37 protein-coding genes and 1 pseudogene are annotated in these 48,397 nt (G+C 53.5%); 20 read left to right on the top strand and 18 right to left on the bottom strand.

Features of this window, described 5'->3' with window-relative positions; translation table 11 throughout:
• The 3 genes and pseudogenes from E1297_RS43920 to E1297_RS43910 form a co-directional block, all read left to right on the top strand.
• Positions 1-300: pseudogene (locus tag E1297_RS43920) on the top strand (hypothetical protein); the annotation flags it as partial.
• A 118-nt stretch (positions 301-418) separates the two neighbouring features.
• Positions 419-1,060 (top strand): LysE family translocator, encoded by a 642-nt coding sequence (locus E1297_RS43915; RefSeq protein ID WP_155149634.1) that lies wholly within the window; start codon positions 419-421, stop codon positions 1,058-1,060.
• Positions 1,061-1,634: 574 nt separating this feature from the next.
• A complete protein-coding gene (locus E1297_RS43910) occupies positions 1,635-4,286 on the top strand; it encodes an AsmA family protein (RefSeq protein WP_155149632.1) in 2,652 nt (883 codons plus the stop codon).
• A gap of 446 nt (positions 4,287-4,732) precedes the next feature.
• On the opposite strand, the gene E1297_RS43905 is transcribed toward E1297_RS43910, so the two are convergent.
• Positions 4,733-5,605 carry a LysR family transcriptional regulator gene (locus tag E1297_RS43905; RefSeq protein ID WP_368669850.1) on the bottom strand — a complete coding sequence of 291 codons (873 nt, stop codon included), beginning with the start codon at positions 5,603-5,605 and terminating at the stop codon, positions 4,733-4,735.
• Between the two features lie 201 nt (positions 5,606-5,806).
• Between E1297_RS43905 and bla the strand changes: the two genes are divergently transcribed.
• Positions 5,807-6,670 (top strand): class A beta-lactamase, encoded by an 864-nt coding sequence (gene bla, locus E1297_RS43900; protein WP_155149629.1) that lies wholly within the window; start codon positions 5,807-5,809, stop codon positions 6,668-6,670.
• 335 nt (positions 6,671-7,005) lie between these two features.
• On the opposite strand, the gene E1297_RS43895 is transcribed toward bla, so the two are convergent.
• From E1297_RS43895 to E1297_RS43875, 5 genes are all read right to left on the bottom strand, one after another.
• A complete protein-coding gene (locus tag E1297_RS43895; protein WP_196223558.1) occupies positions 7,006-8,370 on the bottom strand; it encodes a HAMP domain-containing sensor histidine kinase in 1,365 nt (454 codons plus the stop codon).
• 555 nt (positions 8,371-8,925) lie between these two features.
• The gene (locus E1297_RS43890) at positions 8,926-9,252 is read right to left on the bottom strand and encodes a hypothetical protein (protein WP_155149625.1); all 327 of its coding nucleotides are present in this window, start codon (positions 9,250-9,252) and stop codon (positions 8,926-8,928) included.
• An 88-nt stretch (positions 9,253-9,340) separates the two neighbouring features.
• On the bottom strand, positions 9,341-10,711 hold the full coding sequence (locus E1297_RS43885; RefSeq protein ID WP_155149622.1) for a HAMP domain-containing sensor histidine kinase: 1,371 nt from the start codon (positions 10,709-10,711) through the stop codon (positions 9,341-9,343).
• Positions 10,698-11,375, bottom strand: a complete 678-nt coding sequence (locus E1297_RS43880) for a response regulator transcription factor (RefSeq protein WP_155149619.1) — start codon at positions 11,373-11,375, stop codon at positions 10,698-10,700. Before E1297_RS43880 ends, E1297_RS43885 begins: the two co-directional genes overlap by 14 nt.
• A gap of 111 nt (positions 11,376-11,486) precedes the next feature.
• Positions 11,487-12,014 (bottom strand): hypothetical protein, encoded by a 528-nt coding sequence (locus E1297_RS43875; protein WP_244328100.1) that lies wholly within the window; start codon positions 12,012-12,014, stop codon positions 11,487-11,489.
• A 777-nt stretch (positions 12,015-12,791) separates the two neighbouring features.
• Between E1297_RS43875 and E1297_RS43870 the strand changes: the two genes are divergently transcribed.
• Together E1297_RS43870 and E1297_RS51475 are read left to right on the top strand one after the other, a co-directional pair.
• On the top strand, positions 12,792-13,244 hold the full coding sequence (locus tag E1297_RS43870) for a hypothetical protein (RefSeq protein WP_155149617.1): 453 nt from the start codon (positions 12,792-12,794) through the stop codon (positions 13,242-13,244).
• Between the two features lie 333 nt (positions 13,245-13,577).
• On the top strand, positions 13,578-13,955 hold the full coding sequence (locus E1297_RS51475; RefSeq protein ID WP_368669849.1) for a DUF922 domain-containing protein: 378 nt from the start codon (positions 13,578-13,580) through the stop codon (positions 13,953-13,955).
• A 399-nt stretch (positions 13,956-14,354) separates the two neighbouring features.
• Here the strand turns inward: E1297_RS51475 and E1297_RS43860 are convergent, their stop codons facing one another.
• Positions 14,355-16,727 carry an autotransporter outer membrane beta-barrel domain-containing protein gene (locus E1297_RS43860; protein ID WP_209016348.1) on the bottom strand — a complete coding sequence of 791 codons (2,373 nt, stop codon included), beginning with the start codon at positions 16,725-16,727 and terminating at the stop codon, positions 14,355-14,357.
• 375 nt (positions 16,728-17,102) lie between these two features.
• Between E1297_RS43860 and E1297_RS43855 the strand changes: the two genes are divergently transcribed.
• Entirely contained in the window at positions 17,103-17,609 is a 507-nt protein-coding gene (locus E1297_RS43855) for a ClbS/DfsB family four-helix bundle protein (protein WP_155149613.1), read from the top strand.
• Between the two features lie 837 nt (positions 17,610-18,446).
• On the opposite strand, the gene E1297_RS43850 is transcribed toward E1297_RS43855, so the two are convergent.
• Entirely contained in the window at positions 18,447-20,882 is a 2,436-nt protein-coding gene (locus tag E1297_RS43850) for an FAD-dependent oxidoreductase (RefSeq protein WP_155149611.1), read from the bottom strand.
• 102 nt (positions 20,883-20,984) lie between these two features.
• On the opposite strand from E1297_RS43850, the gene E1297_RS43845 reads away from it, so the two are divergent.
• Positions 20,985-21,911 carry a LysR family transcriptional regulator gene (locus tag E1297_RS43845; protein WP_155149609.1) on the top strand — a complete coding sequence of 309 codons (927 nt, stop codon included), beginning with the start codon at positions 20,985-20,987 and terminating at the stop codon, positions 21,909-21,911.
• Between the two features lie 444 nt (positions 21,912-22,355).
• On the opposite strand, the gene E1297_RS43840 is transcribed toward E1297_RS43845, so the two are convergent.
• From E1297_RS43840 to E1297_RS43820, 5 genes are all read right to left on the bottom strand, one after another.
• Complete coding sequence (locus E1297_RS43840; RefSeq protein ID WP_155149607.1) at positions 22,356-23,210, bottom strand: glycosyltransferase family 2 protein; 855 nt, start codon at positions 23,208-23,210, stop codon at positions 22,356-22,358.
• 206 nt (positions 23,211-23,416) lie between these two features.
• Entirely contained in the window at positions 23,417-24,802 is a 1,386-nt protein-coding gene (locus E1297_RS43835) for a DUF1501 domain-containing protein (protein ID WP_155149605.1), read from the bottom strand.
• A gap of 3 nt (positions 24,803-24,805) precedes the next feature.
• Positions 24,806-26,575 carry a DUF1800 family protein gene (locus E1297_RS43830; protein ID WP_155149604.1) on the bottom strand — a complete coding sequence of 590 codons (1,770 nt, stop codon included), beginning with the start codon at positions 26,573-26,575 and terminating at the stop codon, positions 24,806-24,808.
• A gap of 395 nt (positions 26,576-26,970) precedes the next feature.
• A complete protein-coding gene (locus tag E1297_RS43825) occupies positions 26,971-28,530 on the bottom strand; it encodes a class I adenylate-forming enzyme family protein (protein WP_155149602.1) in 1,560 nt (519 codons plus the stop codon).
• A 183-nt stretch (positions 28,531-28,713) separates the two neighbouring features.
• Entirely contained in the window at positions 28,714-29,211 is a 498-nt protein-coding gene (locus E1297_RS43820) for a flavin reductase family protein (protein ID WP_155149600.1), read from the bottom strand.
• Between the two features lie 181 nt (positions 29,212-29,392).
• On the opposite strand from E1297_RS43820, the gene E1297_RS43815 reads away from it, so the two are divergent.
• The gene (locus E1297_RS43815) at positions 29,393-30,832 is read left to right on the top strand and encodes a coniferyl aldehyde dehydrogenase (protein ID WP_368669848.1); all 1,440 of its coding nucleotides are present in this window, start codon (positions 29,393-29,395) and stop codon (positions 30,830-30,832) included.
• 72 nt (positions 30,833-30,904) lie between these two features.
• On the opposite strand, the gene E1297_RS43810 is transcribed toward E1297_RS43815, so the two are convergent.
• The 5 genes from E1297_RS43810 to E1297_RS43790 all read right to left on the bottom strand — a co-directional run bounded on the left by E1297_RS43810 (position 30,905) and on the right by E1297_RS43790 (position 35,933).
• Positions 30,905-31,606 (bottom strand): ABC transporter ATP-binding protein, encoded by a 702-nt coding sequence (locus E1297_RS43810; protein WP_155149597.1) that lies wholly within the window; start codon positions 31,604-31,606, stop codon positions 30,905-30,907.
• On the bottom strand, positions 31,606-32,370 hold the full coding sequence (locus E1297_RS43805) for an ABC transporter ATP-binding protein (protein ID WP_155149595.1): 765 nt from the start codon (positions 32,368-32,370) through the stop codon (positions 31,606-31,608). The genes E1297_RS43810 and E1297_RS43805 overlap by 1 nt, the downstream gene beginning before the upstream one ends.
• Positions 32,367-33,653, bottom strand: a complete 1,287-nt coding sequence (locus tag E1297_RS43800) for a branched-chain amino acid ABC transporter permease (protein ID WP_155149593.1) — start codon at positions 33,651-33,653, stop codon at positions 32,367-32,369. Before E1297_RS43800 ends, E1297_RS43805 begins: the two co-directional genes overlap by 4 nt.
• A complete protein-coding gene (locus E1297_RS43795) occupies positions 33,650-34,606 on the bottom strand; it encodes a branched-chain amino acid ABC transporter permease (protein WP_155149591.1) in 957 nt (318 codons plus the stop codon). The genes E1297_RS43800 and E1297_RS43795 overlap by 4 nt, the downstream gene beginning before the upstream one ends.
• 79 nt (positions 34,607-34,685) lie before the next feature.
• Positions 34,686-35,933 carry a branched-chain amino acid ABC transporter substrate-binding protein gene (locus tag E1297_RS43790; RefSeq protein WP_155149589.1) on the bottom strand — a complete coding sequence of 416 codons (1,248 nt, stop codon included), beginning with the start codon at positions 35,931-35,933 and terminating at the stop codon, positions 34,686-34,688.
• A gap of 380 nt (positions 35,934-36,313) precedes the next feature.
• On the opposite strand from E1297_RS43790, the gene E1297_RS43785 reads away from it, so the two are divergent.
• From E1297_RS43785 to E1297_RS43735, 11 genes are all read left to right on the top strand, one after another.
• Entirely contained in the window at positions 36,314-37,147 is an 834-nt protein-coding gene (locus E1297_RS43785) for a xanthine dehydrogenase family protein subunit M (protein ID WP_155149587.1), read from the top strand.
• Positions 37,140-39,890: a molybdopterin cofactor-binding domain-containing protein gene (locus tag E1297_RS43780; protein ID WP_155149586.1), complete on the top strand. Its 2,751-nt coding sequence runs from the start codon at positions 37,140-37,142 to the stop codon at positions 39,888-39,890. The genes E1297_RS43785 and E1297_RS43780 overlap by 8 nt, the downstream gene beginning before the upstream one ends.
• Positions 39,880-41,379: a 6-hydroxynicotinate reductase gene (locus E1297_RS43775; protein ID WP_155149584.1), complete on the top strand. Its 1,500-nt coding sequence runs from the start codon at positions 39,880-39,882 to the stop codon at positions 41,377-41,379. Before E1297_RS43780 ends, E1297_RS43775 begins: the two co-directional genes overlap by 11 nt.
• Positions 41,380-42,243, top strand: a complete 864-nt coding sequence (locus E1297_RS43770; RefSeq protein WP_155149582.1) for a UPF0280 family protein — start codon at positions 41,380-41,382, stop codon at positions 42,241-42,243. It abuts the gene before it with no gap.
• Entirely contained in the window at positions 42,236-42,817 is a 582-nt protein-coding gene (locus E1297_RS43765; RefSeq protein ID WP_155149579.1) for an amino acid synthesis family protein, read from the top strand. The genes E1297_RS43770 and E1297_RS43765 overlap by 8 nt, the downstream gene beginning before the upstream one ends.
• On the top strand, positions 42,814-43,395 hold the full coding sequence (locus tag E1297_RS43760; protein ID WP_155149577.1) for an amino acid synthesis family protein: 582 nt from the start codon (positions 42,814-42,816) through the stop codon (positions 43,393-43,395). Before E1297_RS43765 ends, E1297_RS43760 begins: the two co-directional genes overlap by 4 nt.
• Positions 43,396-43,483: 88 nt before the next feature.
• The gene (locus E1297_RS43755) at positions 43,484-44,698 is read left to right on the top strand and encodes an ABC transporter substrate-binding protein (protein ID WP_155149575.1); all 1,215 of its coding nucleotides are present in this window, start codon (positions 43,484-43,486) and stop codon (positions 44,696-44,698) included.
• A gap of 67 nt (positions 44,699-44,765) precedes the next feature.
• The gene (locus E1297_RS43750; protein WP_155149572.1) at positions 44,766-46,610 is read left to right on the top strand and encodes an ABC transporter permease; all 1,845 of its coding nucleotides are present in this window, start codon (positions 44,766-44,768) and stop codon (positions 46,608-46,610) included.
• Positions 46,607-47,380 (top strand): ABC transporter ATP-binding protein, encoded by a 774-nt coding sequence (locus tag E1297_RS43745; protein ID WP_155149570.1) that lies wholly within the window; start codon positions 46,607-46,609, stop codon positions 47,378-47,380. The genes E1297_RS43750 and E1297_RS43745 overlap by 4 nt, the downstream gene beginning before the upstream one ends.
• On the top strand, positions 47,373-48,074 hold the full coding sequence (locus E1297_RS43740; RefSeq protein ID WP_155149568.1) for an ABC transporter ATP-binding protein: 702 nt from the start codon (positions 47,373-47,375) through the stop codon (positions 48,072-48,074). The genes E1297_RS43745 and E1297_RS43740 overlap by 8 nt, the downstream gene beginning before the upstream one ends.
• Positions 48,075-48,144: 70 nt before the next feature.
• The coding region (locus E1297_RS43735; RefSeq protein WP_155149698.1) for a MarR family winged helix-turn-helix transcriptional regulator at positions 48,145-48,397 on the top strand (253 nt) is incomplete at its 3' end.

The following is a 48,397-nucleotide window of genomic DNA, read 5'->3' as shown; positions in this document are numbered from 1 at the left end:
TCTACACCACTGTTCGGCATTGCTCCGTTCCTAGGTGCTTCGGTGTCCGTCGCCTTGTCCGCAATAATCCTGCAACCTCTTACAAATGCAGCAGGGCGGAGCCTCAGCATCCTGGCCGCGCTGATGGCGCTGGTGTCCTTTGGACCGCAGAAATACTTCGATGCGCAGCTAGCCCTGATCTGGCCTGCTGTTTTTTTGGGTCAGCTCGCCGCTCTAGTCATCTTTGTCAGGGTCATAGTTGCGGCCCAGCAGAAGCATGAAGTCGGTCAGATGAACGCATCCTCTACGGGGCGAGCCTGATGGCACAGCCATTAGCCAAGCTGGCATTATTGGAACACGTACTGAACATTAGCTAGCAGCGTGGTGGTGCTTTTGACGGGCTTGGCTCTGTCTGCCACCTCAACTCGGAGATTAACCGATGGAAATTTCGCTTTTTTCTTTTGGCTTGCTCGCACTGGTTATCGTGATGACGCCCGGACCCACCGTACTATTAGCCCTGTCCAACGGGTCACGGTTTGGAATGGCATATGCCGGTTACGGGATCGCAGGCGCTGCGATTTCCGATGGAGTGCTAATCGCGGCGGCGGCATTAGGTTTGGGTGCTGTTCTGGTCACTTCGGCGGTGCTGTTCAACTTGGTGAAATGGATCGGTGTCGCCTATCTAGTGTGGCTGGGCATTCAGATGCTACGGTCTTCGGGGGAACTGGGATTGGAAACGAACCGGGCAAATGTGCGTTGTGCTATCCCGAGCCGTCGCGCTCTGGCGATATTCAGAAAGAGCTTCTTCGTGGCTGTGACGAACCCCAAGGGATACTTGTTCTTTACCGCTTTTCTGCCTCAGTTTCTAAACCCGATGGAACCGCTGTTGACGCAATATGCCACGCTCGCGGGTATCTTTATCGCGATCGATGTGATGGTGATGACCGCTTATGCCGGGCTGGGTACCAAGGCGATGCAGTTGCTGAACGACAGCGGAGCACTCTGGATCGATCGCACTTGTGGTGCTCTGCTTATCTCCCTCGGCTGTGCCTTGGCACTTGTAAGACGCAGCGACGTGTAACGCGACATGCGGGCTTTCAGCGTGGCTTAGTTAGACGCAGAGAAGCGCACGGCCGCCATGCGAAACTTTAACACTGATCTAACAGTTCATCTAAGTTATTCCTAAACACTCTAAGCCAAGGATTGGTATCATGATCAAAATAAGCCTTCGTTACCGTCCTTAAAGGCAAAGCCTGTTCCTTTTGTTTTTCCGGGTAGTCAGCTCGTCGTGTCATCATTGTTTGATGAATGCATATTTAGCAATTATTGAACAAAAGAGAGGTATCGAAAGAACCCTGCTGTCTGTCGGTTGGAGGGTCAGTCGGACCGATGTAGTCAGCACTTATGCAACGCGTCCGTTTTGGCAAGTTTGACCCACTTCAAACCCGCTGTTTAGAAGCGGGGAAAGCAGCATAAAAACCGAAAGATTACCATCTACTCATTTGTTAGCGTTTGGATCATATCAGCAAGATATACTAACTATGCGTTCAAGATCGTTCAGAGTTCAGTACAATTGCACACCATATATTCGATTAACTTAATGATTAAATGGTCTAGGCTGCCCACTGGATGAATCGGAAATTTAGGAGAAGTACGTGCGATACGTTGCAAAAGGTATATTGATTTGTTTCGCTGTCGCGTGTGTCGCTATGTTGGCAGCTTGGCTTTTTCTGTCTTCTGCGTTGTTTTCTTCGGTCAGGACTACTTTCGTCGAAAATCTGATCTCTAAGAAACTTGGTCAGGACGTTAGAATTGAAGATGAAGTGCGTCTGGGTCTTGGTCGGCAATTGCATGTATCAGCAGCAGGGTTGGAACTACCCGGTTCTCCGAATGCTGAAGTGAACCTTGCAGCAATAGATGAGATAGAGTTTGAAGTGTCCGCGCGCGACCTCTGGAACAGTAAACTGTCGCTGAGTGGTCTTTCAATCTCGGGTGTTCACCTGAACCTGATCACAGACAAAGACGGCTTCGGAAACTGGCAGTCCATTTCCCAAGCGGATGTTGAAGCCGGAAAGCCTGCTGATCCTCCAAATTTGCCTTTGGCCGGAATTTTAACGGACCACGAAATCGATCTGACCGATATCTCCGTTCTTTATCAAAGTGATCAAAACGGGCTTGAGCTGGATCTGAAACTTCCTGAGTTGCAATTGAAGCGCGATACGGAAACCGACGTTGCGACGGCAGTCGGTGCCGGTTCGCTGAACGGAGAGAGGTTTGATCTGAACGCGACATTCCCCACGGAAGACCCGTTTCGGTTGGCGATGAACTTCGAACAGATTTCGATTGTTGCCGAGGAAGTCCCTCAAGAGAACGGTCTGCAAGTGGCAACGACCGTAGAGATTGCCGAACTTGGCCAGCTTCTTGATATCCTGAAGCTGAGCCGCGTTTTGGAAGGTACAGGGAATATTGGCGCAACGTTCACATCAGTCGACGGCGTAGCGCGGATTGATGACCTATCTGTATTGGCGGAATTAGATGGCGGGCAAAGCCTTTCGCTGACGGGGCAGATCGGAGAATTGGGGAACCCGGAAGACGTATCGCTAACAACCCGAATTAGGCTGTACCCAGAAGATGCGGAACCAGCCCCTGCCGCATCGCGATATGATCTTAAACTTATCGCGGTCGACATGGTTATCGACAGCGTGCCTGGGCAGGTGCCGCAGCGACAAATGGTCATAAAGACCAACGGTTTCACGTTGGACACGTCGGGCGAAGGCCCGCCACCGATTAAGTTCTCCGAGCTTTCCAGAACACCAGAAGGCGCATTAAAGGTCGGAAACATCAACCTTAGAATTGGGAACCCAGCCGATCCGTTTATCATTTTGAACGGTTCGGTCGATGACGCTCTTCAGTTGCAAGGCATATCAGCAGAAGGCCTAATGGACATACCGGCAAGCGGTTTGATCTCGCCAGAATTGTTGGGACCAGACGACCAGCTTGGCAGGTTTTCCGGTGACTTCCATTTGAACGGCGACATCAACCAGCTTTCGCTGACGAATTTGGATGGAAAGACAAGCGATACGGAGGTCTGGAACCTTGAGGTGCATGGCACTGTCAAAAATGTACTCAAATTCGAGGACCTGGATTTGGCAATTGATGTCGCAGTTCCATCCGGAGCGGATCTTTTGGAGGCACTATCGCTTGAACGTGTGGAAACCGGGCAGGCTCGCCTTGAAATCAACCTTGTTAGCGCAGGCACTGATTGGAACGCGAGTGCCAATGTTGAGGTCGCCGACTCTATCTTGCAGATTATGGCCGATCTTGATGATGCAACAAGCGACCCGGTGCTTCAGGGTTCCATTGAGAGTGACCTGATAAAGATAGATCAGATCCGAACTATCGTTCAGGCTGCCGCACAGTTGCGGAAACTAGGCGGCCCAGAGCCGGAAGAGAAAGAAACTAAGAAAGAAGACGAGGGCGACCAAGGCGCGTTAAGAGATGTAACGCTTAAACCTATCGGGCGCTCAATTCTCTTGTCCGGTATGGACATGGATGTCGACGTTGACCTTCGGCACATCGAAGGTGCCAAGGGCATCAGCAGTTTGCAGAGCGAAGTGACGCTCAATAAAAACGAGCTTAAGGCAGGACCACTGAAGTTTGAATACGGGGGCGCTCATTTCGACGTCAGTGGGCAAATGGATCTGTCGAACGACGCGCATCTGCTCACGTTGACCGGCAAGGCAGGTGGCTGGCAGCTAGATGAAATTCTTCACAGCCTGAACTTCAAAAAGGGCGCAAGCGGCACGATCTATGCAGATTTTTCGGTGACCGGAGGAACAGATTCAGCCAAACATTTTGCTAATAGCATGAGCGGCAATGCCACAGTTTCAATGCGTGATGGCTCGATCGAGACCCAGCTTCTAGATCTGGCAGGGTTGGGGGTACTCCCATGGGTATTTACCAAGAAGAAACAAAAGGTTGCGCCAATCGTGTGTTTGCGCGCACCTATCAGTATTTCCAATGGAAAAATTTCGACGAAACAAACCACACTAGAAACAGATCATGTCCAAGTTGTCGTCTTCGGCGGTGTTGATGTGGCGGGCAAGGTTTTGGACCTGAATCTACAGCCCCGCAAGATTGGCGAACCTCTTTCGAAAAGCCCCTGGCCAGTGACCTTAAAGGGCCCGCTAGCCAAACCGAAGATTAAGGTCAAAGACGGTCCGAAACGACTGAAACGGTCGGATGGTGCAGACAAAATGCCGGAACAAAGAAAACTATGCGTTCCGGATATATTGCAACTGCAGTAGTTGCGGAGGCGGTCAGCTAAAGTACAAATCTAGAGTTCAGAAAGACAGACTATGCTTCGGAAAAGCAAATTCTGCTTTGGGCTCACAGCTGATCTTCACAGTGGAGGTCATCGGTTGGAGGTAAGAGCCCATATTCTATATCGCGGCAATTTACGAACCGCGCATCCCAGACATTCAATACATGGCGGTAACTGACAGTTGAGCGCAACAAAGTAAGCTCACGCTACGACACCACAATAGTCTGCTATTCAGTCACATTGCGTCGTATTTAAATACCCGCTCATCCTATTGAGACAACTCCGAATAGCTGAGGACACTGCGTAGATCGCTGAAGAGCAAGGCAAAAAGCGAGGCCCCGCAAGTGAACCGGGTCTCCGTGCAAAGAGCGGCAAAATCAGCCAAGAGTCCCGCAATGTTAGGAACATGATAAGGGGCGGTAGATTGAGTTACATAGCTGTTTTACAAAGCCAGGCTTCAAATGTCGCGAGGGCAGTGGTTGGCTCCTTGTTGGAGAGCCGCGTGCTCCAATACCTCCCCGTTGTGACTTCCGTATCGAAAGGGAGCACCAACCGCCCCTCGGATATCTGATCCTTAAACATGGCATAGGGCAAAAGTGCCACGCCAAAGCCTCTTGCCGCCAGCTCCGCCATGGCGACAGAAGAATCGTAGATTGGACCTTCGATATAGGGGGACACCATACCGGCTTCTCTAAACCAGATGGGCCATTCATCAGCGCGATAAGATCTTAGCAAACTTTGATTCAGCAAGTCTGCGGGGTCTTTGAATGTTGACGCCACCGAGGGGGCACACATCGGTGTCAGCGGAGTTTCCATCAAAGGACGCGAGGTCAGTCCGGGCCAGCGACCAGCACCGAAACGGATCGCCAGATCGAGGCCCTCGCGGGCAATGTCGACTCGATTGTTGTTCGTAAAAAGGCGAACACTAATGCCTGGGTGGGCTGTTTCAAACTCAATCAAGCGTTCTGCGAGCCATCCGACGGCAAACGTCGTTACCACACCCACATTCAGCGTTTCATGATAACGACCATCCGCGAACCGATCCAAAACGCCACTGATGCGATCAAGACTCGTAGTCAGAACTGGCAGTAATGCCTCACCTTCTGGGGTGAGCAGCAGCCCCTTGGATGTCCTGTGAAACAGCTTTGCGCCGAGCCGCTCTTCCAAGCGTAAAATCTGATGGCTGACAGCCGCTTGGGTGACGCAAAGCTCCACGGCGGCATTGGTGAAACTGCCCTGTCGCGCAGCGGCCTCAAAGCTGCGCAGCGCATTGAGAGGGATGTTGGGGCGATCCATAGGCATTACTTTTTCTTATGCGGAGTTTGACAATTAGTCGTTTGTGCGCCGAATGAAAAGATTTTAGCACGATCCTCATAAATTGTATCAATGACAGTTCAGTGATTTTCGAACGACGTATCATCGCAGAAACCTTCTTGGTTTGCCTTTTCAGCGTGTTTGAAGGGACAAGATTTTGCGTCTTCACAAAGGAAGAAGGGAAAACCTATGAAGGCCTATATTCGGGCGGTTCTGAGTGCCGCCTTGATCGCAGGGACTGCGGCTCCGTTGTGGGCGCAGCACCTACAACAGACTGTCACCACCTGGGAAAACCGTCTTGATGCGCGCATCGGGGTTGTGCTGCGCGACGCCTCTTCAGATTGGGAAATTTCCATGCGTGCAAAAGAGCGGTTTCCGATGTCGAGCACGTTCAAGTCCCTCCTGTGCGGCGCGGTTTTGGCGCGTGTGGATGCGGGGCAGGAAGATCTGAGCCGTCGCGTGACCTTTTCGGCAGATGATCTGGTGGCCTATTCCCCGGTGACCGAGAACCACCTGCAAAATGGGCTGACAGTTGGCGAACTCTGTGAGGCAACAGTGGCGCTGAGCGACAACACGGCAGGCAACCTATTGCTTGATACCGTGGGCGGTCCGGAGGGGCTGACCGCCTTCCTGCGCTATATCGGCGATCAGACCACACGTTTGGACCGCTGGGAAACAACTTTGAATGAGGCGGTCCCCGGAGATCCTCGGGACACCTCTACTCCTTCGGCGATCCTAACCACATTGGAGGCGTTGCTTTTGGGCGATGTTCTGGAACCTTCGTCTGCGGCGCAGCTACGCCAGTGGATGATTGACGATCAGGTAGCCGATGCATTGATCCGAGCTCATCTTCCCGAAGGCTGGGTGATTGGCGATAAGACCGGGGCAGGTGGCAATGGCTCCCGCGCGATCATTGCATTCATCGAGCCGAAGGAGGATGTTCACTACTTTGCAGCGATCTATCTCACCGAAAGTGATGCTGATTTCGCGCTTCGCAATCAGGTGGTTTCGGAGATTGGTCAGGCTATGATTGCCGAGATAAACGCCCGATAAATGCATGCATTTCGCTCATGCGACAAATAGAGCGAAGCCAAACGTTCTGTGGCGCAAGTCCGCCATCGCCCAGAAAATCGCGGGAGCAGCATTATTCGGCGGTGGCCGCTGGATCGCTCTCCGCGAAGGCTGACATTCACTCGCGGAGCATTTTGAAAAGTGGGCTGGTAATCGACGGTCGCCGCGGCAAGCATAGACGGGTAGGCTCACGCCACGAACAGAGCAGGACAACTGTCCGATAAGACAAGTGCTGTTACAAACGCTGCAATCGGATTGAGATCATGTTTTGCAGAACCCAAAATGCCACGGTGAAAACGCTTAAATACAAAGGTTTACTATGCAACTTCGAACTGAATTGAAACCGTGAATCCAGGTGAATTGTTTGTAGCCGCTAAGAGCGCTGAATGATGGTCTGCAATAGCTTTCACCAGCGCCAAACCCAAACCGTTCCCAATACTGTTCCGTTCAGTGTCTAGCTTATAGAAAGGAACAAAAAGCTTACTCAGTGAGTTTTCGGGAACGCCAGGGCCATTGTCAATTACCGAGAGCGTAATGGTACTTTCTTCTTGCTCAACAGTCAGTAGAATCCTGGAATGCTCCGGGCAATGATCAATTGAGTTCTGCAAGAGGTTTGCACAGAGCTGTTTCAACATACCCTCATCGCCTTCGATTAGTGTACGCCCCGATTGGTTATCCACAAAAGCGAGACTTTGGCTCTTCACTTCCGCAAGCGGGACCATATTCCCAACAGCTTCTCGACCCAATCTACTCAAATCCAGATAGCTGAACGCCTTGGAATTGTTTCCTTCTTCAATGCGGTTGATCCGCAAAACTGTTTCGAATGTCCATTTGAGACGATCAAGTTCAGATTGAATCTGGTTGATCGGTTCCATGGATTGACCATCCGAACGCAATGAATCCTTCGCTTCCTGAAGCGCGATATAAGCGTGGGTGAGCGGGTTTTTCAGATCATGTGCGATGGCGGCAGCGGCCGATCGCGTCGTGGACATCAAAACTGTCAGGTTGTCGAGATGGCCGTTCATTAGCCGAGCAATCCGGTCTATCTGATCATTGTTTTTCCCGACTGGGAGTCTTGCTTTGACTTCCCCTCTTGAGACCTTATTGAGCGTTTTCGCCATTTGATCGAGTTTACGATATGTTCTTATGCTGGAGATATAGCCGACCAACAGTGTGCACAAAGTCGCTCCCAACCCGATCGCTACCAAAGACCAGGCCAACGATCGAAGTGTGCTTTTTACAAATGCAAGATCGCGACCAACGACGATTACAAAGCCGCGGTAAGTTTGTACATTTACCCTATGGATACGCTTTTTACCTCCCAGAATAATCCCATCATCTTCGATTTCACCCCAACCCCGAAAGGACGGGTATTCGTCGATATTTCCAGCCAAACGCTTCCCTTGACTATCGAAAAGGCCAATCAAACTGGTGTCGAAAGGCAACCAGAGAGTCGCGTCATCAATCGCTTGCACGACATCGGAATCGTTGTCGTTATCGTCCAGAATCTCTTGAATGAAGCGCATTTCATCAACCAACAACGAGTCCATTTCCCGCTGCAAATCGCCACGAATTCTTTCAAATGTTAAAAATGCCAGCGCTGTAACTGAAAGGAGGATTACCACCGCTGCATACAAAGCCGTAGTAAAGGCAGATCCAGATACAATATTTGAGCGTATCATTAGTCTTTCATCCGGTTTATCTGGCGACCCCATATGGTTTGGCTAACGGTAAACCTGTTCTGGCCGGTCAAGTGTGTGATCCGAAGGTTTTAGCTGCTATTTTTGTGGAAAAATGGGGAATTTGGCTGGATGTGTTGCAACACTGGTGATGCAGTCCGGGCCAAGTTTGAAAAGTTCAACGCCCTAGCATTCGTGTAAGTTGCACTTGTTGGCGCACATCGGTCCACTTTTGACAACCAACATACAAGATGTTCTTCGCCCATTTCATGAAGCAAAGGAAAGTGGGTTTCGATGAGTTTGCAACGCGCCCCTCCGAGGGGGAGGAAGGGCGCGCTGTTTTGACTGAGGGAAGCTTGTTTACGAGTGAGTGGCCGTGCCCACACGGCACCGGTAACACCCTTCAGGAGGGTTACGAGTGCTTCCTCAGTCGAGTATTCGGTTTCGAACCTGATGGCATCTTCTGCAACTTGAACTTGCCAATTAGTTTTCATCAACCTTACGATTTTGAAAAGCTTTTGCGGTCTGCTGTTATGAGCATCGAGCGATTTAACTTGATCAACCACCCTTTGTGCAATGCCCGTGATCTTCGAACGATTTGGCACCATGCGTGGACAACTCATAAGTCATAGTTGGAAAGTGCAGCACCATCGTCCAGACTTCGTCGGGCTTTATGTGGATGAATGTAGCACCGTCCAGGCCGTGCGCGACGGAAGCCATACCTTCTGTATTCTGTACTATCAGTCGCGCCTCTGAGAGATCGGTATCTTGAAAGACCTGAATTACTTCTCCGTTTGTTTCTGACTTGCATTGGAATTCAGTCTCGTCCGCCAACGCCGTGCTCGCAGGCAAGAGTGCCATTAGAAATATTGTATTTTTCATCATTGTGTTTCCGATCAAAAGGTTAAGCTTTCAGGTTTGAGTGATCCGGGTGATGGTTAGAAGTCTGGGCTGTACAATTTTTTGGCCTGTTTCATGCTGCAATCGGAGACCTCCCAAAGCTCACACAAATTCGCAGTCCCGGCCTTTTGTTTTCTGCGGTGATTGTTGCCCCGTGTCGCATTGCAACGGCCTTCACAAGCGATAGGCCAAGCCCATTTCCGGTGTCGTTTCTTGGATGGTCAGATCGAAAAAACGCGTCAAAAATCTTGTCGATTTGTGGTTCCGGAACCCCAGGTCCGTTGTCTTCAACGACCAACTGTATCGCCTCAGACGTGGCCACTAGGGAAATCCTGATCCAAGATCCAGCAGGGCAATATCGGAGGGAATTGTTTACAAGATTGACGAGCAGCTGTTTCAGCAGGTTTTCGTCGCCTCGTACCAAAATCGTATCGGCGTTGTAGTCAGCCGTGATGTGTTTTCCAACGTCGACCGCAAGGGGATAGAGCGCCTCTGCAACACTCTCAACGAGCGCACTCAGATTGACTGTTTTGAAGTTGTTCTCATGCGTACCTGCCTCAATTTGAGATACTTTGAGCACTGTATCGAAGACAGTTCCAATGCGTTTAAGGTGGAACTCTAAATCGTTGAGGCTTGGTCTCGGATCGCCACCATACTCAATTTCGCTATGTACCTGCTGCAAAGCAATGAACCCGTTCGTCAAAGGCACCTTCAAATCACGGGCAATTTTGACCGCGTTGGATTGAGTGCTGTTGAGCAAACTCAAAACCCAGTCGAGACGTCTGTTAACAAGCTGGAAAATACGATCGAAATGGTCGCCCTTATCTGTGACGGGAAGACGAACAACGGCGCTTTCCTCAATAGTCTGGTTGAGAGTTTTCTCAATCCAAGCGAGTCTCTGGAAACTCTGAGAACTGAAGTAATAACCGAGACCCAGAACAGAGGCGGTTGTCGCGAGCGTCAGCAGGAGCAACCCTTCCCACAGCGTTGTCAATGCCTGATTGAGTGATGTTAGACTTCGGGCAACCACCGTGCGATAGCCAAGAAATTCAGACGTGTGGAGCATATAAACAGGGGGTGCTCCGCCGATTTTGACGAAATCCGGATCAACTTCGTGCCAACCAATCTCGTCGGGCGGTTTCGCGATTGATCCTGCTAAAGCGGAACCGCTCTGGTCGAACAGCGCGATCATGTGAAGCCCAGTTCGATTGGGATTATTTAAGTGTTCAATTGCTCGCTGAACTGCTTCAGAGCCTCCATCCAGCAAAATCTCATGAAACAGGAGCTCTTCGTCGAGGATTTGTTGCTGGAGATCAACGCGGAGCCTGTCTGCAAGTGCTAAGTAGGCAGCGTATCCAAAGACAGCAGTTATAATCCAGACTATTAAAGCCGCGAAACAAGCCGTCCGGAACGGGGCACCAGAGAGAATGCTAGAGCGGCCCATGAAGGCTGTACCCAACGTTTCGAGACGTGTGCAAAAGTGGCGTCCCGAAAGGTTTGTCGATCTTCGATCTCAAGCGGCTGATATACGTTTCGATTACTGTAGAGCTTGGATCAAAATTGTAATCCCATACTTGTTCCAACAGCATGTTGCGCGTCACAATCCGCCCGGCATTTCTCATCAAAACTTCCAACAGTGCAAATTCACGGGGCAGCAAGTCAATTGTAACATCTTGCCTTTTCACCACTCTGCTGAGCAGATCCATCGAAAGATCGTGGACTTGAAGCTTAGTTGTAGCAATGCTGGACGGTTGTCGTCGGATAATGCTGTTTAAGCGCGCCAGGAGTTCCGAAAAATGAAAAGGCTTAACCAGGTAGTCATCTGCTCCTTCGGTCAAGCCCTCAACTCTGTCCTGAACGTCTCCTATTGATGTGAGGAACAGAACCGGGGTCTGTTTTTTCGCGGCCCTCAGGGCCTTGAGAACAGAAAGGCCGTCCATTCCCGGTAACATGCGATCTAAGACTATGGCGTCACATTCATTGTACAAACAATATGAGAGCGCATCCCGACCATCATCGTACCACTCCACACTGAAACCGTTCGACCTCAACCCCGAATTTACAAAGTCGGCGGTCTTTTTGTCGTCTTCTGCAACGAGTATTTTCATTAGAAGACCTCTGATTGAGCCGCTGGATCCGCTTGTCCCATTAACAAATACGAAGTTAAGTAAACTCAGCCATAACGGGATGGCTAAGTCCATTTGGCAAATCGTTGCAGACTAGAGGCTCAAGGTTTCTTCAACAGCTTTCACTTGTAACCGGGCTAGACCCAGATTGGCGGTCTTCTTGTCTAACGCGACATACACAAAAATGTTTGGGTTTTTGTCCAGTGGGCGGACCAGATGAAACTGCTTGCCAAGCGTGATCAGAATGTCCTCGATGGTATCGTTAAGCTTTAAAGCTTCGATCGCATGAAGTTTGGCGCGGACGACTTCAACATTCGCTGCGCCCGCAGTATCAAGGTCAAACTTGGAACCACCTTCTGCGCCTAGAGTAAGGCCTGTATCACAGTCGACGAGACAAGCCCCTAGAAGACCCTTGATTTCACTTAGTTTAGAAATGTCCAATGACATGCTTGGCTCCTTTTTGGCCTTGGGATTGTTGGTTTGAACCACACCGGACGCGTGATTGGCTGGACGGGCTCTGTTGTTTGCGGGTGGAATAGTAATGACGAGCCTCTGAACTAAGCCAAATCTCTCGTTAAATCTGGCCAGCGCAGAGGTGGGCTCACCTTTGGGTTTCGACATTTCCTATCCAATTCTCGCTGAGTTCACGGAATTCGAATGTCGAACTACGGTCCTGTCACTTCGCACCAATTGGGCATGAAGAAACAGCTCATCAACCAAACTGTCATCCAAACGAGGGAGGTCAGCTGTCCTCCGAAGGGCGGAACATTTGAGATCTGATGTCACTTTCACAGCTTTTGCGCTTGTGTCAGGAGAATGATTGTCGCCTCTATGCAAGAAATTCAGTGCGGCGACGCAGGCGAGGGCCAAGTATTGGGCAGTGTTCGTTGAAATGGCCCATACACTCTCCGAACCCAGAAAGAATGCGGGCCACAAGTGTCCTAGTTCGAAAAGAACGCCAGCCAAAACGGGTAAAACAAAACTTAGCATAGAACTCTCGCCTCGTTACCAAACGACTAAGTGGTCGGTAGAGTGCCAAGAGTTTTAACCGTCCTTTCAGACAGCTTAAAAATTTGAAAGGTTTTGGTTATTTATATTGGTGTTAGATGGAAGCCTGGGCGCAAACGGCTCATTAACTGTGACTACCAATGTTGAATGCAACACTAGGCGCGTGCGGGGTACGGCCTCAATAGGCTGCTGCCTTCCCTTCATCTCAGGCGTTCTTGGCGATGTGCATGGGCCGGCGGTAAAAGCCCTTAATTGTCATCGATCACACATCAGTCTTTTGCATGTGCGGCACGTTGCGAACCGTGCATTCCGGACGTTCAGAGTCAGGTAGCAAATTGCTCGTGAGCAGACGAAGAGGACTTTGCCTTCTCACAGCAAAGCCATTATCCAATGACCATGACAGTGGAGCTAAGTGCAGACGTCATTTGGTGTCTTCGGGCACTCGCGCAAGAAGCGAATAATCAGCGTGAGCTTTATCCGGGCTTTGCAGTTGTTGCCGACGAACTAGTTTTGGACTTCGATGACGCGTATTCGAGTTACAAAGAAACAACTCAAACTGAACATGCTGATCTCGAGAGACTGGACGCACATATCTTAAGTAAATCAGGTGTTTCTGAGTATTGGACAGATGAGGCACTAGACCAATCTGCCTTTTGGAATGAGATTAGGCAGCAGGCCTCGCGAGCACTAAAGGCTCGCAACCTTACAACGTTTGCGCCACACCCGAGCTCGGCAACCTATATTTCCGAAGGCGAAGTTTGGACCTCGGGTCGCGATTCCGAAACGCCCTCAGAAGATACACCTATTTCAGTCTTCAAGAGGCTTCTCAACCGCTTCCGCTAGGGGCTCAACTCGGACATTGGCGCTGTCCCTTCTTGGTGTCAAACTTGCTTTATCGAGCTCCAAGAGATGCTCCTGGTACGATATGAGTAAGTATGCCCAGTCCTGACACTCTGAATTCTCCGATAGGCGTTTGCGTAAGCTTGTCACTCGTGCCTTCTAGGTCTATCCGCTTGGCCACTCGAGTATCCGGCAGGTCGTCCCTTGCGTCCAAAAGAGGTTGTGATGAAGTTCTTCGTTACCGCTCTGGTTCTGATGGCACTGTTCGGATGCTATGTGTATTTCGCGGGAATTGGGCGGCCAATATCCATTGAAGAAGAAACCGCATAGTATGAAGTGGATGCGTTGAAATATACCGAAATGCTCAACCAGATTAAGACCCGTGGTCCTAAAGGGCACGCTGCCGTGACTGAGTGGAACGTTAGTTGGGACTGGAAGTGCAGAGTTTCCCTGGATGTGAAAACAACCTACCCTCAACATGTCAACTTGGAAGGGTTATCTACCTCACAGAAAGTAAGTTGGCATGAATTCCTTTCGAAACTAAGGCTCCATGAAAACTTCCATAAATTTGATGGGATCCAGGCTGCTCGCGACGTGTCTGATAACTGGTGCCTGGGAGCGCGGTTCATAATAAAATATTGGATAGCACAAAGCGAGATACTCGACTTGAGGACCGATCACGGGCGAACGGACGGTGTTGTGCTAAAGTTGTAGCATAAGCAAAGAACTGAACTTACCACCCAAGTCTGCACTCATTTTCGACCTCATTTATATCCATAGCTAGTAGTATTGCGTCTGTTCGCGAACCAGCGGCTTGACGAAAAAGCAACCATTCGTGCGCCTGGAAACACTGGTTGATTTGGGCTCAACGCTGCCCTTCTTTGCGGTGGGCGTCGATAGGACACTAGAGTCCATCGCTGCCGTTCTCTGATTTCTTGACCGACGCGTCTTCATTCGTACGGTTTGAATAACCGGTAAAGACACTCATATCGTGAAGGACAATTTCGAACTAAGTCGACAATACTCCCGATGGCTAAGACTCACAGTTAGATGTAACATCAGCGGTGGTCGATGCATGTCATGAGAATATGAGAACAAACCTCTCCAGTTCAATCAGAACCGAACGCTAAGGTTTGCACCCAAGCCATGCTCTTGGCCGTTCGAACGTACCGAGTAGCCGTACCCTGCTGTTAGTCTTGCTTGCTCGGAAATTTGATACCCTAGCCCCAAACCAAGAACGAACCCGTTAGCGCCTCTGTTCTGCCCGGCTTGCGTGAATGTCCCAAATATCGGGCTAGTAACAGTGATTTCATGCTCACTATCCTTGTTGGCAAAGAAGTCGTATTCGTAACGGGCAAAAGCTATAGGGGTTAGCAGCCCATTGTCAGTCAAAAAGTCCTGTTGATAATCGAAGCCAATGGAAGCGACTAGGGACTCTGCATCCGCCTTATCAATTGAATAGTTGAAGTCGCCACCTCCGGTCTCTGTTCCAGACCCTTGTTGAATGCGTCCGTAGTTCAATCCAAAAACTGCAGAAACTCTTGCGCCGCTGTCCAGGTTAAACAACCTGCGTGCTTGGAGGCCGGCGTGAATACCTTCTTGGTCCAAATCTGACTTTGCCTCGCCTCCAGTAAAGCCATCAACGGAAGGGTTGTTCCGCTTGGCGTCGGTGTCACCGAACATGTAACCGATCAGCCCGGAAAACTCCCAGGTTCCGGTTGTTGTACGCCCATAAACGCCCACGTGATAGCTGTCGGTCGAAAAGTCCTGATCGACTTGATCGTGCTCATCCATGGAGGATGTCCCGAAGCCTGCGTACAAGCCGACCACACCTCTAACTGTACTTGCGACATCCGCTCCGACCAAAATGGTGCCGAGCGAATAGTCAAATGTCCCAAGACCGTTACTTCCATCAACGTCCCCCCTCACATAGGCCGTGTCGATCCACCAGCGTCGATCAGAGCAGTCTATTGCGCCACTAGGACTCTGGACCGGGTTGATGCCACCTGAGGCAACGGGTCTGTCCTGATTGTTGAAACCAACCGATTGATACTTGCGGCAGTCAGCGTGGCTCAGCACAGTGTTGGTTATAAGGTCTAGTTGCTCAAGCCCAATGGTCAGGTTGGAGGAGTAAGGTTCAGCGTGCACACGATTAAACCCAGCTAAGCCTGAATTGGTGAGAGTATTGACAGCGGTACCTATTGTTGAGCCATTAGTAAGCCCCGTACCAGGCGACGTGTTTGTGGTGTTGGCAACCGCACCAGCAAGGTTGCTGGCATTTGGCGAATTGGTAACTACCGGGTTCTGCGGTAAGCTTGAGACTGGCAACGCGGTAAAAGCAATATCAATCTGACCATCTGCAGAGGGCGTATTCGCTATCGTCAGATGGGACAAAGCCGGAAGAGAGCCACCTGCAACAAGTGTTGGCGAATCTCCATCAAAACTCGAGGCTTGAAAAACCGTGTAGTTGTTGCCAGCAGCATAGTCCTGCGCAGTCAGACCGGGACGAGCGGCTTCGACTTGTATGGTAGCGCGGTTAATTCCTGTCACCGGGCCACTGGATGACACTAAGTCAGCTTTCTGACCGGCCGTCGGGTCGACTTCACTTATAAGCCTTGACCCAGTTTCAAAGGCGATTCCGCCACTATTGTTGAGCGTACCAATTGAAAAGCCCGGCGAAAGCACCCCTCCGTTCTTAACTGTGAAGTTGAATGCGTTTACGGTTCCCGTTCCGGCCAGCGTACCAAAATTCTCAAAATTTACGGTGTTCAAACTGCTTGTGGCATCAAGCCGAACAGTCGTGCCTGCCGCTATCGCAATATCGCTGGTTGAAGAAATCGAACTATTCGTAAGTGTGAAATCGGAGGCCTCGGCGACCCGAGTTTGGATATAGTACGCCCCAAAAACTACTTCGGTAGCTCCCATAACAGTCAGGTTGTCATAGGTTAAGGGACGATTTGACTGGAAGTAAACTTCAGTGGGGTCGATATTCGCGCCGTTGAACGGAGCGAACGTCATTGATCTACCGGAACCAATCGAAGTTCCAATGAGGTTCACTCTGAGCTTCCCGTTGATGTTTGTTGCCAAGGCCTCCCGGGAAACAAAGTCTCCGCTTCCCGCCGCGACATCAACATTCAGAAGAGTTAACACTGAAGCATTACTCGGAACGGTATTTTGGCCAGGAACATATAACTCTATTTCACCAGAGGACGTGATGGTGGAGTTTCCAATTGTTAGTCCTGTTATGGGTCCGTTTGGGATAGGAAGGCAGGTTCGCTCGGTCGTCGAGATTGTTTGGTTCACTAGAGTACTTTCAGAACCTGATGAATACTCAATCCGGGGAGAACCTAACTCCACGCACGCCTGTGAGCTTTGAGCGTGTGCGCTGACCGGCATCAAAAAACAAGCCAAGTTGCCCAATATGAACTTAATGAAAAAACCGTTCTGTTTGCTTCGTATTACACTTGCCTGGCCGCTGGCCTCCATCAGTCATCTCCTCTAGTGCTACAACGAGGCTATACATTTGATAGCATACAGAGGTTTTGTGGGGATAGTTCATAATAATCGAAGGTTTGAATGTTTATTCATCCACGACCTTTGTCGATACATACAAGAATTTCCGCCTTGGGTGTTCGCTAAGAACAGGAAAGCACAATTTTTCGCATTTCTGCCATTCATGATGCTCGATACTGCCAACGCAGCGAACTGCACATTTCAGAGATTCAAATCTAGGCGGCAAATGGCGGGAGAACGGCCTCTCGCTGCATCTACTTAAAAAGTCACTACTGCTTAGTCAGGCAAGACCAAGTGCCATTGACCCAAATCAAGAAACCAACCGGTTGAATGGTGTAGTGTTAAGCAATGCCCGCAGCAACGAACAAGACCGATTTGCTTGCCGCCTTCGACAAGGAATTGGCAAAGCTACGCAAGACGCTCGATGGCGTCGATGAAGCGCATTCCTGTTTGTCGACCCCCGAAGACGAAACCACGATCAAAGGTGTCATCGCTCACCGAACCCATTGGATGGGCATGTTCCACGGTTGGTACGAAGATAGCGTTGCGGGGCGCGAGGTTCATGTGCCAGCCAGGGGCTATAAATGGAACCAACTCAAAGAATACAACGCGTCACTGTATGCGAGAGGCAACGAGGCAACTTGGGTGGGCCTGCTCTCAGAATTTGAGTCCGCATGCGATAAACTGCATCGTTTTATCGAGGCTCAAGACGATGTCACGCTATACTCAAGTGGTGTGCACGCATGGACCGGGAAATGGTCCCTAGGTCGGTTTGCCGAGGCATCTGGTCCATCACATTTTCGGTCTGCCAACTCCTATATCCGTAGGGCGCTGCGTAGCGCCAGCACAGGCTAGTGCTGCCGTTCGCAAAGCTGACTATCAAGATTTCAAGACAAACGTGTGCTCACTCCAGTCATTGTCTAAGACATGGCCCAACTGCTCGTTTGAGCCCGTTCCTGTCGTTTAGCAAGGATCGATCTTTCGCATGTGAAGCACGTCGAAAAACGCATATTTCGGACGTTCAGAGTCCGGTGTCGGATGGCAGATAAGCGGACTTTGCCGACTTTGACAAAGTTGTAATTTTATCGTTAGCAGAACCGAAACAACGCTCAGCAAAAGAGGGCTTGGCCTATTCTATGGCGCAATTCGAAGTTCGACTAATGTTTGAGTGGGGAGGGCCGTGTTTGTGGGGCATGAATGAAGCGACTCAATCCGCTTTTGGGGGTTATTCAGACTTGGAGAGTTCCTTGCCTTTATCAAACGGGACAAAGGCGAAGCTAATTGAACTCATAACTGCTCACGATACAGCTCTAGATTGGGCAGATCCGGGTGGGCCTAGTCCTTGGTCAAAGAATGACTTTGACAAGTTCGAGGTCGAAGCGCACGCTATTCTCAAAACAATTCAAACCGAACTCGGTGACCAGTTTTTAGTTTGGTACGATCCGGTTGGAACAGCAGACGAGGGGTAACTTTGGGCTCACTGTCGCCTTTCTCTGCGGTGGGCATCAATGGGAGGTAAGAGCCCCATCTTGCCGTTGATCCCTTTTCCGCCTTTCACACATGCAGCGGACCGCAAACCGAACATTCCGGACGTTCAAAACCAAGTTTAAGATGGCCGCTATGCGGACGAAACTTCCTTTTGCTGCGGCTGGTTCAAAGTCTGCTTTTGGAAATCCTTCCTAGAAGTACTGGTCAACTCCGCATGCGTTCGAAATTGGGATCATAAGGTGAGTTATCGATCACATGCGCTGCAATGTCTTCTCCGCATAGGTCCAGCAAAAGTGTTGACCCGGCGGTGGCGCAATCGGGTTTTACGAACGCGTATGCGAGGTTCATTCCGACACGGTGGCCGTATTCGCCGGACGTGATGGTGCCAACCACCGCGTTGTCTTGCATCAGTGATGAGCCCGGATGTGCTGGGGCTTGAGCGGTGTCGATCTTCAGCGTGACTAGCTTTCTTTTCGGTCCAGCGGACTGCCGTTCCAGTAGCGCCGCTTTGCCGACAAAGTCATGTTTTTCCAGCTTCACGAACCGTGAAAGACCCGTCTCGAACGGGTCAAATTCGGTAATCAGGTCGGCTTTCCAATGTAGGAACCCCTTCTCCATGCGCATGGATTCAATGGCGCGCGCGCCGAAGAGTTCCAAACCATGCGCCCGCCCGGCCTCGCGCAAAGCGAGGTAAGCTGCATAAAGCGATGCATTCGGCACATGGATTTCATATGCCAGCTCCCCTGAAAAGCTCACCCCCATCACCACTGCAGGTGCGAACCCGATGCAGCATTCACGGACCGACAACCACGGGAATGCGTCCGAAGACCAGTTCCCGCGCGCGCAGTCAGACAGGACCGCCCGTGCCTTTGGCCCGGCGAGGACCAGTATTGTATGATCGTTGGTCAGGCTGCGAAGTTGCACATCCTCGTCTTGCCTTAAATGCAAAGTGAGCCAATCCATGTCATGGTATTCAGACGCGGCAGCTGAGCCATACCAGACTCTGTCTGGCCCGCGCTCCGAGGCAGATAGATTGGCAACCGTAGCCTCGCCCTTGATGCACCCGTGTTCGTTCAACAGATACCCTAGCCCAACGCGGCCATCTCGTTTAGTAACGTTCCCGCAGATCATGCGGTCAAGGAAAGCGTGACGATCCTTTCCGGTGATCTCGATACGGTTGAAACCATTCACTTCTGCCAAGCCTACATTCGTTGCAACATTGGCGACCTCGGCCGCAATGACATCGAACGTCTCGTCAAAATTGAAGCTTAACGATGAGTGAAACGCAGGCGAAGGCTTGATGTAGTCCACACGCTCCCAGCCATTTACAACCGTGAATTCCGCGCCTTCGGCTGCTAGCACAGCCGTCAAAGGTGTTGTTTTTGCATTACGTCCTGCGGGGCGATGCTCGTGCGGGAGATGGAAGCGAAACTCGTTCTGGTAATCCTCTATCGCTTTGAGCGCAGTCAATTCGACGGTTGCATGACCGGTGAAGCGGCGCGGATCGATCACCCACGTGTCATAGCACGCCTCGCCATGCACAATCTGCTGTGCCAGAAGCCAACCGTGACCGCCCCCTTCGCCCAACCCAGCACGCAGGCCGATGATACAGTAGGCGTTGCGCTTTCCAGGGATCGGCCCAACCAAGGGCGCACCATCGATTGTGTAGGTGATCGGGCCATTCACGATCCGCTTGATCCCGACTTCAGCCAAGGCAGGCATGCGTTTGAACGCGCCTTCCAGCACGTCCATCACACGATCCAGATCATCAGGACATAGATCGTTCGAAAAGCTTGGGCTGATCCCGTCCATCCCCCAGGTTTTGCAATCCTGTTCGTAGAACCCGACCAGCAAACCGTCCTTTTCCTGGCGGGAATAATAGTCCGAGATCGGGCAGCGTAGGAGCGGCATACGGTGCCCGGCCTCTGCAATCGCCGGGATATCCTCGGTTATGAAATACTGATGTTCCATCGACGCTACGGGATGCTCCACCCCCATCATCCGGCCAATCTCGTTCACGCGGTATCCGCCTGCATTGACCACGATGCCGCAATCGATGTCACCATGCCCGGTGTGGACGGTCCACGTATCATCCCTTTGCTGGGTCAGCGCGGTGACCGGAGTATTGCGATAGACTTCTGCACCGGCTTTGCGCGCATGAAACGCGAGCGCTTGGCATAGCTGGGCAGGGTCAATGTCACCGTCCTCGCCATCCCAAAGGCCGCCCAGAAGGTTTTCAGTCGAAATGAGCGGGTGGCGGCGGGCGCATTCCTCGGCGTCGATAACTTCATACTCAACACCCATCCCGCGTGCCATTGACGCAAAGTGGCGATACCCCTGCATCTGTTCTTCTGTATTAGCCAGGCGAATGCCGCCATCACCGTGGTGATAGCCAACCGGATAGTCGGGATCGTCCCGTAGTTTCTTGTAAAGGGCGATGGAGTGGGACTTGAGACCAACCATCGTCTGGGTCAAGCCGAAATTCGTGACCTGAGCCGCCGAATGCCAGGTAGTGCCCGACGTCAGTTCATCACGTTCAACCAGGACCACATCAGACCATCCCTCTTGCGTGAGATGATACAAGGTCGAGCAGCCCGCAATGCCGCCACCAATGACGACAACTTTGGTCCGGGTTTTCATGTCAGACTCCTTTGTGTTTCTGGCTGGCACTCTGCCAAATGTACTAATCTCCGAAAAATTGTTTTATGTAAGGTATAATCTCAAAATACCTGAGGTATTGGTATGACACTCTCACTCCGTGCGATGCGTTACGTGCAGGCTGCATTGAAGCATTGCAGCATCACGGGAGCGGCCCAGGCCACCAACGTAACACCCTCGGCAATCGCCGCTGCGTTGGATCAGGCCGAAGCCGTTTTCGGTATGGCCCTTGTCACGCGAGCGCGGGCCAAGGGAGTCTTTCCGACCGCAGCAGGCCGTGATGTCGGACGGCATATTGATGATTTGTTGGAACGTTACGATGCATTGTTCACAAGCATTTCCGATCTCCAATCAAACCTTTCTGGAAATCTCAGCATCGGATACAACGCACCGATTGCTCCAGCATTTTTGCCCATGCTTGCGGCACAAATGCAGCAGTCCAATCCCGGCGTGACATTCACGCTGACCGAGGGCGACAACAACTCTGTCCAGACCGGTTTGGTGGACGGGCAGTTCGATGTGATCCTGTTCGTTGAAGAGCTGCCCAATCCGCAAATCGCAACGCAACCGATTTTCCATGCCCCTACGTATTGCCTGTGTCCAACGGACCATGCGCTCGCTCAGCAAAACACAGTGAGCGTGCCCCAAATAGTGGCCGAGCCCTTGATCCTTTTGGACCGACCCGCTGCGCGTGGGTATTATCTGGATCTTCTTGAACAAGGCGGAGGAGCCCCTCGTGTCGTGGCAACCACCAATTCGACCGAAATGGTCCGATCGCTTGTCGCCTCAAAGATTGGGATTTCCCTGTTGAACATGAAACCACGTGACGTGCCGACCTATGCAGGAAACGACGTACGCTGCCTGCCAATCCGGGACAGCAACAGCGGCGTCACCCTCTCGCTCGGGTTTGCACCAGGACCGAAACGAAAACTGGTTCAGACCTTCGTTGAAAGCTGCGTCGTATTTTGTGACGGACCGTCGGGCGCGAATTTGACCGTCTCCACAGCTTAGAGCGCCGAAAAAGAGCAGGACCGTACTTGAAAAAAAGATGTCATCGCAGACATTCGTTCATCGCGCGGCACGAGGTAGATTGAGCTCGAACCAGACCTTCGATGCGGCTGGCGCAAATGGCCGCTTTGGACCGCGTGCTGGGGCAGGGTATTCTGCCGATCAACCAAGTCCTAGCAAGACACACAGCGCCTGTTTCCAGATCGTGAAGAGGCTCATTAGTTTTCTGTTTAACGTCGATTTGAAGCGCCTGAACCGTCGAAACATTCAAAATGCACAAAAATCTTAAGGTGTTGAATTCAATGGGAGGTGAGTCTCAATAATTCAGTCCCGTTATTTACGTACTCCGACAAATGATGGGGTCAGGCGCATATGTACGCGTAATTAACATTATGTAAAATGATGCAGGCCAACTCCCACAGACCCAACGAAAACCCGGTACGAACTTTAGGGTTTGAATAACGGCGGTTGAACGTCCCGACTTTGCCAGATGCCGCGCAGGAAAGACCACTGCTTGGCGCGTTTTCTCGCCGAAAACAACAAAACCGGAGACAGCATCTGAATTGCGGCAGACGCTATGGCCCGCCCAAAAGCGAAGGGAACACCATGTTTGCGGGCAACGTACACCCTCGATTGCCCCATATGCCAAGCCTTCAATCCCGCGATGGCGGTGCTGCGCGGAGAGGATTGTCCTCCTGCATGGCTTACCTGAGCTTCATGTATGTAATACAAGGGACCGCATACCGCTTTCAATCGCAGGCTCAGATCATCGTCTTCATGATACATGAAGATTTCCGGATCAAACCCTCCGATCTTTTCGAACGCAACTCGTCGGACCAGCAAGGCAGATCCTACGAGAACAGGTAGCTCAATATCGGAATCGGCCTCCTTCTGCTGCAAGGCTTCACTGCGCGGCAGGATCACGCTGGAACGCCTGAACAGAGGTTTTCCGCGCCCCTTTAGAATTCCGGGATTGAATGCAGAAGCATCGGGGTGGCGGTCAGCCCCTTTTTGCAGTGCTTCTAGCGCACCCGGCTGAAGGCATGAATCCGGATTCAGAAACAAAAGCAAATCTGTTTGAGCCTGGGCTGCGCCGAGATTGCAGGCCCGGCCGAAACCGGCATTCTCAGAGCTTCTGATCAGAGTCGCACCCCGCGCATCGGCCATTTGCTGAATTGTTTCGACATCATCCGATGCGTTGTCGACCAGTATGACGGGCACGCCTTCGGGGATCGAACTCAGCATCTCCGGCAGAACCCGGCTGCTGTTGTAACAAACGCTTATGACGGTGATCTGCGACAAGACAAGCTTTCCAATCAATGGAGTTTAGACCTTATCCGTTTCTTTCTCTCAAACGCCGTTAGGGTCAACCCCCCTCCCCCACATGCGCAAGCTCAATGAGACCATTGATTTGAGGCACCCAGATAGACAAAGCGGACCCCCGGCTTTCCGGCGGAGGTCCGCAGAGCATTTTGTTTCGTTTCTTCTGATGACGCTAATGCTACTCGCTATCCGAACAGCTTGAGATTGCTGCTCTGCCCGGGCATCGAGAACCGATGCAGGTTCGGAAACAGCATATCCAATTGATCATGAGGCGTGCCGAACCAATGGGCTAATCCAGCATATAGCTGATCTGTCGAAGTCGTCGGGATGAGTACTCCATTTCCGACATCCAACGGATTGTCACTATCCAATCCAAGTTCCGGGTAGTCACCAAAGACCTGCCCACCATTGACCGGCGTTCCCATGACAATCGTGTTGCCGCCCCAGCCATGATCGGTGCCATTGCCATTTGACGTGAGCGTGCGGCCGAAATCTGATCCGGTAAAAGTCACGACCTGGTCGTCCAGTCCCATTTCGATGAGAGCGGTCTGAAACTCACCCAATGCCCGGCTGAGAATTCGCAACATGCCCGCTTGGGTATCCAGAAGTTCATCATGATGATCCCAGCCAATATAGCGCAGGAAGAAGGTTTGCTGCTGCAAGCCCAGCTCGCTTGACGCTTTAATGGTTTGAGCGACCTTGCGCAGTTCCTGGCTGAGCGGTGTCTCCGAGAAAGCGGTGGGAACCGAAACATCCTTGGTGCCGGCTTTGAAAACCTCGTGTTGCGCCTGAGCAGTCCGGGTCAGGTTCAGGTAGGTTTCCTTGAACGGATCGCCATCGTAGCTTGCCGACATCAGCTTATCGAAACTTGCCTTGATGGTTTCGTTCAGGATCGACTGCTCTTCGGTTACGTAGAAGCCGGTGCTGCCTTTTTCGGTAATGGCGTAAGGCAGGCTGCTGTTTCCGTTCTGAACGATGTTGTTGCCAGCCAGCGAGATGTTCATGGCAATCTCGTGTTCGGATTTCGAGGGCTGAAGTGCATCTGCGAAATACCCGAACCAGCCCTTGTTCAGACGCTGATCCGGACGTGAGGTTTGCCAGTGTTTGAACTGATCAGCGTGGGACAGCAGGCCAAGAGGAATACGGGCCGAGCCGTTCAGAAAGCTCTCTTTTGTCACCCGCTCGATCATCGGGCCAACATTGGTGACAAAACTGAGCTTGCGTTGATCAAACAAATCCCGGACCTCGGGCATTGCCGAATGCAGACCGAAGGTGCGGCCATTGGCATCTGTATAACCCTCAAGCGGCAAGAGTTCTTTCTTGCTGTGAGCAAGATTGGATCTGGTCTCTGCGTATTGGCGATGATGGATATCATCAATGGGCACCAGCATATTGTAGCTGTCGTTGCCGCCATCCAGCATGATGAAAACCAGTGCTTTTCGCGCGGGAGCAATCGACAGGGGCGTTCCACCCGGCAGGGCAAAGGACGGCGCAGTCCGGCTCATGGACCAGACACCGGCTGCAGCTCCGGTCTGAATGAATTGACGGCGGGAAAGTGCGAATTTTGCCATGGCTCAAGCCTCCTGCACGGTGAATTCGGGTGAAATCGTAATCATGAACAAGATGGTCTGAACGACCCATGCCGGTTCATTGGCATAGAGCCTGAACGCTTCTTTGATCTGCGGTTTGATCGCCAATTCCGGTCGACCGGTCAGCAACTCGGACAGTTGATCAATCAGTGCATCATGTTGCCCCGGATCCTTTGCAATCTCGATAGCTTCATCGAGATCAAGTTTCAGATGATCCTGAGTTTCTTTCTCCAGTGCTTCGGGCCACATCTCGGGGACCATCTTGCCCTCTTCCGATGCACCGATCTGTGTCGATACGATGGGCAACCATTCTCCGAAGAACCACTGATACATCTGGTTGATCCAAGCGATCGAAGTCGACGACGTATGCAATTCGAATTCAGGCGCAACCAGCCCCTTGTCCTCAAGCCCTCCGTGAGGAACGAAATCAGCTTTGTAAAAGTTGAACACGGTTGGCGCCGACAATGGGTGCTGCGCCAGCGCATCCTGAATATCATCGCCCAGCAGCCAGTACTTGCCGCTTTCATTCCGGGCATTGAACGCCAGCATAAGCTGAGTAATGCGCTGCAGCGGCGATTTGAGCTTCTGGCTTTGCACGTACAGGTCACCATCCTGCCGGCCACCCGGCAAGACGGTGTCTGAAACCGGCGCCGCCAACGGGTAAGCCAGGATCGCATAGACCATCGAGGCCATATCACCGTTTGGTCCAAACGCCTCGGAGACGGTTCTGACATAATCTGGGCTGGGGTTCGATGTAACCAGCCGCGCAATCATGTGGCGGGCAACGAAAGGTGCGGTCGAAGGATGCGTCACAAGGCGCTGAACGACCTCCCAAACTTCTTCTTCGCCGCTTTGTCCGCCCGGCAGATCGATATGCCCATTCAGGAGCTTTTTGGGCCCGCGATCATGATAGTCTTCGTGAAAAACCATCGGTTGCGTCATCGAGACAAACGGTACGGTCTTGTACGATTTTTCGATGCCGTCGTCGAAGCCGACAGGGTAACCGTTGTAGTCATCCTGCCAGAAGCTGGTGGTCCACTCGTACCGGTAGGCTGCCGCTGACAGTCCGGTGAAAACCCGCGCCATTTCGCGGATATCGGCGTTGTCATAGGTTGGGATCGGGTTTCCGGCGCTATCCAGTTTTTCACTGCCGTCGGGGTTCAGCTCAAACAAGCCGATGGAAAACAGCTGCATGATCTCACGCGCATAGTTTTCATCAGGATGGATGTGTTTCTCCGGCACCGCCTTTTGATTGTTCATATGGCTCAGATAGATGCCCATGGTGGGATGCATCGACACTTCGTAGAGCATATCTGCGTAGGACCCGAATGCATGGCGGTAGAGAATGTCATAGTAGCTGGCCATACCCACAGCATCGAGTTCGAGCGACGAGTTATCCGATATCACCAGAAGCTCGGACAATGCCAATGCAACGCGCTGCCGGAGCATGTCCTGTCGTTGAGACAACAGGTGCTGCCACCACGCCATGTGAAAATACCATTTATACGGCAGGGCCGGATTGTTGCCTTCGCCATTCAGCGCGGCTGCTCCGTGTTTTGCCACCATTCTCTGGCGAAAACTCTGCCAGATCTCACGCGTTCTGGTCTCATACACGTTATTGGCAATCGGAGCGGACTTGAGTTGCTCCATCAGCCATGGCTCCATGCCTTTGGCTTTGACCTGATCCACGAGTGCTTGATCGGCACCAAGTGTGGCTTGCATCAGAAATCGGCTGACGCGCGCGTTTTGTGACATCAGAATCTCCTGAGTTGGATTATGGGTGATGACCAGGCCCGCGGAGCGGAAGTGGCATTAATGATCATTTTTGACAATTTATGTCTCACAAGTTTATTGTCAATTGTGATTATTTATTTTCTGTCGGACAGGATGAATTGTCGCGTCTTGGCAAATCGATGCGCATGTGCGGTCATTCACACGGCGTATGATCTGGCGCTCCCGATCGGCGCCCATCGATTACGGGCAAACTAAATGATGACCGCCCGGCTGTGCCAATTCTGCAGACAGGGGCAGCAACTGGCATCACCAAACTGGCAAATTAACAGGTTAGTGGGTGGACAAAGCGCGCAACGCCTGACGGCGTCAGCACTTATCTGCTTTCGGAATGCCTCATCGGCACACCAGGTTAAACTTTAGGTATGCCCGGTCAACTCGCGGTTATCCGAACTTCCGCAAATATCGATAATCTCACGCTTCTGAATCTTCCCGGTCGGACCTTTTGGCAGCGTCTCCCAAATCTCTATACGCTTGGGAATCTTGAAGTTTGCAATCTTGCCCCGGCAGTACTCGCGCAGATCAGGGCCGCTGGTGGTTTGGTCGGCATGCAGCGTAACCACCGCATGTATGCGATCACCCCATTTGGGATCCGGAAGGCCGAATACGCTGACTTCATCCACTGCGTCATGCTCAGCCAGACAGTTTTCGACTTCAACCGGGAATACGTTGTATCCGCCTGACTTGATCCGGAACTTAGCACGGTCTTTCAGGTGCACATATCCTTCGGCATCAATCAGCGCGATATCACCCGTATGCAGCCAGCCGTCGCGCACAGTCTCGGAATACTCAACGGCCTGATTCCAGTAGCCCGGGATGACAAAAGGCGAACGGATCAACAACTCGCCTGCCTCACCCCGAGGAAGCTCCTGCCCGGCATCATCAACCACACGTACATCAACAAAGAACAAGGGTTTACCCGCGCTTTCTAGGCAGTCATGTCCATCCTTCAGCGCGCGCTCGTGGTCCGTGGCTGTCAGCATCATACCCATCCCCATCAGCTCGGTCGTGCCGAACATCTGCAGGAACTCACAGCCAAACGCCTTGAGCGCCTCGCGAACAGTCGCAGGAGGGATCGGTGCCGATCCATAACCAAGCTGTCGGATCGAGGAACAATTGTACCTGGTGATCTGGCCTGAGGTAAGCAATCCATTCAACATGGTCGGAACAAGAACGCAAATGGTGGCCTGTTCACGTTCGATAAGCTTCAACGCGATTTCAGCATCCCACTCGCCAATGATTGCACATTTGGAACCGTGAAACATGTTGCGCAGAAGATGCATAATCGGAATACCGGAGGCCGGCATCGCATGCAGCCAAACATCATCCGGAGTAGCACCTTCGGCAAGCGCGATTGCGGCCATGGACTCCATCATCATCTGATGTGGATAGATGGCACCTTTGGGCAATCCGGTCGATCCGGTCGTATAGCAGATCATAAGTTGATCATGCGGTGTTTGATCGAACGTCCCGGAACCCATCTCAGCGCTGAGCAGCGCCTCATAGTCCAGATCAAAACCATGATCGCTACCAATTCCAATCAGGATGGGCTGGCGTTTGCTGGCGTTCAGGGCCTCTTTGGCGATATCGACCATAACTGCCTGCACAAACAAAACATCGATGCCGGCGTCGTCGATAAGGGCCCCAATCTCGCGCGGCGCCAAACGATAGTTTAAACCCACGCGGATCGCGCCGGTCTTTGCGCAGGCACCGATCGTCTCCACCATCTCGATGCAGTCAGGCAGGATAACACCAACGCGATCCCCTTTTCTCACATTCAAACCCTGCAAGGCGTGGGCCAGAACATCTGTACGCTTGCCAAGATCGCGCCAACTGCGACGGCGGTCCAGTTCGACATATGCGTCGTGATCACCAAAGCGATTTGCATTTCGATCAATCAACTGGCCAAGCGTCGGCATCGGCGCCTCCTATCAATACTTAAGTTAGTGAACGTTCGCTTTCTTACTATCAAGCAAGATACATTGGGCTGTCAACGAAGAACTCTTCAATCTTGGCAGGAGATTCCCAGGCTGGGCTTGACAGCGCTTACGGGAGGCTCCCTACCTCCCGCAAAAATACCAAACACGCATATAATCACTCGATCATTTGCCGAGTGGCGTCAGTTTGTGAAAACCCTTGCGCCCATAGATCAACGCCGACTTATCCGGGTTCAGATAAACCTGCCTGACCAATCCAAAGAACACCGCATGTGTTTTCGTATTGGCCCAACTTTCGACCTCACACTCGAATGAGGCAACGGCCTCTTTCAACACAGGCAGGTCCAAATCACCCCTGCCCCAGGTTCCGGCCATCTGAAACTGCTGTTCCTTGTCTGCCTTTGAGGAGAAGGCGCCAACCACTTCAGTCATGTCGTCAGGCACGAGGTTCACAGCAAATTTTCGACTATCCATTACGGTACCATATGTGCGGGCGGTGCGATTAATGCACACCAGCAGTGCGGGCGGATCAGCCGTCAGCGAACAAACAGCTGTCGCGGCCATACCAGCTCTCTCGCCTTGGTATTCTGAGGTCACGATGTTCGTCGAGGCCGCAAGCAATTGCATGCCGGATTTGAACCTGTCTTCGGTGGTCAGGGTCATTCTACACTCTTACACTTTAGTGTACGTTCACTTACTTCCACATAATTGATCCAATGTCAACGCGGCCATCGCAGCCCGGCATCATCAAATGAAAACCCAGGCTGTTGATTCAGGAATTGGAACAGGCGCACCAACCAGCGATAAGTTTAGCTACGCCCGCAGGACCAAACAGGAGGCCCAAGTGAACGATCACAACCCCAGCCCCTTCGAACGCCTCTCGACGCTACTGGAAACACAAAAGACCCATCTGGCCATCCATGGCGCGCCAAGCGCGTCCGAGCGGAAAGATCGTCTGACGCGTCTGATTGATCTGATCGTGGATAGCCAGGATGACATTATCGACGCCATTTCCGCGGACTTTGGGAACCGGTCACGGCATGAGACAATCGCGGCTGATATTGTCGGCACCCTGAAAGAGATTAAGTTCGCACGGAAGAATCTGGACCGCTGGATGCGCCCTGAGAAAGCCTCGCCCGAGTTTCCCTTGGGCCTTTTGGGCGCCCGCGCGCAAATTCACTATCAACCGCTGGGCGTGATTGGCATCATCAGCCCGTGGAACTTCCCCATCATCCTGTCCATCGGACCAATGGCCGAGGCCTTCGCCGCAGGCAACTCGGTCATGCTGAAGCCGTCGGAATACACACCCCGGACTTCGGACCTGATGAAATCGCTACTCGAAGCCAAGTTTGCCCCACATGAGGTTGCCATAGCCACTGGGGGCGTCGAAGTGGCTCAGGCCTTTACCGGCCTGCCATTCAACCACCTGCTATTCACTGGCGCCAGCACCATCGGGCCACATGTCTTGCGCGCTGCGGCCGAGAACATGGTCCCGACTACACTGGAACTGGGCGGCAAGAACCCGGCCTTCATCGCCCCCAGCGCAGATATGGAAATAACAGTCGCCCGGCTGGCAGCAGGCAAGATCTTCAACGCCGGTCAGGTCTGCCTTGCGCCGGACTACATTCTGGTCCCGCGCGCCAGCATGGAGGAGTTCGCGACCGCCTTTGCCACCAAGGTCGCCGAGTCGCTTCCAACCCTGTCCGGCAACCCCGATTGCACCCACATCATCTCGGATCGGCAGTTCGAACGGCTCAAAGGGCTGGTCGAACAGGCCCGGTCCGCCGGTGCGCGCATCGTCGAGGTGAATCCGGCAAACGAGGACCTTTCCGCCTCGAACGAGAAAATCCTGCCGCTGACCCTGATCATCGACGCCGACCCGGAACTTGAAGCCATGAAGGACGAGATATTTGGGCCGATCTTGCCCATCCTGCCTTATGACTCGCTGGATGAAGCGATTGCCTTTGCCAATGATCGCGCGCGCCCTCTTGCGACCTATGTGTTCGCCCGGGACAAGGCTGAGCAACAAAAGGTGGTGGAAAACACCATTTCCGGTGGTGCCACAATCAACGACACCATCACGCATATGACTCAGATGTCGCTGCCTTTCGGCGGTGTCGGTGCCAGCGGCATGGGTTCATATCACGGTATCCACGGCTTCAAACGCTTCAGTCATGCAAAAGCTGTTTTCAAGCAGATCAACATGGATGGTGTTTTCAAGGCCCTGCGACCACCCTATGGCAAGAAATTCTTCAAGGTCATAGGCCCGTTCCTGAAGAAATAATCACATGAAACGGAGCCTGGATCAGGCTCCCGTTGACCTTGTCAACTGCCCCGGCACTACAGAGCTAATTCGTCAGACCTCTAACCATTCCTGTCGGATGTCAGCATTTTCCTTCAGATCCTGTGGCGTACCCTCATAGACCATGTGGCCATGACCCATGACATAGACCCGGTTGGTCACGCGCAAGGCAATGGTCAGCTTTTGTTCAACCAACAAGATCGAAACGCCCCGCTCGGCGATCTGCACAAGCAGATCTCCGACTTGCTCAACTATCTTTGGAGCCAGACCTTCGGTTGGCTCATCGATCATGATAAAGTCGGGATCCCCCATGAGCGCGCGACAGATGGTGAGCATTTGCTTTTCACCACCCGACATGACCGATGCATCCACATCTGCGCGGCGGCGCAGGTTGGGGAACATCTCGAACATGTCCTCCATGCGCCATCGACCATCGCCGTCTTTCTGACCCGGTTTCAGGCCAAGCATCAGGTTCTGCCGGGTCGTGAGGCCAGGAAAGATATTCCTGTTTTCAGGCACATAACCGATGCCTGCCTTGGCGATTTCAAAGCTCTTGCGCCCGGCAAGTTCATCCCCGCGAAAGCGGATCGAACCATGTGGCGCGACCTCTCCCATGATGGCCTTGCAGGTGGTCGATCGCCCGACCCCGTTGCGACCCAGCAGCGAGACGATCTCACCCTCGCCCACCTCGAGGTTGACCCCCTGCAGGATGTGGCTCTTGCCGTAATAGGCGTGCAAGTCAGTGACCTGAAGCATCACACCGCCTCCTCTTCCAAACTTGCGCCCAGATAGGCCTCTTTCACCTTGGCCGAGGCGCGCACGATGTCCGGCGTTTCAGACTCGATCACCTCGCCGTAGACCAGAACCGAAATCTTGTCGGCCAGATCGAAAATCACGCCCATGTCGTGCTCGACGATCATGAGTGTCTTGCCTTCGGTCACCTTGCGGATCAGGTCGACTATCAAATCGGTCTCCGAATGACTCATACCCGCGCAAGGTTCATCCAGCAGAATGATGTCAGCTCCGCCAGCAATGGTAATCCCAATCTCCAACGCGCGCTGTTCGGCATAGGCCAGCGTTCCCGCCAGTTCATTCCGGCGCTGGGTCAGATTGATCTGCTCAAGGATCTCATCAGCCTTTTCAGTAACATCATGCTGCCGCCCGATCATGTGCCAAAAGGAATAGCGATACCCCATCGTCCACAACAACCCACAGCGGATATTTTCGAATACGGTCATGTTCGGAAAGATGTTGGTGATCTGGAAAGACCGGCTGAGGCCACGGCGATTGATCTCAAACGGCTTCATACCGCTGACCTCTTCACCGTGAAGGAATACCCCACCTGAAGTTGGCGCAAAGCGACCCGTGATCAGATTGAACAGCGTGGATTTCCCGGCCCCGTTTGGACCGATAATCGCGTGCCGCTCACCTTTTGCGATCTGCAGATCCACACCCTGAATGATGCTGGCCAGGCCAAAGCTCTTCTGAAGTTTTTTCAGCTCGATTGCCGGAACGCTCATCCCCGACCTCCTGCGTGGTTTGCTTCTTCCCAGACGGCCCGGATTTCCGGCAGCACACGTGACACGAGAAACAGGGATATGGCAGCGATGAGCGCCGAAAAGGCGATGGCGTGATAGCCGCCGCTGTCAAAAGCGATCCCATACAGCTCCATCCCGTGATCTCCGCCATAGCCGTGGCGCTTGTGAAACAGGATTTCCAGAATGGCCGCCAATGACAAAACACTGGTGGTCGAGGGGATCGCAACTTTGAGATATGGCTTGATCAGCAGGTGCAGTTTACCAAGTGAGAACGGTCGGCGGTGCATCGCTATCAGCCCGGCAAAGCCCGACGGGAAGAACATCACACAGGCAACAAACAGGATACCCAGATACAGCGCCCAAAGCTCGGTATGTAGCCCCAGAACCGTTTGCAGCAAAGTGAAAACCACGGCACCGATGATCGGCCCAACAAAAAAGCCAGCCCCACCAATGAACGTCACCAGCAGAATTGAACCAGAGGTGGCAAGATTCAGGTTTTCTTCGGTCAGGATTTCGAAATTGATAGCAAACAAGGATCCTGCCACCCCGGCAAAAAAGCCCGAAGCACAGAAGGAAATCCAGCGCACATTGCGTTGAGAGTAGCCCAGAAATTCGGCGCGCTCTTCATTGTCGCGTACTGCGTTGGCGATCCGACCGATAGGCGTGCGCGAAAACAGATACATCAACAACGTGGCCAGCAGCAGCCAGAAGATGGTCAGGTAATAGACCTCTTGCTGAGTCAGGAACTCATAGCCAAAGACCGGCGGGCCCATGGTGCGATCACCCGAAATCCCCTCCTCACCACCAAAGAACACAACGATGATGACCGAACAGGCGGCGATCAGTTCGCCGACACCCAGTGAGATCATCGCAAATACGGTTCCGGCGCGGCGCGTTGAAAAACTGCCGATGAGGAAGGCAAATGCCAAGCCAAACAAGCCACCGACAACCGGCAGAAGCGGCAGTGGCAACCACAAACCGTCTTCGACCATGTTCATCACATGCATGGCAAAAAATCCGCCAAGGCCCATATAGACCGCGTGGCCAAAGGACAGCATTCCCCCCTGCCCCAGCAACATGTTGTAGCTGAGCGCAAAAACGATGGTGATGGCCATCTGGTTCATAATTGTCAGGGCCGAACTGGTCTGAAACACCAGGGGCAGGCATAGAAGAAATAACACAGCGAACGCCCAGGGTACCGTTGTCGACAGCGAAATCAGCCGCGTCGTACCCGCCGTCAAAGGGGTTTTACTTGCGATACTCATGACTCGCGGTTCCCCATCAAACCTTGCGGGCGAAGGACAAGTACGATGATCATCAGCAGATAGGGCAGGATCGGCCCTAACTGCGGCAGTGTCAGTGTCCACAGATCCTGCAACGGATGATCCCAGATCAATTCAGGCTTGGTAAAGCCGATGGCAGTCAGCACCTGCTCGGCCGTGATGTCATAAGCTGTGGCAAAGGTCTGCATCCAGCCAATAATCAGGGATGCGACCAACGCACCCCAAAGCGACCCGAGCCCGCCGATTACAATTGTGACAAAGACGATTGATCCCAGTTGCACAGCCATCCCCGGGAAAACCCCCAGAACCGGCCCTGCGATGACACCAGCCAGACCTGCCATAGCCGTGCCAACGCCAAAGACACACATGAACACCAGAGGCACGTTGTGCCCGAGATTTTGGACGGTTTCGGGATAGTTGAGCGCCGCCTGAATGGTCATGCCGATCCGGGTCTTGGTTAGGATGTAAAGCAGTGTCAGGAAGATCCCCATCGCGACAAAGATCATGAAGAGTTTGTAGGCTGGGAAAGAATTGCCGGCGATTGAAAAGGCGGCAAAGTCCAGCGTTTCTGGTTCCGAAAACGGAAGCTGGCTTTTTCCCCAGAAGAACTGAACCGTCTCTTCGATCAACAGGGCAAGACCGAAGGTGAATATCAGTTCGGGCACATGGCCATATTTATGCACCCGTCTGAGCCCGTGACGTTCGATGAAGGCTCCGATAACTCCGACAATAAGTGGCGCGATGATCAGGCCGACCCAGAATCCTGTGACCAGACTGATCTGATAGGCGAAATAGGCACCCAGCATGTAAAAACTGGCATGGGCAAAATTCAGAACGCCCATCATGGAAAAGATAAGTGTCAGGCCGCTGCATAGCATGAACAGCAGCAGTCCGGTCACAAACCCATCCAACACGTTCACGAGGAACAGCGCCATTGCTTGTCTCCCTGAATTGATAGAGTGGTGACCCAGCAGCCCGCCTGAAAACAAACGGCCCGCCAGAGCGGTGAGTGGGTTAAGGGCGCTTCATCTCGCACGTTGTGGACGAGTCTGCAGAGGCCATCTCGACAACGGTTTCGGCAACCATGCCGCGGCCCGATTTGTCATACTCGAACAGGATATCGTCTGGTGTCTGGCCCTGCACCGTCACGGTCTGGATCACCTGATGATCGCTGTCGCGCATGACGGTCTTGCCGGTGACGATACTGTCGTACTCCATACCTTCCAGAGCATAGGCGATTGCTTTGATATCCGTTGCGTTGCCGACCTCGTTGATTGCAGCGGCCAGCATCGGGGCGACGTTTGCCATTTGTGGTTGGCCAAAATCGAGATCCGGGAAGGATTCATAAAACGCGCCGACGAATTCCTGGGCTTCCGGGGTTGCCGGAGGATTGACCTGACCGGCGCCAACCAGTTTTACGATGCCGTCACCCTCTTCACCAAAGGCTGCTGTAATGCCGGACGTTGCGCCATAGTAGGTGTAGATAGGCTTGTCGAAGCCAGCGCCCATGACCGCCTTGCCAAGACCGACCATATCGCCGCCCCAGTTGCCGGTGATTACTGCGTCTGCGCCCGAGCCTACAATCTTGCGCGCGTAAGGTGTGAAGTCCTTGACCTTGCCGATCGGGTGCAACTCATTCCCGACGATCTCGATATCAGGGCGCTTCTCCTTAAGGAATCGTTGTGCCGCTGCAGCAACGGCTTTGCCGAAGGAGTAGTCCTGGCCGATGATATAGACCTTTTTGATATCCGGGTTGGCTGCAATGTCGTCGGTCAGGGCGTCCATCTTGATGTCAGCATTCGCATCAAAACGGAAATGCCAGAACTGACACTTGTCGTTTGTCAGGGCTGGATCCACGGCTGAGTGGTTGAGGAAGATGACCGGGTCATCGGGGTTGCGGCGATTGTGCTTCGCCACGGCTTCGGTCAGCGCGTTGGCAACCCCAGAAGATGCGCCCTGCGCAATGATGCGGATACCCTGATCCATCGCCACTTGTAGCTGGATTAATGATTCCTTGGCGCTGATTTTGTTGTCAAAGGGTACCATCTCAAATTCGGCTTGCCCCTCTAGCAAAGCACCGGGCTCGTTAACCAGCTCTTTGACGCTGTGGCGGTAGATAGCCAACCCTTGCGTGCCGGTGGTTGCGAATGGGCCGGATAGCGGATCGATGAATGCGATTCGCACCTTTTCCTGCGCAACTGAGGCGCCTGCGGTCAATGCAGTTATCGCAACGCTTGCCAGCATCAATTTGAACTTATTCATTTCTTCCTCCCTTTTGACATCAAGCGGTCGATTTTGATCCGCCAGTGGATTCACATCTAGGTGAGTGATCGATCACTATAGTTGCTAGGGAATGTTAGTGTGTCAACGAATTACTGATGAAAAGTGAGTTCCGGAATCAGCATTTCTTTGACTCGCCCAAGTAAGAGCAGCCAGCCCGACGCAAAGGCCAATGGAACCGCCATCTGGTTCGTTGAGCCATAAAAATATGACAGTAATCGGCAATCTTGGTGAAATTGCAGCCCCCAGCGCCAGCCTTCCACGGAAGAGCAAATGATCCTCAAACAAATCGTTGACTTTTTTTTCGATTGCCTAATATCATTAGTACACAAACAGAAAGCTCGCCATCAGGAATGACAGCATTGCGGTATCTAACACCAGGTTCATTTGACGAAGCATTCAGTTTGCTCGCCTCTCAGGACCTTGCCATAATCGCCGGCGGAACAGACTTCTTTCCATCCCGGCAGCGTCACGAATTGTGTACCGATATGATGGATGTCACCCGGATTGACGGGATTGCAGGCGTCACCTTTGACCAAAAGCGCTGGAAAATAGGGGCAGCGACACGCTGGACGGACGTAGCGCGTGCAAATCTGCCCCCTGCGTTTCGCGGATTGCAAGCCGCAGCCCGTGAGGTTGGAAGCCTGCAAATTCAAAACAGTGGAACGGTTGCCGGAAACCTGTGTAATGCGTCTCCGGCAGCAGATGGCGTACCACCCCTGCTAACCTTGGATGCCAGCGTCGAAATTGGCTCGGTCCGCGGGGTTCAGGAGCTTTCGCTACAGGATTTCGTTACCGGCGTGCGCCGGACTGCGCTGGCAGATGATGAGATGGTTACCGCGATCTATCTGCCCGATCCGCCAAAAGGATCCGTCGGGCATTTTGAGAAACTGGGTGCCCGACGGTATCTGGTAATCTCGATCACGATGACCTCGGCGGTCATAAATCTGGATCAGGATGGCCGCATCAATCATGCACGTGTCGCAGTGGGGGCGTGTTCCGCAGTGGCGCAACGTCTGCCCGAACTCGAGCAGGAGTTAATTGGTCAACAGATCGAAGATGTCAGGGTCAGCCCGGATCATCTGAACTCTCTCAGCCCGATTGATGACGTTCGCGGCAGTGCCGGATACCGGCTGGAAGCTGCCGCAGAACAATGTGCCAGAGCGATCAAAGAGGCGGGTCAGTTCCATGGATAAGCCGGCCGATGAAATCACAACCGAATTCCTTCTGAACGGGCAGGTCGCCAGTATAGTTGCCCGGGTTGGCGAACGTCTTTCTGATACTCTTCGCGAGCGTCTCAACGCGCGTGACGTCAAGATTGGGTGCAATGCCGGAGACTGTGGCGCGTGTACAGTACTTGTCGATGGTGATCCTGTCTGTGCTTGCCTTATGCCGGCACAACAGGTCGCAGGTCGCTCGGTTGAAACGCTCGGCGGACTATCACAGAACGATCTGATCACGAAACAGCTTGCAACGAGTTTTCAGAACCATGGTGCCGCCCAATGTGGGATCTGCACGCCCGGAATGATGACTGCAGCTGTTGCGTTGCTTCGCGAGACGCCCCAACCAGACGTTCAACAGGTTCAGGATGCGCTTGGAGGCGTCCTCTGTCGCTGCACCGGATATCGTAAGATCATCGATGCAGTGGTTGCAGCAGGAACCGCAACTGAACCGACACCATCCATCGGTCATGCAGGAGATGCCATCCGCCGGGTGGATGGCCATGACAAGGTGACCGGGGCTGAGCTGTTTGGCGACGATGTCGCACCATCTGGCACGCTGGAAATCGCCGTAATCCGCTCGCCCTATCATCGGGCGGGTTTCACCTTTGGGGATTTGCAAACATGGGTTCAGGATACTTCGGGCGTCGAGGCGGTTCTGACAGCAACCGATGTTCCGGGCCGTAACATATTTGGTGTAATCCCCGATTTCGCCGACCAGCCGGTATTTGCTGAAACCGAGGCGCGGTTTCGCGGCGAGGCGGTTGCCGCAGTTGTTGGTACACCTGAGATGATGGCGACCTTCGATCCGAACTCCTTCCCTGTAAGCTGGGACGAGCGCTCGGCTTCCCTGCTTATTCAGGAAGCAATGACACCAGAGGCGCCGCAGTTGCATGACGGGCGTGACGGCAACGTCATGTGTGGCGGATTCGTCAAATGCGGTGACCCGGATGAAGCCATCGCGCGGGCTGACGTGGTTGCCGAAGGTTACTTTCGCTCAGGTTTCATCGAGCATGGCTATATTGAGCCGGAAGCCGGATATGCCGAGATCGTGGATGGCCGCGTTGAAGTGCATGCATGTACTCAAGCACCGGTCATGGATCTGGATTCGCTGGAAATCGTTCTGGGCATGCCCCGTGATCAAATACGCATCATACCGACGGGTGTCGGAGGAGGGTTCGGCTCCAAACTTGACCTTTCGGTGCAGCCCTATCTTGCTCTTGCAGCCTTACGAACCGGAAAACCTGTTCGTCTGACATACTCACGCACCGAGTCTATGCAATCGACAACCAAACGCCATCCGTCGGACATTTGGGTAACGATTGGCGCTACAAACGATGGCCGGGTCAGCGGCATGACATTTGACGGTCTGTTCAACACAGGTGCTTATGCAAGTTGGGGGCCAACCGTCGCAAATCGGGTGCCGGTCCACGCCTCAGGCCCCTACAAAATTGCGGACTATCGCGCCGAGGCCAAAGGCATTCACACGCACTGTCCGCCGTCCGGGGCGTTTCGTGGATTTGGTGTTCCTCAATCTGCAATTGCTCAAGAAAGCCTGTTTGACGAGTTGGCGGACAAGCTGAATATGGACCCGCTTGAGTTTCGCCTTCGAAATGCCCTTGAAAATGGAACACCTACAGTTTGCGGTCAGGTCTTCAAGCAGGGTGTCGGCATTCGCGCTTGCCTCGAGGCGTTGCAACCCGCTTGGAGAGCGGAACGTGACGCGGCAGAGGCATTCAACGCGCGCAATGACACTCTCAAGCGCGGCGTCGGCGTTTCTGCGGGCTGGTATGGGTGCGGCAACACCTCTCTGCCCAACCCTTCGACCATAAAGTCCGGCATTCGGGCGGACGGCACTTTGGTTCTGCATCAGGGGGCGATGGATATCGGTCAGGGTGCAAACACGGTCATCACACAAATCTTTGCAACGGCTTTGGGAGTTCCTGTTGAGTTAATCGAGCTTATCGGTAGCGATACGGACGTCACGCCAGACGCGGGCAAAACATCTGCATCACGTCAGACCTATGTATCGGGCAGCGCCGCGCGCCTGTCAGGTGAAGCATTGCGCGCGCAGATTCTGGCCCGTGTGAATGCCGGGCCGGATGCAAAGATCACGCTTTCAGCAGGTATGCTTGAGGTGAACGATAACGGACAATCCCACCGGATCGATCTCAGCACGCTCGCCGCCGATGCAAAGGGATATGTCCTGCGGGCCGAGGAAACCTATGACCCGCCAACCAAACCATTGGACGAAAACGGTCAGGGTGTGCCCTACGCACAATTCGGCTATGCCGCGCATCTGGCGGTGGTCGAAGTGGACACAAAGCTGGGCACCGTGAAACCTGTGAAATTCGTCGCCTCCCATGATGTCGGCAAGGCAATCAACCCGATGCTGGTAGAAGGACAGGTGCAGGGCGGCATTGCCCAGGGGCTCGGTATGACGCTGATGGAGGAATACCTCCCGGGCCGCACCGAAAACTTGCACGACTATCTGATCCCAACCATAGGTGACATTCCTCCGATCGAAACGATCATCATCGAAGAAGAAGACGCCCATGGCCCTTACGGCGCCAAAGGGTTGGGTGAGCATGTGCTTATTCCAACTGCGCCCGCTCTTCTGAATGCAATTAAACGCGCCTGCGGTGTCCGGTTGAACCAGCTTCCCGCGACACCCTCCCGACTGCGCGCGGCAATCAAGGAAAACGAAAATGGCAACTGATCGTGCAAAGCCGGAGAAAATCCGATGCGACGCCTGCCCGGTGATGTGCTTCATCGCAGACGGTAAAGCCGGAGCCTGCGATCGCTATGCAAACCATGGTGGAGATCTGGTACGACTCGACGCGCTGACCATCATCGAAAGTACTGAAAACACCCGGCTTGTGCCGTTCATGAAGGACAGCTCCGGCCCGAATGACTGGGACGGTGACATTGTTCAGGGCAAACGGCCATTCGTGACCGCTGTGGGTGCAGGTACGACATATCCGGACTATAAACCCGCCCCCTTCATCGTCAGCCAGGAGGTCGAAGGTGTGGACATGGTCACGGTCGTGACTGAAGGGATTTTCTCGTATTGCGGCGTGAAGGTTAAGATCGACACCGACCGTCACATCGGGCACGAGCGCGATATTGTCCGTGTTGATGGCGAACCGATCGGTCATGTAATGACCTCAGAATACGGCTCAAAAATGCTATCTCTGGGCGGGGTTGAACATCTCACCGGCGGCAGCAAGAAAGAGGGGCGGGTCACCTGCGACGCTCTGCTGCGGCTGTGCAACCGCGAGGCTGTCGAGATGGTGATCGGCGATGAGGGCCACGAAACCACCGTCGTCGTTCAGGCAGGTAAGGCTCCCATTATCAACGGGGTCGAGGAAAAGCTGATGCGGGTCGGCTGCGGATCCGCCACGATCGGCATGTTTGCCAAGCAGTGGGTCGATCACGTGGATGATGTTGTGGTGGTGGATGATCACATCACCGGGGTACTATCCGAGCATCAGGCAGGCAAACTGCTGGATGTCGAACCGACCGGCATCAAAATTAACGGACGCCGCTCGACGCCCGGGCGCTATTTCAATGTGGCCGAACCGGGGACTGGCTGGGGTGGCACGGATATTGAGGATCCGCTCACGATTCTGGGTGATTTCAACGCGAAGTTTGCGCGGGAAGGCCTGAAGCTGTTGATGGTCTCGACCACAGGTGAGCAATACGGATATTATGAACTCGATGCTGATCTGAAACCACAGTCTGCGGATATCCCTCCAGCGCTCAAGGCATCGGCTGAACTGATTGCGGAGAATTGCGAACCTTCGGTCTGTTCGGTTCTGTTCATGGGAGGCGCGGGCGGAAGCCTGCGCGCCGGAGTCACCGAAAACCCGGTGCGGCTGACAAAATCCGTCAAGGATTCACTGACATTCGTCTCCTGCGGCGGGGCCGAAGCTTTTGTCTGGCCTGGTGGTGGGATTACCGTGATGGTGGATGTCCTGGATATGCCCACAGGCTCGTTCGGATATGTGCCGACCCCTGCCCTTGTTGCTCCGATCGAGTTCACCATGCGCGTCAGTGACTACGGGACACTGGGTGGGCACATGAACGAAATCAAGCCCGTTGCGGATGTTGTCTCAGACGAGACCCGCAAGGTAGATCAGTTCCAAAACCAGCCAGACCCGATGGCCTCTGCCAACTACAGATGGGCGAAAGGCACTTCGGGCTAGATGAAACCGGTTTCCGCCATACTTCCTTGTGGACAGCGGCTGCATCTGCAGCATGGGCCGATCGACCTGATCGTCGACGCCGAAGGTGAGCGGGAACATGCGTTTGAGGCCGCGCACTGCCGGTTCCAATCGGTGCTGCAGGAACTGGTGGAAGAGCTTGAACTACTTCGACAACCCCTGACCTCGGACTGCCCATACCCGAATGGCCAGATCGCCCGACGCATGGACAAGGCCGCGCGCGCTCATGCTCGTGTTTTTGTCACTCGCATGGCCGCTGTCGCAGGGGCAGTTGCCGACGACGTGCTGAGCGCGATGCGCGATGCCGCATCTCTGAACCGTGCATCCGTCAACAACGGCGGCGATATAGCCATTTTTCTCGGGCCGGGCCAGACCTTCAACATTTCGATGAGCGGTCTTGAAGGACAGGAATTAGGGCGCATCGCTCTTTGCGCCGAAGATAGAATCGGCGGGGTAGCCACATCCGGTCGCGGTGGGCGCAGTCTGAGCCTGGGTATTGCTGACAGCGTGACCGTGCTTGCACAAAGCGCGGCGCAAGCAGATGTGGCGGCAACCTTGATCGCCAATGCCGTCGATCTTCCCGATCACCCCGCAATCCATCGCGTCCCGGCCATTGAGCTACGAGATGACACCGATCTGGGTACGCGCCTGGTCCCGGTTTCATTTGGCGCGCTCACTGCACCAGTAATCCGCGACGCCCTGCAGCGCGGTCTTGATGCAGCCGAAGACATGAGAGCCAGGGGCCTGATCAGCGCCGCTCATCTTTCGCTTCAGGGTCATAGCTGCCAGACCGGGCCGACCCGGATGGTATCTTCTTCAATACAAAGGATTCCCGAATATGCCTGACGTTCAACTGCGGAAAACGGTTTTTTCGCTGGAAGAAGTTTTTCACGAAGGCGGCCCTGCCCCGGACAAACCTCTATACCGCGCATCGGCACTCGCTATTATCTCCAACCCGTTCGCGGGGCGCTATGAGCCTGAAATCACGGGCTTCATGGAAGACCTGAAGCCACTGGGACTGGAAATGGCGCAAAAGCTCATCGACATGCTGGGAGGACCCGACATCATCGAGGGTTATGGCAAGGGTTCTCTTGTGGGTGAAGCCGGAGAGTTGGAGCATGGCGCGCTGTGGCACGCTCCCGGTGGCTACGCGATGCGGCAATTGTTGGGCCAGGCAAATGCAATTGTCCCGTCCTCAAAGAAAGTGGGTGGCGTCGGTGCGCGGCTGGATGTGCCAATCACTCACATCAACGCTTCTTACGTTCGCAGTCACTTCGACAGCATGGAGGTCGGAAGCAACGATGCGCCGCGCGCAGGAGAGCTTGCATTCGCTTTGGTCATGACCACCGGGCCGCGTGTTCATTCGCGTTCGGGCGGGCTTGAAGCTTGGGATATCAAAGGAGAGGATGGGCTGCGATGACCAAAATTCGCAAGATTGCCGTCAACATCGAAGAAACACACATCGAGGCAGGACGGCAAATATCACCTGCCACCCGCAAGGCAGTGGCCGTCGCAGTAATCGAAAACCCGTTCGCTGGACAGTATGTCGAGGATCTGACGCCGTTGATGGAGACAGGTGCGGAACTGGGCGCACTGCTTGGCCGCCGTTGCGTCGAAGCCCTGGGTATCACACCGAAACAAGCCGAAAGTTATGGCAAATCGGCGATGGTCGGCGAAAACGGCGAGTTGGAGCATGCCGCTGCGATACTGCATCCGAAACTGGGCACCCCGTTGCGCAAAGAGGTCGAGAAAGGTGCCGCTCTGGTTCCGTCATCAAAGAAGATGGGCAGTCCCGGACAGGTTTTGGATGTACCCTTGGGCCACAAGGATGCGGCCTATGTACGTTCTCATTTTGATGGGATCGAAGTGCAGCTGAACGATGCTCCTCGGGCCAATGAAATCATGGTGGCCGTCGCGGTCACAGACAGTGGCCGCCCATTGCCACGCGTTGGAGGGCTGACCTCCGAAGAGGCAGAAGGCAAGGACGGGCTACGCTAAAAATGTAATTGACCTCAATCTGGCACTGACAACGACCAAGAAGCCGGGCACAACTGGCCGTGAAAAATGATCATAGGGAGGACTAGATATGAATCTGATCAGACGCACGGTACTTGGCGCGCTCGCCGCGTTGCCATTGACCGGCTTAACTGCCGGCAGCGGCTTGGCCCAAGACACCATTGTGCTGGGCGAAGTCAACAGCTACACCCGGCTTCCGGCTTTTACGGAGCCTTACAAAAAAGGCTGGCAGCTGGCTGTTGAACAAATCAACACCGCAGGTGGTGTCAATGGCAAACAACTGGAAGTCATCAGCCGCGACGATACCGGCGATCCGGCGACCGCAATCCGCATCGCTGAAGAATTGGTTTCGAAAGACGGAGCCGTGCTGATTTTTGGTACATTCCTGTCCAATATTGGCCTGGCTGTATCGGATTTTGCCAAACAGAAAGAGGTTCTGTTCCTCGCCTCCGAACCTCTGTCAGACGCGATCGTTTGGTCCAAGGGTAACAAATACACCTACCGGCTGCGCCCCTCGACCCACATGCAGGCTGCCATGCTGGCGGAACAAGCCGCAAAGCTGGACGCTGTGAAATGGGCCACCGTCGCGCCGAACTATGCCTATGGGCAGGATGCGGTGAAGGCTTTCAAATCAGAGCTGACCAAATTGCGCCCTGATGTGGAGTTTGTCGAAGAACAGTGGCCCCCATTGTTCAAGATCGACGCAGGATCAACTGTACGCGCATTGGAAGCGGCCAAACCGGATGCGATCTACAACGTCACATTTGGTGGTGATCTGGCAAAATTCGTCCGTGAAGGGTCATTGCGCTTCCTCTTCGAAGACCGCGATGTGGCGTCTCTTCTGACTGGTGAGCCCGAGTATCTTGCTCCGTTGGGGGGTGAAGCGCCTGAGGGTTGGATCGTAACCGGGTATCCATCAACAGATATCGAAACCGACGACCACAAAGCCTTTGCCGATGCCTATATCGCGAAATTTGGCGAAGCACCCAAGACGGGTTCGATAGTCGGCTACAACTCAGTTCTGGCGATTGCTGCTGCACTCGAGAAAGCCGGTTCAACAGACACCGAGGCATTGCTGGCTGCAATGGAGGGACTGACCGTTGACACCAGCCCCACCGGCCCATTCACTTTCCGCGCGGCTGACCACCAGTCCACGATGGGTGCCTATGTCGGCAAGACCGGTATGGTGGATGGTAACCCTGTGATGGTCGACTGGGCCTATGCTGATGGGGCCGATTATCTGCCCAGTGAAGAAGACGCAACAGCCCTGCGTCCGGCGGAATAAGCCTAAATCGGCGGGGCATATGTTGCCCCGCCCCACAATAAGAACACGAACAAGGGACGGTGGCCCGATGGGGTTCTATTTTGCTCAGCTACTGACTGGATTGGCGAATGCGTCTTCGCTGTTTCTCATCGCTTCAGGGCTTTCGATCATCTTCGGCGTTACGCGGATCGTGAATTTCGCGCATGGCTCGTTCTATATGATCGGCGCGTATCTCGCATATACGCTGGTCTCAATCTGGAGCGGCAGCATCATCGGATTTTGGGGCAGTGTGATTCTGGCTGCAATGATTGTCGGATTGATCGGCCTCGTGATCGAGCTGACCATCCTGCGCCGCATCTATCATGCGCCCGAGTTGTTCCAGCTGGTTGCAACCTTTGGGGTCGTTCTGATCTTTCAGGATGCGACTTTGGCGATTTGGGGGGCTGAGGATCTGCTGGGGCCGCGCGCGCCTGGACTTGATCGAGCGGTCCGGATCATGGGAGAGCCAATCCCTGAATATGATCTCGCCCTGATTGCGATCGGACCTGTCGTGCTGCTGGCGATCTGGTTGCTGTTCCACAAGACGCGCTGGGGTGTGCTGGTCCGTGCAGCCACACAGGACCGCGAAATGGTCGGCGCACTTGGCGTCAATCAGGCCTGGTTGTTCTCGGCGGCCTTTGTGCTGGGTTCATTCCTGGCCGGGCTGGGCGGTGCGCTTCAAATTCCACGTGAAGCGGTGTCGCTGCAAATGGACCTTTCGATCATCGGCGAAGCCTTCGTTGTCGTCGTTATCGGCGGTATGGGCAGTGTTTCAGGGGCATTTGTCGCGGCAGTTCTCATCTCGGTTCTCAATGCGTTTGCGATCCTGATTTTCCCCCAAATCTCGATTGTCCTGCCCTTTATCGTGATGGCGATCGTCCTGATCTTCCGGCCTCATGGATTGTTCGGAAAACCGGGCAGCGAGAAAGGCGCGCCAGAAGAACCCGAGCGGCCTCTAGCGCTGATGGACCAGAAATCGGCAATGGTTCTTTTTGCGGCTTTGGGCGTTCTTGCACTCAGCCCGTTCTTCACCGCCGATTTCACGACGGTCCTGATGGTGGATGTGATGGTGGCAACGCTGTTTGCAGTGTCATTGCATTTCATGATGGGCGTCGGAGGCATGGTCAGCTTCGGGCATGCCGCTTACTTTGGTGTCGGGGCGTATGCTGCGGCGATGGCCGTCAAGTTTCTCGGATTTGGAATGCTCCCGGCGATGATCTTTGGCCCGATCTGCGCCGCTATGGCAGCCCTGTTCTTTGGCTGGTTCTGCGTACGGCTTTCTGGCGTATATCTGGCGATGCTCACGCTGGCCGCCGCTCAGATCCTATGGGGGGTCACCTTCCAATGGCAGGAGTTTACCGGAGGCGATGATGGAATCCTTGGGGTATGGCCTGCCAAGTGGGCCAGTTCGGACAAGGTCTTTTTCTATATCGCTTTTGTTTTGTGTGTTGGCGGTATTTGGATGTTGCGCCGCGCGGCATTCTCGCCCTTCGGTTACGTGCTGCGCGGCATACGCGACAGCCAGACCCGGGCCGAAGCGATCGGTGTCGATACCCGCTTCCACCAATGGATGGGCTTTGTTCTGGCCGGAGGTTTTGCAGGTTTGGCCGGCGTCGTATTTGCCTTTTCCAAAGGCAGCGTCTTTCCTGACAGTCTGGGGATTGCGCAGAGTATCGACGGCCTGATCATGGTGTTGCTGGGCGGTATTCACGCACTGGCTGGACCAATACTGGGTGCCGGTGCCTTTGTTCTGATTGAGGACTGGGTCACACGGCTGGATTACTGGCGGTTCATCTTCGGCGCCATCATACTGGTCGTCGTTCTGCTGGCTCCGGATGGGATCGCAGGTGGCATTCAGCGACTGTTGCGTATGCTGAAGGGAGAGCGGGCATGACTCGGGTTCTTGAGGTACGTGACCTTTCCAAACGCTTTGGAGGCGTGCAGGCGGTTAAAGATGTCAGCTTTGATCTGAACGAAGGTGAGTTTCTGGCCCTGATCGGCCCAAACGGTGCAGGCAAGACAACCTGCTTCAACATGCTGAACGGGTATTTGAAACCCGATACCGGCTCGGTTTCGCTGCGTGGCCAGGCCCTGATCGGCCATCCACCGCGGAAAATCTGGAGAATGGGCGTAGGCCGCACGTTCCAAATCACGGCGACTTTCCTTTCGATGACAGTTGTCGAAAACGTGCAGATGGCGCTGATCTCGCATCATCGTCGGGTGTTTGACCTGTTTTCTCGTGCGACACATTTGTACGTGGATGAGGCGATGGCATTGCTGGAGCTCGTCTCGATGCAGGATCAGTCCGGGCGCGCCTGTTCAGAACTGGCCTATGGTGATCTCAAGCGGCTGGAACTGGCGATCGCACTCGCCCACGAACCCGCCTTATTGCTGATGGATGAGCCAACCGCTGGTATGGCCCCTTCCGAGCGACTTGCACTGATGTCCCTGACCGCAGAAATCGTTGCAAAGGGAGGGGTCAGCGTCGTCTTCACTGAACATGACATGGATGTGGTTTTTGCCCATGCCCACCGCATTCTTGTCCTGAATCGGGGTGAGTTGATCGCTGAAGGCACCGGCTCGGAAATCCGATCAAACCCCACGGTACAGGAAGTCTATCTGGGCGGCGGCAGCGTTTTCGAAGCGGAGGGTGCCTATGCTTGAAGTCACCAACCTCAGTGCATGGTATGGCCGCGCACAGATTCTGAACGGCGTATCTCTGAATATCCAAGAGAACGAAGTTGTCGCGCTGATGGGGCGCAATGGCGCCGGAAAATCTACGACAATGAAATCAATCATGGGGCTGGTACGCCACACTGCAGGTACAGTTCACTATGACGAACGCAGCATCCTGGGTGGCACGCCCCATGCCATTTGCCGCGCAGGCATCGGCTATGTTCCGGAAGAACGGCGGATATTTGGTGATTTGACCGTTGAAGAAAATCTGGAGGTCGGTCGTCGCCCACCCCGCCCGGGTGCCCCGGCATGGACGCTGGAACATCTGTTCGAGCTGTTCCCAAATCTTGATGAGCGTCGGAAAAACCTCGGCAAGCAGTTGTCTGGGGGTGAACAGCAGATGCTGACCATAGCCCGCACCCTGATGGGCAACCCCAAACTGGTCTTGCTGGATGAACCATCCGAAGGGATCGCTCCGGTAATCGTCGAACAGATGGCGCGTGTCATAGCCGAATTGAAACGCGAAGGTTTGTCGGTACTGATCAGTGAACAGAACCTGCATTTTGCACGGCTGGTCTCGGACCGGGCATATATCATAGAAAAAGGAGAGATGAGGTTCGAAGGTAGTTTCGCGGATCTGGACGAAAATCCTGAGATTTCCAATTCCTACCTTGCGGTATGACCCCTGGCTATTGTAGCGGTCGCCCGGACGTTTATTATAACACAAACGAAAATACCGGTCAGGAGCAACCATGACAGACTCAGACGACAGCTATCTGCTCGACAGTCAGGTCGGCTATTTGTTGCGTCTGGCCAATCAGCGTCACGCTTCGATTTTTCAGTCGCACACCCTGGAAGGCCTGACGCCCACTCAATTTGCAGCTTTGGTGCGAATTGCCGAGCTTGGAAAATGTTCGCAAAACCGCTTGGGCCGGTTGGCCGCCATGGATGTCGCGACGATTAAAGGTGTTGTGGACCGCTTGAAGCAAAAGGGCTTCACGATTA

The sequence above is a fragment of the Roseibium sp. RKSG952 genome (genome assembly GCF_009711355.1).
Note: the sequence above shows the minus strand (reverse complement) of the source record. Positions and strands in the feature narration are given on the sequence as shown.

Bases quoted from the DNA above. Each gene is read 5' to 3' on its own strand.
- E1297_RS43915 (WP_155149634.1), top strand. From the start codon at position 419: ATGGAAATTTCGCTTTTTTCTTTTGGCTTGCTCGCACTGGTTATCGTG.
- E1297_RS43905 (WP_368669850.1), bottom strand. From the start codon at position 5,605: ATGCCTATGGATCGCCCCAACATCCCTCTCAATGCGCTGCGCAGCTTT.
- bla (WP_155149629.1), top strand. From the start codon at position 5,807: ATGAAGGCCTATATTCGGGCGGTTCTGAGTGCCGCCTTGATCGCAGGG.
- E1297_RS43895 (WP_196223558.1), bottom strand. From the start codon at position 8,370: ATGATACGCTCAAATATTGTATCTGGATCTGCCTTTACTACGGCTTTG.
- E1297_RS43890 (WP_155149625.1), bottom strand. From the start codon at position 9,252: ATGATGAAAAATACAATATTTCTAATGGCACTCTTGCCTGCGAGCACG.
- E1297_RS43885 (WP_155149622.1), bottom strand. From the start codon at position 10,711: ATGGGCCGCTCTAGCATTCTCTCTGGTGCCCCGTTCCGGACGGCTTGT.
- E1297_RS43880 (WP_155149619.1), bottom strand. From the start codon at position 11,375: ATGAAAATACTCGTTGCAGAAGACGACAAAAAGACCGCCGACTTTGTA.
- E1297_RS43875 (WP_244328100.1), bottom strand. From the start codon at position 12,014: ATGTCGAAACCCAAAGGTGAGCCCACCTCTGCGCTGGCCAGATTTAAC.
- E1297_RS43870 (WP_155149617.1), top strand. From the start codon at position 12,792: ATGACCATGACAGTGGAGCTAAGTGCAGACGTCATTTGGTGTCTTCGG.
- E1297_RS43860 (WP_209016348.1), bottom strand. From the start codon at position 16,727: ATGGAGGCCAGCGGCCAGGCAAGTGTAATACGAAGCAAACAGAACGGT.
- E1297_RS43855 (WP_155149613.1), top strand. From the start codon at position 17,103: ATGCCCGCAGCAACGAACAAGACCGATTTGCTTGCCGCCTTCGACAAG.
- E1297_RS43850 (WP_155149611.1), bottom strand. From the start codon at position 20,882: ATGAAAACCCGGACCAAAGTTGTCGTCATTGGTGGCGGCATTGCGGGC.
- E1297_RS43845 (WP_155149609.1), top strand. From the start codon at position 20,985: ATGACACTCTCACTCCGTGCGATGCGTTACGTGCAGGCTGCATTGAAG.
- E1297_RS43835 (WP_155149605.1), bottom strand. From the start codon at position 24,802: ATGGCAAAATTCGCACTTTCCCGCCGTCAATTCATTCAGACCGGAGCT.
- E1297_RS43830 (WP_155149604.1), bottom strand. From the start codon at position 26,575: ATGTCACAAAACGCGCGCGTCAGCCGATTTCTGATGCAAGCCACACTT.
- E1297_RS43825 (WP_155149602.1), bottom strand. From the start codon at position 28,530: ATGCCGACGCTTGGCCAGTTGATTGATCGAAATGCAAATCGCTTTGGT.
- E1297_RS43820 (WP_155149600.1), bottom strand. From the start codon at position 29,211: ATGACCCTGACCACCGAAGACAGGTTCAAATCCGGCATGCAATTGCTT.
- E1297_RS43810 (WP_155149597.1), bottom strand. From the start codon at position 31,606: ATGCTTCAGGTCACTGACTTGCACGCCTATTACGGCAAGAGCCACATC.
- E1297_RS43805 (WP_155149595.1), bottom strand. From the start codon at position 32,370: ATGAGCGTTCCGGCAATCGAGCTGAAAAAACTTCAGAAGAGCTTTGGC.
- E1297_RS43800 (WP_155149593.1), bottom strand. From the start codon at position 33,653: ATGAGTATCGCAAGTAAAACCCCTTTGACGGCGGGTACGACGCGGCTG.
- E1297_RS43795 (WP_155149591.1), bottom strand. From the start codon at position 34,606: ATGGCGCTGTTCCTCGTGAACGTGTTGGATGGGTTTGTGACCGGACTG.
- E1297_RS43790 (WP_155149589.1), bottom strand. From the start codon at position 35,933: ATGAATAAGTTCAAATTGATGCTGGCAAGCGTTGCGATAACTGCATTG.
- E1297_RS43780 (WP_155149586.1), top strand. From the start codon at position 37,140: ATGGATAAGCCGGCCGATGAAATCACAACCGAATTCCTTCTGAACGGG.
- E1297_RS43775 (WP_155149584.1), top strand. From the start codon at position 39,880: ATGGCAACTGATCGTGCAAAGCCGGAGAAAATCCGATGCGACGCCTGC.
- E1297_RS43770 (WP_155149582.1), top strand. From the start codon at position 41,380: ATGAAACCGGTTTCCGCCATACTTCCTTGTGGACAGCGGCTGCATCTG.
- E1297_RS43765 (WP_155149579.1), top strand. From the start codon at position 42,236: ATGCCTGACGTTCAACTGCGGAAAACGGTTTTTTCGCTGGAAGAAGTT.
- E1297_RS43760 (WP_155149577.1), top strand. From the start codon at position 42,814: ATGACCAAAATTCGCAAGATTGCCGTCAACATCGAAGAAACACACATC.
- E1297_RS43755 (WP_155149575.1), top strand. From the start codon at position 43,484: ATGAATCTGATCAGACGCACGGTACTTGGCGCGCTCGCCGCGTTGCCA.
- E1297_RS43750 (WP_155149572.1), top strand. From the start codon at position 44,766: ATGGGGTTCTATTTTGCTCAGCTACTGACTGGATTGGCGAATGCGTCT.
- E1297_RS43745 (WP_155149570.1), top strand. From the start codon at position 46,607: ATGACTCGGGTTCTTGAGGTACGTGACCTTTCCAAACGCTTTGGAGGC.
- E1297_RS43740 (WP_155149568.1), top strand. From the start codon at position 47,373: ATGCTTGAAGTCACCAACCTCAGTGCATGGTATGGCCGCGCACAGATT.